General features: G+C 51.3%; 58 protein-coding genes, 1 pseudogene and 1 riboswitch (2 of these 60 running past the window's edge). Of the genes and pseudogenes, 45 read left to right on the plus strand and 14 right to left on the minus strand.

What is annotated here, in order from left to right:
- Both adhE and TREPR_RS03870 read right to left on the minus strand, forming a co-directional pair.
- Positions 1-82 carry the beginning of a bifunctional acetaldehyde-CoA/alcohol dehydrogenase gene (adhE, locus tag TREPR_RS03865; RefSeq protein WP_015706979.1) on the minus strand. The gene continues 2555 nt to the left of window position 1, outside the view, so the window shows 82 of its 2637 coding nt (coding positions 1-82); the start codon lies at positions 80-82; its stop codon lies off the left edge, out of view.
- A gap of 151 nt (positions 83-233) precedes the next feature.
- Positions 234-620, minus strand: a complete 387-nt coding sequence (locus tag TREPR_RS03870) for an outer membrane protein assembly factor BamD (protein WP_041611002.1) — start codon at positions 618-620, stop codon at positions 234-236.
- Between the two features lie 39 nt (positions 621-659).
- Between TREPR_RS03870 and TREPR_RS03875 the strand changes: the two genes are divergently transcribed.
- A complete protein-coding gene (locus tag TREPR_RS03875) occupies positions 660-1280 on the plus strand; it encodes an ATP-binding cassette domain-containing protein (RefSeq protein WP_281054607.1) in 621 nt (206 codons plus the stop codon).
- Positions 1281-1320: 40 nt separating this feature from the next.
- Here the strand turns inward: TREPR_RS03875 and TREPR_RS03880 are convergent, their stop codons facing one another.
- The 3 genes from TREPR_RS03880 to TREPR_RS03890 are packed head-to-tail and all read right to left on the minus strand — an operon-like array spanning position 1321 to position 3929.
- The gene (locus TREPR_RS03880; protein WP_015706982.1) at positions 1321-2094 is read right to left on the minus strand and encodes an energy-coupling factor ABC transporter ATP-binding protein; all 774 of its coding nucleotides are present in this window, start codon (positions 2092-2094) and stop codon (positions 1321-1323) included.
- On the minus strand, positions 2082-2891 hold the full coding sequence (gene cbiQ, locus TREPR_RS03885; RefSeq protein ID WP_245534819.1) for a cobalt ECF transporter T component CbiQ: 810 nt from the start codon (positions 2889-2891) through the stop codon (positions 2082-2084). The genes TREPR_RS03880 and cbiQ overlap by 13 nt, the downstream gene beginning before the upstream one ends.
- 36 nt (positions 2892-2927) lie before the next feature.
- Entirely contained in the window at positions 2928-3929 is a 1002-nt protein-coding gene (locus TREPR_RS03890; RefSeq protein WP_245534781.1) for an energy-coupling factor ABC transporter permease, read from the minus strand.
- 574 nt (positions 3930-4503) lie between these two features.
- Between TREPR_RS03890 and TREPR_RS18870 the strand changes: the two genes are divergently transcribed.
- Positions 4504-4800 (plus strand): hypothetical protein, encoded by a 297-nt coding sequence (locus TREPR_RS18870; RefSeq protein ID WP_245534782.1) that lies wholly within the window; start codon positions 4504-4506, stop codon positions 4798-4800.
- A complete protein-coding gene (locus TREPR_RS03905) occupies positions 4797-5456 on the plus strand; it encodes an OB-fold nucleic acid binding domain-containing protein (RefSeq protein WP_015706987.1) in 660 nt (219 codons plus the stop codon). The genes TREPR_RS18870 and TREPR_RS03905 overlap by 4 nt, the downstream gene beginning before the upstream one ends.
- A 487-nt stretch (positions 5457-5943) precedes the next feature.
- Here the strand turns inward: TREPR_RS03905 and TREPR_RS03910 are convergent, their stop codons facing one another.
- The 3 genes from TREPR_RS03910 to TREPR_RS03920 are packed head-to-tail and all read right to left on the minus strand — an operon-like array spanning position 5944 to position 10063.
- Positions 5944-7677 carry a [FeFe] hydrogenase, group A gene (locus tag TREPR_RS03910; protein ID WP_015706988.1) on the minus strand — a complete coding sequence of 578 codons (1734 nt, stop codon included), beginning with the start codon at positions 7675-7677 and terminating at the stop codon, positions 5944-5946.
- An 18-nt stretch (positions 7678-7695) separates the two neighbouring features.
- Positions 7696-9579 carry an NADH-ubiquinone oxidoreductase-F iron-sulfur binding region domain-containing protein gene (locus tag TREPR_RS03915; protein ID WP_015706989.1) on the minus strand — a complete coding sequence of 628 codons (1884 nt, stop codon included), beginning with the start codon at positions 9577-9579 and terminating at the stop codon, positions 7696-7698.
- Positions 9572-10063, minus strand: coding sequence for an NADH-quinone oxidoreductase subunit NuoE family protein (locus tag TREPR_RS03920; RefSeq protein ID WP_015706990.1), 492 nt, complete (start codon positions 10061-10063; stop codon positions 9572-9574). The genes TREPR_RS03915 and TREPR_RS03920 overlap by 8 nt, the downstream gene beginning before the upstream one ends.
- Before the next feature lie 283 nt (positions 10064-10346).
- Between TREPR_RS03920 and TREPR_RS03925 the strand changes: the two genes are divergently transcribed.
- The 18 genes from TREPR_RS03925 (at position 10347) to TREPR_RS04010 (ending at position 29492) form a co-directional block, all read left to right on the plus strand.
- Positions 10347-11285, plus strand: coding sequence for a LysR family transcriptional regulator (locus TREPR_RS03925; RefSeq protein WP_041611004.1), 939 nt, complete (start codon positions 10347-10349; stop codon positions 11283-11285).
- 11 nt (positions 11286-11296) lie between these two features.
- Positions 11297-13060 (plus strand): [Fe-Fe] hydrogenase large subunit C-terminal domain-containing protein, encoded by a 1764-nt coding sequence (locus TREPR_RS03930; protein WP_015706992.1) that lies wholly within the window; start codon positions 11297-11299, stop codon positions 13058-13060.
- Positions 13057-14265 (plus strand): SpoIIE family protein phosphatase, encoded by a 1209-nt coding sequence (locus TREPR_RS03935; RefSeq protein ID WP_015706993.1) that lies wholly within the window; start codon positions 13057-13059, stop codon positions 14263-14265. The genes TREPR_RS03930 and TREPR_RS03935 overlap by 4 nt, the downstream gene beginning before the upstream one ends.
- 241 nt (positions 14266-14506) lie before the next feature.
- A riboswitch (cobalamin riboswitch) is annotated at positions 14507-14698 on the plus strand.
- 539 nt (positions 14699-15237) lie between these two features.
- A complete protein-coding gene (locus tag TREPR_RS03940) occupies positions 15238-16104 on the plus strand; it encodes a class I SAM-dependent methyltransferase (protein ID WP_015706994.1) in 867 nt (288 codons plus the stop codon).
- Positions 16094-16963, plus strand: coding sequence for a class I SAM-dependent methyltransferase (locus tag TREPR_RS03945; RefSeq protein ID WP_015706995.1), 870 nt, complete (start codon positions 16094-16096; stop codon positions 16961-16963). Before TREPR_RS03940 ends, TREPR_RS03945 begins: the two co-directional genes overlap by 11 nt.
- Positions 16964-17301: 338 nt before the next feature.
- Positions 17302-17955: a class I SAM-dependent methyltransferase gene (locus tag TREPR_RS03950; protein WP_015706996.1), complete on the plus strand. Its 654-nt coding sequence runs from the start codon at positions 17302-17304 to the stop codon at positions 17953-17955.
- Positions 17956-17976: 21 nt separating this feature from the next.
- Complete coding sequence (locus TREPR_RS03955; RefSeq protein WP_015706997.1) at positions 17977-19038, plus strand: ABC transporter substrate-binding protein; 1062 nt, start codon at positions 17977-17979, stop codon at positions 19036-19038.
- Positions 19031-20128, plus strand: coding sequence for a FecCD family ABC transporter permease (locus tag TREPR_RS03960; RefSeq protein WP_015706998.1), 1098 nt, complete (start codon positions 19031-19033; stop codon positions 20126-20128). The genes TREPR_RS03955 and TREPR_RS03960 overlap by 8 nt, the downstream gene beginning before the upstream one ends.
- Before the next feature lie 50 nt (positions 20129-20178).
- Positions 20179-20889: an ABC transporter ATP-binding protein gene (locus TREPR_RS03965; RefSeq protein ID WP_148257228.1), complete on the plus strand. Its 711-nt coding sequence runs from the start codon at positions 20179-20181 to the stop codon at positions 20887-20889.
- Between the two features lie 68 nt (positions 20890-20957).
- A complete protein-coding gene (locus TREPR_RS03970; protein ID WP_201765762.1) occupies positions 20958-21515 on the plus strand; it encodes an FmdE family protein in 558 nt (185 codons plus the stop codon).
- A gap of 9 nt (positions 21516-21524) precedes the next feature.
- Positions 21525-22607, plus strand: coding sequence for an ABC transporter substrate-binding protein (locus TREPR_RS03975; RefSeq protein ID WP_015707001.1), 1083 nt, complete (start codon positions 21525-21527; stop codon positions 22605-22607).
- A complete protein-coding gene (locus TREPR_RS03980; protein ID WP_245534783.1) occupies positions 22552-23667 on the plus strand; it encodes a FecCD family ABC transporter permease in 1116 nt (371 codons plus the stop codon). Before TREPR_RS03975 ends, TREPR_RS03980 begins: the two co-directional genes overlap by 56 nt.
- A complete protein-coding gene (locus tag TREPR_RS03985) occupies positions 23664-24431 on the plus strand; it encodes an ABC transporter ATP-binding protein (RefSeq protein ID WP_015707003.1) in 768 nt (255 codons plus the stop codon). Before TREPR_RS03980 ends, TREPR_RS03985 begins: the two co-directional genes overlap by 4 nt.
- Before the next feature lie 49 nt (positions 24432-24480).
- Complete coding sequence (locus TREPR_RS03990; RefSeq protein WP_015707004.1) at positions 24481-26079, plus strand: ABC transporter substrate-binding protein; 1599 nt, start codon at positions 24481-24483, stop codon at positions 26077-26079.
- Between the two features lie 4 nt (positions 26080-26083).
- Entirely contained in the window at positions 26084-27070 is a 987-nt protein-coding gene (locus tag TREPR_RS03995; protein WP_015707005.1) for an ABC transporter permease, read from the plus strand.
- A complete protein-coding gene (locus TREPR_RS04000; RefSeq protein WP_015707006.1) occupies positions 27067-27900 on the plus strand; it encodes an ABC transporter permease in 834 nt (277 codons plus the stop codon). The genes TREPR_RS03995 and TREPR_RS04000 overlap by 4 nt, the downstream gene beginning before the upstream one ends.
- 4 nt (positions 27901-27904) lie before the next feature.
- A complete protein-coding gene (locus TREPR_RS04005; protein ID WP_015707007.1) occupies positions 27905-28837 on the plus strand; it encodes an oligopeptide/dipeptide ABC transporter ATP-binding protein in 933 nt (310 codons plus the stop codon).
- Complete coding sequence (locus tag TREPR_RS04010) at positions 28821-29492, plus strand: ABC transporter ATP-binding protein (RefSeq protein WP_015707008.1); 672 nt, start codon at positions 28821-28823, stop codon at positions 29490-29492. The genes TREPR_RS04005 and TREPR_RS04010 overlap by 17 nt, the downstream gene beginning before the upstream one ends.
- 120 nt (positions 29493-29612) lie before the next feature.
- Here the strand turns inward: TREPR_RS04010 and TREPR_RS04015 are convergent, their stop codons facing one another.
- Positions 29613-30902, minus strand: a complete 1290-nt coding sequence (locus tag TREPR_RS04015; protein WP_015707009.1) for an aminotransferase class I/II-fold pyridoxal phosphate-dependent enzyme — start codon at positions 30900-30902, stop codon at positions 29613-29615.
- A gap of 119 nt (positions 30903-31021) precedes the next feature.
- On the opposite strand from TREPR_RS04015, the gene TREPR_RS04020 reads away from it, so the two are divergent.
- The 8 genes from TREPR_RS04020 to TREPR_RS04055 all read left to right on the plus strand — a co-directional run bounded on the left by TREPR_RS04020 (position 31022) and on the right by TREPR_RS04055 (position 39017).
- Positions 31022-32119: an AAA family ATPase gene (locus TREPR_RS04020; protein ID WP_041611429.1), complete on the plus strand. Its 1098-nt coding sequence runs from the start codon at positions 31022-31024 to the stop codon at positions 32117-32119.
- Between the two features lie 9 nt (positions 32120-32128).
- Positions 32129-33037 (plus strand): DUF58 domain-containing protein, encoded by a 909-nt coding sequence (locus TREPR_RS04025; RefSeq protein ID WP_015707011.1) that lies wholly within the window; start codon positions 32129-32131, stop codon positions 33035-33037.
- Positions 33034-34050: a hypothetical protein gene (locus tag TREPR_RS04030; protein WP_015707012.1), complete on the plus strand. Its 1017-nt coding sequence runs from the start codon at positions 33034-33036 to the stop codon at positions 34048-34050. The genes TREPR_RS04025 and TREPR_RS04030 overlap by 4 nt, the downstream gene beginning before the upstream one ends.
- A complete protein-coding gene (locus tag TREPR_RS04035; protein WP_015707013.1) occupies positions 34047-35048 on the plus strand; it encodes a VWA domain-containing protein in 1002 nt (333 codons plus the stop codon). Before TREPR_RS04030 ends, TREPR_RS04035 begins: the two co-directional genes overlap by 4 nt.
- Positions 35045-36124, plus strand: coding sequence for a vWA domain-containing protein (locus tag TREPR_RS04040; RefSeq protein WP_015707014.1), 1080 nt, complete (start codon positions 35045-35047; stop codon positions 36122-36124). The genes TREPR_RS04035 and TREPR_RS04040 overlap by 4 nt, the downstream gene beginning before the upstream one ends.
- Complete coding sequence (locus TREPR_RS04045) at positions 36117-36761, plus strand: tetratricopeptide repeat protein (RefSeq protein ID WP_015707015.1); 645 nt, start codon at positions 36117-36119, stop codon at positions 36759-36761. The genes TREPR_RS04040 and TREPR_RS04045 overlap by 8 nt, the downstream gene beginning before the upstream one ends.
- Positions 36762-37006: 245 nt before the next feature.
- Entirely contained in the window at positions 37007-38383 is a 1377-nt protein-coding gene (locus TREPR_RS04050; RefSeq protein WP_245534784.1) for a hypothetical protein, read from the plus strand.
- Positions 38384-38396: 13 nt separating this feature from the next.
- The gene (locus tag TREPR_RS04055; RefSeq protein ID WP_015707017.1) at positions 38397-39017 is read left to right on the plus strand and encodes a Smr/MutS family protein; all 621 of its coding nucleotides are present in this window, start codon (positions 38397-38399) and stop codon (positions 39015-39017) included.
- A gap of 8 nt (positions 39018-39025) precedes the next feature.
- Here TREPR_RS04055 and infA read toward each other — a convergent pair whose 3' ends face one another.
- Positions 39026-39250 (minus strand): translation initiation factor IF-1, encoded by a 225-nt coding sequence (gene infA, locus TREPR_RS04060; protein WP_015707018.1) that lies wholly within the window; start codon positions 39248-39250, stop codon positions 39026-39028.
- 227 nt (positions 39251-39477) lie between these two features.
- Between infA and aroA the strand changes: the two genes are divergently transcribed.
- The 12 genes and pseudogenes from aroA (at position 39478) to TREPR_RS04115 (ending at position 51707) form a co-directional block, all read left to right on the plus strand.
- On the plus strand, positions 39478-40848 hold the full coding sequence (aroA, locus tag TREPR_RS04065) for a 3-phosphoshikimate 1-carboxyvinyltransferase (protein ID WP_015707019.1): 1371 nt from the start codon (positions 39478-39480) through the stop codon (positions 40846-40848).
- 69 nt (positions 40849-40917) lie between these two features.
- Positions 40918-41335 (plus strand): annotated as a pseudogene (locus TREPR_RS04070) (aspartyl protease family protein).
- Between the two features lie 476 nt (positions 41336-41811).
- On the plus strand, positions 41812-45312 hold the full coding sequence (locus tag TREPR_RS04075; RefSeq protein ID WP_169313403.1) for a beta strand repeat-containing protein: 3501 nt from the start codon (positions 41812-41814) through the stop codon (positions 45310-45312).
- Positions 45313-45774: 462 nt separating this feature from the next.
- The gene (locus TREPR_RS04080; RefSeq protein ID WP_041611006.1) at positions 45775-46023 is read left to right on the plus strand and encodes a hypothetical protein; all 249 of its coding nucleotides are present in this window, start codon (positions 45775-45777) and stop codon (positions 46021-46023) included.
- Positions 46010-46357 carry a type II toxin-antitoxin system PemK/MazF family toxin gene (locus TREPR_RS04085; protein ID WP_015707021.1) on the plus strand — a complete coding sequence of 116 codons (348 nt, stop codon included), beginning with the start codon at positions 46010-46012 and terminating at the stop codon, positions 46355-46357. The genes TREPR_RS04080 and TREPR_RS04085 overlap by 14 nt, the downstream gene beginning before the upstream one ends.
- A 65-nt stretch (positions 46358-46422) precedes the next feature.
- Positions 46423-46776 carry a transposase gene (locus tag TREPR_RS19235; RefSeq protein ID WP_015707022.1) on the plus strand — a complete coding sequence of 118 codons (354 nt, stop codon included), beginning with the start codon at positions 46423-46425 and terminating at the stop codon, positions 46774-46776.
- 308 nt (positions 46777-47084) lie between these two features.
- Positions 47085-47375 (plus strand): nucleotidyltransferase family protein, encoded by a 291-nt coding sequence (locus TREPR_RS04095; protein ID WP_041611431.1) that lies wholly within the window; start codon positions 47085-47087, stop codon positions 47373-47375.
- Positions 47362-47583, plus strand: a complete 222-nt coding sequence (locus tag TREPR_RS18795; protein WP_015707024.1) for a hypothetical protein — start codon at positions 47362-47364, stop codon at positions 47581-47583. Before TREPR_RS04095 ends, TREPR_RS18795 begins: the two co-directional genes overlap by 14 nt.
- Positions 47584-47589: 6 nt before the next feature.
- A complete protein-coding gene (locus TREPR_RS19240; RefSeq protein ID WP_201765777.1) occupies positions 47590-47805 on the plus strand; it encodes a HepT-like ribonuclease domain-containing protein in 216 nt (71 codons plus the stop codon).
- Between the two features lie 316 nt (positions 47806-48121).
- Entirely contained in the window at positions 48122-48727 is a 606-nt protein-coding gene (locus TREPR_RS04105) for a 6-pyruvoyl trahydropterin synthase family protein (protein WP_201765763.1), read from the plus strand.
- 92 nt (positions 48728-48819) lie between these two features.
- Positions 48820-50265, plus strand: a complete 1446-nt coding sequence (locus TREPR_RS04110; RefSeq protein ID WP_015707027.1) for a Trk system potassium transport protein TrkA — start codon at positions 48820-48822, stop codon at positions 50263-50265.
- Entirely contained in the window at positions 50262-51707 is a 1446-nt protein-coding gene (locus TREPR_RS04115; protein WP_015707028.1) for a TrkH family potassium uptake protein, read from the plus strand. Before TREPR_RS04110 ends, TREPR_RS04115 begins: the two co-directional genes overlap by 4 nt.
- Positions 51708-51744: 37 nt before the next feature.
- On the opposite strand, the gene TREPR_RS04120 is transcribed toward TREPR_RS04115, so the two are convergent.
- Together TREPR_RS04120 and TREPR_RS04125 are read right to left on the minus strand one after the other, a co-directional pair.
- Positions 51745-52422, minus strand: a complete 678-nt coding sequence (locus TREPR_RS04120; protein WP_015707029.1) for an LrgB family protein — start codon at positions 52420-52422, stop codon at positions 51745-51747.
- 2 nt (positions 52423-52424) lie between these two features.
- Positions 52425-52781 carry a CidA/LrgA family protein gene (locus TREPR_RS04125; RefSeq protein WP_015707030.1) on the minus strand — a complete coding sequence of 119 codons (357 nt, stop codon included), beginning with the start codon at positions 52779-52781 and terminating at the stop codon, positions 52425-52427.
- A 213-nt stretch (positions 52782-52994) separates the two neighbouring features.
- Here TREPR_RS04125 and TREPR_RS04130 point away from each other — a divergent pair, with 213 nt between their 5' ends.
- Both TREPR_RS04130 and TREPR_RS04135 read left to right on the plus strand, forming a co-directional pair.
- On the plus strand, positions 52995-55373 hold the full coding sequence (locus TREPR_RS04130; protein WP_015707031.1) for a leucine-rich repeat protein: 2379 nt from the start codon (positions 52995-52997) through the stop codon (positions 55371-55373).
- A 10-nt stretch (positions 55374-55383) separates the two neighbouring features.
- The gene (locus TREPR_RS04135; RefSeq protein WP_015707032.1) at positions 55384-56025 is read left to right on the plus strand and encodes a lactate utilization protein; all 642 of its coding nucleotides are present in this window, start codon (positions 55384-55386) and stop codon (positions 56023-56025) included.
- Between the two features lie 171 nt (positions 56026-56196).
- Here TREPR_RS04135 and TREPR_RS04140 read toward each other — a convergent pair whose 3' ends face one another.
- Positions 56197-56652 carry an Hsp20/alpha crystallin family protein gene (locus TREPR_RS04140; RefSeq protein ID WP_015707033.1) on the minus strand — a complete coding sequence of 152 codons (456 nt, stop codon included), beginning with the start codon at positions 56650-56652 and terminating at the stop codon, positions 56197-56199.
- A gap of 399 nt (positions 56653-57051) precedes the next feature.
- On the opposite strand from TREPR_RS04140, the gene TREPR_RS04145 reads away from it, so the two are divergent.
- Positions 57052-57333 (plus strand): type II toxin-antitoxin system RelB/DinJ family antitoxin, encoded by a 282-nt coding sequence (locus tag TREPR_RS04145; protein WP_015707034.1) that lies wholly within the window; start codon positions 57052-57054, stop codon positions 57331-57333.
- Positions 57326-57589 (plus strand): Txe/YoeB family addiction module toxin, encoded by a 264-nt coding sequence (locus TREPR_RS04150; protein ID WP_015707035.1) that lies wholly within the window; start codon positions 57326-57328, stop codon positions 57587-57589. The genes TREPR_RS04145 and TREPR_RS04150 overlap by 8 nt, the downstream gene beginning before the upstream one ends.
- A gap of 11 nt (positions 57590-57600) precedes the next feature.
- Here TREPR_RS04150 and TREPR_RS04155 read toward each other — a convergent pair whose 3' ends face one another.
- Positions 57601-57671, minus strand: partial view of a Holliday junction resolvase-like protein gene (locus TREPR_RS04155; RefSeq protein ID WP_015707036.1) — the 3' end only. 364 nt of this gene lie beyond the right edge of the window; only the last 71 of its 435 coding nucleotides appear in the window; its start codon lies off the right edge, out of view; it ends in the stop codon at positions 57601-57603.

Consider the following 57671-nt stretch of genomic DNA (forward strand, 5'->3'; position numbering starts at 1 on the left):
GCACCCGGGCCAGGATATTCTCCAGGCTCTCCGGCTCCGGAACTTCGCCGGGCGTTTTTTCGCCGGCCTTGACTACAGCCATTTTTCCATCCTTTTGACCGAACTTTACTGGTCAGTTCTTATATATAAATATAATTATATCGATTAAAGAGTATCCGGCAAGGCTTTATAAGTTAATTTTAAATAAATGAAAGGAATCTTTGAAAAATGCGGTTTTCAGAGCTTCCTTGAAGCTATTTTCGCCGTTCGTTCATTTTTGCCAGGACTATATTGGCCAGGGTACGGAATTGTGAGGGGAGGAGTTCCGCATCCGGGGTATTGTACCGGTCCAGGAGGGACTCGAACTCGGAGCGGGCCTGGTCGTATTTTTTTTGCTTATAATGAATAAAGGCAATTTCATATTCCGCAGCGCAGACATTGTTAATGTCCCGGGGGAACCGTTCCAGTATGGCCTGGTAGTATTGCAGGGAAAGGCCGTAGCGGTTCCGGTCTGAGGCCTCCTGGGCCCGCTGGGTCATTTCCGCAGGGGTTGCGGTTTCAGAAATGGCGATAGGCCTTGAACCGCAGGACAGGACCGGAGAAAGAAGCAGGATGATGGCAAATAGTTTAGTCACGCGCATAGGGAATTTATAGCACCAAGGGGCGGTAAAAGCAAGGCTCTGTGGTGCGGCAAGACGGTTTTTTGTGCCGCCCTTCTGGGTATGCTGGAACATCCGGGGTATATCAAAAGCGGAAGCATAGCATGGACACTGAGCGCCGGCTCCTGGAAGGCCGGCTTTTCCGCAGAGGCCGCTGACTCGCCGGTCCTGGAGTTGGGTTCCCTGGAGGAAAAGGAATGGCGGCATATACGGGGAAGGGAGATATCCATGATCTTCCAGAACCCCGTACAGGCCTTGAACCATTCCCGGACTATCCGCAGTCAGTTTATTGAAGCGATTCGCGCTCACCATCGCCATGCGGGTAAACGGGAATGTATAGCCCTGGCGGAAACGGCGCTTGAAGACGCCATGCTCAGTGAGTCGGGAAAAATCCTGAACAGCTATCCCTTCGAGCTTTCCGGAGGCATGTGCCAGCGGGTGATGATCGCCCTGGCCCTGATACACAGGCCTACGCTCCTGATTGCCGATGAACCAACCACCGCATTGGATACAAAAAACCAGACAGGGATTCTGGAACTTCTTGCCCGGGTCCGGGAACTGTACCATACCGCAATACTGTTGGTTTCCCATGATGAGAAGGTTATCAGCGAAATTACGGATAGAAAAATCAGCCTGTTATAGGCGCCTGTAATCGGCATAAAAAGTTGACGGGGCGCTTTTTTCAGGCAAGTTCAACAGCTTCAAGCCCGCATTGATCCATCAAAGCTCCATTCCGCAGCAGTTCTTCTGCCGGACCCTGGGCAAAAACGGCGCCTTCTTGCAGGAGAATTACCCGGGGGCAGAGGGAGGCGGCAAAGTCCAAATCATGGGTAGCAATAAGCTGGGTATGGGGCAGTGATTGTAATATGCCCATCAGCTTACGCCGGGCCTTGGGGTCCAGAAAAGCTGTTGGCTCGTCAAAGAGCAGGATGGACGGGTTCATAGTGAGGCTCGCGGCAATCGCTGCCAGCCGTTTTTCGCCCCCGGACAGCCTGAGGGGGGATCGGTCCCTGAGGAAGCTGATTCCCAGCCGGTCCAGGACTTCATCTACCCGGTCACGGACTTCTGTTTCGGACAGCCCCATATTCCGGGGGCCAAAAGCCAGGTCCTCGTAGATGCTGGGCATAAAGAGCTGGTCCTCTGGGTCCTGGAACACTAAGGAAACCCGGCTTCGCAGTTCCTGCAGTTTCCGTTTATCCTGGGGACCAGCCCCAAGCTCAACGCCCCCCATTTCCAGGCTGCCTGAGGCGATGGGCAGTATTCCTACCATGGTAAGCAGCAGGCTGGTTTTGCCAGCGCCGTTGGCCCCCACCAGGGCAACCCGTTCCCCAGCCTGTATTGCAAAGGCTATCTCTCGCAGGACCATACCGGAGCCATTGGCCGCCTGCCCGTCGTAGGCGGCGGAAAGGGAACAGGCCTCAATGACAGGACCCTCCTGTTTGTTCATAGCTGCCATACTACCATCCTTATCAAGGATCCCAGGAGGGCGGAAACATCCACCACCCGGAAAAGGATACAGAAACCGCAAACCAGCGCCAGAAAACGGATATCCACGGCGCACAAAGCCAGGGGATACCTGGGGGCCTTATCCAGATCATAGCCCCGGCACTTCATGGCGGCGTAGACCCGCTCGGCCCGGTCGGCGCTGCGCAGGAACAGGTGACCGATAAAACTTCCCATGTGTTTCAATTCGATTCCCTTCGCGCCACCGCTCCTGAGTATATATGCGGTATACATGGAGGATGCCTCGGCGATCAGGACCGCGATATACCGGTAGCTGATTTCCAGGAGGGTTACAAAAAGTGCGGGGCAGCGGAAGCGCCGCAATTGGGCGGTGATCCGGGTAAGGGGGGTGACCGCCATCAGGATCAGCACCGCCGCCACACAGAGCAGGGTCCTCAACAGCAAGGTAAGCAAAGACAGGAGGCCGTAGCTTATCGGAATATTCAACAGTGTTACTGCGATACTGCGTTCAAAGATAAGATTTGAAATCCCCGCGAAGAGGCAGAAGGGCAAGGCCAGGGCGGTACGGCCCAGCAGCAGGCCCAGGGGAATATCCCCCCAGGCGATGAGGATACAGGGGTAGAACAGAAAAGGTACGATCCTCCCCAGGGAATAGCGGTTAAAGGAAATAACGGTAACCATAAAGAACAGGGCGGCAAGTATCTTTACCCCCGGATGCAGGCGGTGGAGAGCGCTCCGCCCCGCCGAAAGCTGTTCCAGGGTATACAGTGTTTGGGTGGTATGATCCATGTCAAACACAGGCTGCCTCCGCCCGGCTCTTCATCATCAGGCGGCTTTACTCCGTTTGACCTTATAGATCACAAAACCTGCGGCGCCTGCCAGAAGGGCGGTAAAGGCCGCGCCGACTATGCCCGCCACGGTGGTCCCTATGGCGGAACCGTCTTCACCGGCATCCCGGAAATTGTAGTCCGGCATGAATGCAGTGGCTTCCTGAATGGCTTCGGCCTGGCGGAATGCTGGCCCCTCCGCTTCAAGCTCCGTGGTCCCCGCAGTTTTTTCCATGGCCCATTCCAGCCCATCAGGATAGGCAGAAGCAAAGATCGACAGGAGCCCCCCCACCAAAAGGGTAATTATCCCCAGGGCAATGAGGGGCTTCTTTATGGAAACGCCTGTCCCCAGGGGGACACGCTGTTCACTGGTTTCCAGTATTTCTGGGCGCATCTGGTAGACAAAGCCCAGGACCGCTGCAGTAATGATACCTTCCACAATGCCGATGGCCAGATGGATGGGCTGCATAAGGAGCACAAAAACCGAGAAGGGCAGGGCAGTGATTCCGGATGCCAAAGTTTCCAGGACCACCCCAAAGGCGCCAAGCTGGAGCCCCACCACCACCGAAACGATTGAGGCCAGGGAGAGCCTAGAAAGCTTGATGCCCTTTGTAAGGAGGGGTTTAAAAAGCAGGGGATAGATAATCAGGGTCGGGATAACCCCCATGTTAAAAATATTGCAGCCCAGGGCCAGAAGGCCGCCGTCCGCAAAGAACAGGCACTGGATAGCCAGCACCGCCGCAATGGTCAGCAGCGCCGGAAATGGCCCCAGGAGCCCTGCCAGCAAAATACCGCCCCCGATATGCCCGCTGGAACCGGTGCCGGGGATAGTAAAGTTGATCATCTGGGCGGCGAACACAAAGGCCCCGGATACCGCCATGATAGGGATCTTTTTATCGCCCAACTCGTTTTTGATCTTCACCGTCGCGTAAGTCGCAGAAGCGGCGCTCGCGGCCCAAAGTACGCCCCCCACGGCGGGGGAAATAAGCACGTCAGCCATGTGCATAAAATACCTCCAAAAAAATGAACTCGCCAAAAGGCGGGATATGCATGCAGACAGTACCACTGGGCATAGTCATGCCCCAGTAGTTTCCGCCTTCATGGCAGGGTATAATACCTTCATGGTATCTGTGTTTCGGAATTAGCCGGGTTCTCGGTACAGAACATTCCGCATTCATTGCGGTTAATCGCCTTCATGACGATTAGTAAGCATGGGGTGAAATCCCGGTGAAAGTCAATAGGGTGGGCGCTTCATCTGGAAGGTATAATGCCTCTGGAGAAGGTTCCCTTGCATGAAATAGCGGTACACCCAATTGCCCTGCAAAAAGACGGGTTTTCCGGGTTGCCGGGGATAAAAGAGAAAATAGTTTAAAATTTCCCTTGACGGGAAACCCTTGGCAATGATATAAATAAAAAAATATCGAATACAGCGGAACATGGATTCCGCCTTTAGAAGGCATGAAGCCCGATTTTCTCTCCAATTTTCAAGGGAGCAGTGTCGGGCTTTTTTATTGGCCAATAGAAAACCCGCCCAAAACCAGAGAGGCAGCGCTTATTAAAACAAGGAGTTTTCTATGAGTATTACAGATGAAAAAGTAAGTACCCACGGCCATACAAGGCATGATCACGATCATACAGATCATCACGACCATCGCCATGATCATGATGGTCACCATCACGGTAGCAGCGATTGCTGTTGCTGTACGGCCCATGGGGTATCTCAGGACCATATCAGAGATAAATACCCGCTGCCTAAAAAACGGTTTATCGGCGGCGCCTTGGTTCTCTGGGCTGCCGGATTTGCGCTTATGCACCTGGTTCCTGTTTCCGGGCCGGAACTTACGGAATTCTGTGTTACCAGGAGGATGTGAGTAAAACTGCGGCTGTCCTTGCAGGGTTTGAAGAAATTGAAGCTGACAAGTTACGAAAGGTGATTGCTAAGAAAGCAGGGATTAAACTTGTGGCCTATGAAAAACAATTTTTTGATGGTTGCCGTCGCAATGGTGTAACCGATGATGTGATACAAAAAATATGGGATATGATGTTATCCTTTGACAGGTACAGTTTTTGTAAACCTCACTCAGCTTCTTATGCAATGGTGTCTTTCCAGTCAGCATATCTACGTGTCCATCACCCTGCGGAATTCATGGTGGCGGTTTTAAGCAATCAGGCTTTGGGCTTTCTGCGCAAATTACATCCTTTGGCATTATGGAAAGATAAAGTTGTGGTAGTCCAACGTATTAAGGCAGTGCATATTGGGGGATACCTGGGGCGCTACGTCTGCCTGGTCGGTTGGCAAGTAACGCAAAAAGAAGTTTGGGCCAAAGATGGTTTAACCATGAGCTTTTTAACCTTTGAAGATGAGACGGCGATATACGAAACAGTAATTTTTCCGAAGGTGTATGACCAGTACAACCGGCTGTTATTTGATCAGCGGCCTTTTTTGGTGTATGGGCGGGTTACTGAGGATAATGGGGCAGTGTCGCTAGAGGTGACACGAATTGAATTATTAAGTGAGAGAAATTAGAAAAAAGTAATTGCTTAATCTGGGTCATAAGTCATCTTTAAAAGGGTATTACTGGGTTAAACGTATGCTATATGGAGTCCCTGAGTTCAAACCTGTTTGTAAAGACGATTGGATAGTATCTGGTTCTTAGGTTTTAACCAAGGGTATTTAATTATATCGTTAACGGCCATAGTTTCCTCCTTGGCTTGAATCTGGCAGCTGCGGTTTCTTCATCACTCATATATCCCCTCCGGTTAAAAAGCGCCCTGGCCAAAGGGCGCTCTAATTAATTTTGTAATCATTTTTAAATATGAGGAGAGGAATCTTTACTAAGAGCGCCCTTCATACCATTGAACGGACTAGGTTCAGTAGATTGTTAAAGACATGGTTTTAGGAGGGTCTCCTATTTGTCTATAAAAAAGCCCAACACTTCTTCTTGGTATGTTAAAAGAAAATAATCGGGCTTCATATACCAAACCATAATGTACATCATTTCGATTTTTTTACATCATCTCTGTAATTTTTTGTCAATACTTCCATACCGGACATGCAGCAACTCATGGGCCCGCTCGCCCTTGAGTACTGTCTTATATAACTCCATGGTAACCGGGTTCAGGTCCGAACGTTTGATGCTGTTCCTCTTATCCGCTGCGTAGAGGCTGTGTCCCCGTTCTTTACACGCAGCGGGGGAAGCGGCAGGCTGGCCACCGCCGTTTATACAACCCGATGGGCAGGACATTACCTCGACAAAGTCAAATTGCTCCTTTCCCGCTTTAATGTGTTTGATCAGTTCATCTGCATTGTGCAGTCCGCTTACCACGGCTATGCGTATAGTATGAGCCGCCGCGTTTCCTGCCTCGCCTTCTTCGGGCAAAGCCAGGCTTAAGGTTTTTACCCCCTCCAGGCCGGCCAATGGTTCGTAATTAATAAAGCTTAAATTTCCAGACCCCGTGATATACCGCAATACCGCCTCGGTTACTCCTCCTGCGGCGCCGAAAATGACCCCTGCGCCGGAAAACAAACCCAGGGGATAATCCAGGGCTTCGCTTTCAAGCTCAGAAAACACGATGCCCGCTTCACGAATCATCCTGATTAGCTCCAGTGTGGTCAGCACATGGTCCACATCCTGCGCATCAGCGGCCCTGAATTCGCTACGGGCAGCTTCCGCTTTTTTTGCCGTACAGGGCATGATGGCGACATGGACGTATTTTATTTCATCGTCCCCTTTCGCGTTTTTTTCCGTTTCCCTGATGAGCGAAGCAAGCATCTGCATGGGCGAACGACAGCTTGACACACAGTTAAGAAGCTCAGGGTAGCGTTGCTCACAAAAAGTAACCCATGCGGGGCAGCAAGAACTAAAAAGAGGCAAGGCTTTTTTTTCTTTAACCCGCTGCATAAGCTCGGAGGCCTCTTCTATCACTGTCAGGTCGGCGCCTGTCGCCGTATCATACACCACATCAAAACCTATGCGCCGCAGAGCCGCCACAATCAAGCCGGAGCAGTCCCCTTCAAGGCCGAAGGCATCGCCCAGGGCAACCCGCACGGCAGGGGCGATCTGAACGCTCACCACAGAGTTTTTGTCTTCCAGAGCCCGCCACACAGCGGCGCTGTCGTTCTTTACCACAATTGCCCCGGTGGGGCAAACCCGGGCGCACTGGCCGCAGCCCACACAGCCCGATTCTGCCAGGGGCTTGTCAAAGATCGCGCTCACCCGCATTGAGGCGCCCCTTCCTGCAAAGTCGATCGCGCCGACTCCCTGAATTTCGTTGCACATCCTGATGCAGTCCCCGCAAAGTATACACTTGCTGCTGTCCCGGGTCAGGCACAGGGACTGATCATCAATTTTGTGATCCATTGCTTTATTCGGGAAACGTACATCATCAAGGTTAAATCGCAGGGCCAATTCCTGTAGCTTACACTGCCTGCTTTTTTCACAGGTAGTACAGTCCCGGCAATGGTTTGCCAGAAGCATCTCCAAAATATTCTTCCGGTAACGGCGCAGACGCACCGTGTTGGTGTGTATGGACATACCAGCCCGGGGCTGCGCGGAACAGGAAGCTTCCAGCCCGGCTCCCTCTATCTCCACCACGCACATGCGGCAGGCGCCATAAATCGACAATTCCGAATGATAGCAAAAAGTCGGCATCTCTACCCCGGCTTTCCGCGCTACCTCCAGCAGGTTCCGTTCACCTGCTATTTCGACCCTGATACCGTCAACTTTCATATAAGACTTTTCAGACATAGTAAGCTCCTTAGCGCTTTAAGCCGCAGTTTTTATCGCTTTTTTGGGACAGCCGCCTACACAGGCGCCGCATTTGATACATTTTGCACTGTCGATTGTGTGGGCTACTTTTTTTTCGCCGCTAATAGCGCCCACCGGGCAGGCTTTGACACATTTTGTACAGCCTATGCACAACTGGTCATCAACAAAAAGTTTTTTGAGTTTTTGGCAAGCCCCGGCCGGGCAATGCTTTTCGTTAATATGCGCCTCATATTCTGCACGGAAGTACCTAATCGTGCTGATAACAGGGCTTGGGGCGGTTTTTCCCAGGCCGCAAAGGGCAGTAGAGCTGATAGTATCCGCCAGTTCCAAAAGCCGTTCTATGTCCCCAGCCCTTCCCTCACCGGCAACAATACGCTCCAGAATACCCAACATCAGTTTGGTGCCTTCCCGGCAGGGAATACACTTTCCGCAGGATTCATTTTGGGTAAAGTTCATAAAGTACCGGGCGATTTCCACCATGCAGGTTTTTTCATCCATAACCACAAGCCCGCCTGATCCGATCATGGCCCCTGCTTTTTTGAGGGAGTCAAAGTCCATGGGCAGGTCCAAATGCTCCGCAGTCAGGCAGCCACCGGAGGGGCCGCCGACCTGTACCGCCTTGAATTCCCCACCCCCGGGGATACCGCCGCCCACGTCAAAGACTATGTCCCGCAGTTTTATTCCCATGGGCACTTCAATAAGCCCGGTGTTTGCGATATTCCCGGTCAGGGCAAAAGCCTTGGTGCCCGGGCTTGTTTCAGGTCCTATGGACTTATACCATGCTGCGCCCTGTTCTATGATCAGGGGCACCGCCGCGAAGGTTTCAACATTGTTAAGAACCGTGGGCTGGTTGAACAGCCCATGCTCCGCAGTACGGGGTGGCTTAACCCGGGGCATTCCGCGTTTTCCTTCGATAGATGAGATAAGGGCGCTGCCTTCCCCGCAGACAAAGGCGCCTGCACCCCGGCTAATGGTCAAGTTAAAGTTAAAATCACTGCCCAGGATATGCTCCCCTAAAAGTCCCAGTTTTTTCGCCTGTTCAATGGCGATGCCAAGGCGGCTCACCGCCAGGGGATATTCTGCCCTCACATAGATGTAGCCCTCGGAGGCCCCGCAGGCCAGGGCGCCGATCATCATGCCTTCGATCATGCGGTGGGGATCCCCTTCCATAACGCTTCTGTCCATAAACGCCCCAGGGTCGCCTTCGTCGCCATTACAGATGATGTACTTGGGTATAGCCCTTTGCCGTTTCGCTTCTGCCCACTTCCGCCCGGTAGGAAAACCTGCGCCTCCCCGGCCGCGTAGGTTCGATTCGCTTATAACCTGGACAATATCATCGGCGCTCATTTCAAACAGCGCCTTCTCAAAAGCCCGGTAACCGCCAATGGCAAGGTACTCTTTTATAGAAAGCGCATTGATCTGACCGCAGTGTTCCAGGGCAAGGCGCTTTTGTTTTTTATAAAAAGGAATATCCAGGCGCTTGGAATACAGCTTGCCATCTTTGGTATACACCAGCCGGTCGATTATTTCGTTTTTTACGATGGTTTTTTCGATTATCTCTTCGCAGTCTTCAAGCTTGACTTTTAAGTAAAGGCAGCCTTCGGGCTCAATAAGCACCAGGGGCCCCATTTCACAGAAACCGTGGCAGCCACTCCGTTTAATGCCCGTAAGCCCCGCTTCAGGCTCATTCTTTAATTCCACTGCGCAGGGCATGTTGCGCCCTTCCAACAAGTTGATAAGCCTTTGATAAATTTCAAGAGACCCCGCAGAAACGCAGCCCGTTCCCGCGCACACAATAATTTTCTTCTGCTCCGCCTGGAAACTGCGCTCGTATTTAGCGCGCATTTGTTGTAGTTCTTCCCGGTCCTTTAATTCAGGCATGTACAACCTCCGTTGCCACCTCAGTTTTAAGTTCCCCAATGAGGGCGTGGACTTTTTCTTCCGTCATTGAAGCGTGAACTTCGTCATTAACCATCAGCACCGGGGCAAGCCCGCAGGCGCCGAGACAGGATACGGTCTCTACCGTAAAATTGAGGTCATCGCTGGTCCGTTTTTGAACACTCAGCCCTAGCTCGGTACGGAGAGCCTCCAGAATCGGTGTCGATTTCCGCACATGGCAGGCTGTCCCATCACAGATCCTGATGATAAAACGCCCCTTGGCTTCCAGAGAAAAATTTTCGTAAAAAGTAGCGACCCCGTAAACCCGCGCCTCCCCTACATCCACCTGCTTGGCAATATAGGGAAACGCCGCCCTTGGGATGTAGTGGTATCGTTCCTGAACCGCGTGTAAAACAGGAATAATACTGCTCGCCCCATACCCCCATTCCTTGAGTACCGTATCAATGATACTATAGTCAAAATCCATACACACCTCTCTTGTGAAATATTCTCAGGGTGGGTTTTCCCACCCGATTTACAGAATTTTATCAGCAATTAATTTATTTGTGAAATATAAATTTTGCATGACACTATATTGGTTTTTATATATACCGGGAGATGAAATGCCTACGGTTTTTTCGCTTAGGGTGTAATAAAGGTTTTTCAAGCAAGAATAGTATATAGCTTGTATATACTATTTGATATATCAATAAAAAAATCGTGATTGGATGGTTGACATAAGTTTTTGAAATGGTAAAATCATCATCATAGTGAACACGTTGCTTTTTAAGTATGCCATAGAAATTGAAAAAACCCGCTCAATCTCCAAGGCAGCGGAAAACCTCTATATGGCCCAGCCGAATTTGAGCAAAGCCATCAAGGAAGTGGAGGACAGTCTGGGGTTTACGATTTTTGAACGTACTTCTAAGGGAGTAGTACCTACCAGGAAGGGGCTTACCTTTTTAGCCTATTCCAGGAAAATTCTGGAGGAACTTGCCGGGATAAGCCGCCTGTCAGATTCGGAATATCCGGTGACCCAGAGCATAAGCATGTCCATACCCAGGGGGAGCTATATTGCGGCGGCGTTTATAAAATTTGCCGGAGAACTTAATTTTGATAAAGAAATCAATGCAAATTTACAGGAAACAAACTCCATACAAGCAATAGAGAATATCGTTGACGGTCGGTTTAATTTAGGAATCATTAGATATCAGGCGGTATACGAAAATTATTTCCTTGATTATCTTGCAGATAAAAATTTATGTTACGATCAAATATGGGAATTTGAATATTTAGCCCTTATGTCGGAGAAGCATGCCCTTGCCCGTTCTCCGGAAGTAAAATTTGAAGAATTAAAATCTTACATCGAAGTCATTCATGGTGATACATCGGTGCCCTACCTTAATCAGACAGACAGCCGATGGCAGAACGATGATACAACGCCAAAGAAACGGATTTACCTTTACGAACGCTGTAATCAGTTTGATATTCTGAGCAGTCTGCCCACTGCGTTTATGTGGGTCTCCCCTATTCCGGAACGATTTATCAAACGCTACGATCTGGTTCAGCGTAAATGTGTATTTGAAAATAACAAACATAAAGACCTGCTTATCTATCCTCAGGGATATACTTTTACCCCGTTGGAAAAATTATTGATAGACAGGATTTTTGAATCAAAAAATGAAGTATCCTTAAAAAAATATAATTAGGACTGGCATATATGAACGAGTTAAGTACAATAGAAAAACCACCCATATACAATCAAGGGGAAGATTGCCAACATTGCTACAACTGCATACGGCATTGCCCGGTAAAGGCGATAAAAGCAGAAGTCAACAGGACCGATGTTTTAAGCGCCATGTGTGTGGCCTGCGGTAGTTGTATTCAGCATTGCAGCAGAAAATTAAAATTCTATCGCAACGATATTGAAAAGGTAAAAAAAATATTAAGCGAAAAGAAGCGGGTATTCGCATCCCTGGCGCCTTCCTTTATAGCCGAATGGGACGACTGTTCAAAGGAACAGCTTATAGGAGCTTTAAAAGACTTAGGGTTTTTTGCTGTATCAGAAACTGCCCTGGGAGCGGATGTTGTGTCGGCGGAAATTGCGAAAACATTAGCGGAAGCAGCGGCTTCTCCATCGGGACAAAAATTATTCATATCCTCAGTCTGCCCGTCAGTTGTTAAATACATAAAGCTGTATCGGACCAGGTTTGCGCCATATATTACTGCTATACCTTCTCCGCTTTTGGCACACGCAAGGCTGCTAAGGAAGCTGTACGGCGACGATATCGGCGTTGTCTTTATCGGAAGCTGTATCGCAAAAAAACTGGAAGCCGATCAGTTTGAGGAAATTGACGCAGCAATCACCTTTAACGAACTACGGGCATGGCTGTCCCGCAAATCAACGGCCCCGGCCTTTATAAAAAACCGGGAAGAACAGTTTCTCCCCTATCCTGCGGCCAAAGGATCGCTTTATTCTATCGAAGATGACGGCATTGTGGCCGCTTATAAAAAATACGCTGATCTTTCCAATGTTATTTCCATAGCCCATTCAGGGTTTGATACCATAAAAATTTTGTTGCGGGGCTTTGATCCTGCGACGCTTAAGCAGCCGGTGTTTTTTTCTCTCCTTGCCTGCCCTGGGGGGTGCGTCAACGGGCCGGGTATGAGCGGCTCTTCAAGTTCCGGCGCGGACCGCAGCTTGCGGCTTTTACAATACGCGAAAAACGCCCTGGACAAGACCAGCGAAGAAACCCTTTCAATGAATATAAACATGAGCTATCCCATTTATTTTCCCCCAGTAGTAAAAAAAAGACACAGGGAAGAGGAAATCCGCGCCGCCTTTGAAAAAATACTAAAATATACCAAGCGGGATGAAATAGACTGTGGTAGTTGCGGCTATGACAGTTGCCGTAATTTTGTTGATGCCATGCTTGAAAACCATGCGGAAAAAACAATGTGTGCAACCTATATGCGGATTTTGTCCGAAAAACAGACCCACGGAATATTTCAGGCAATACCGAGCGGTCTTGTTATTGTTGATAACAACATGAAAATAATCGAAAGTAACAAAAATTTCGCTCTTCTTTTTGGAACTGAAATAGAGGACCTGTTTGAGTCGATTCCCGGGCTTATAGGCGCCAGTCTGGAAAAAATCACCAAAGCATCGGAGTATTTTTCCACATTTTTCAGGCTCAGCAATTCCGACCCCATAGAGCTTGATTTTAATGAAAACAAACGGATACTTCATCTTACTATATTTGCGGTAGAGAAAGGAGAGATTGCTGCTGGAGTTTTTGATGATATTACGATGCCCCAAATTAAAAAAAACAAAACCATAGCAAATGCAAAGGACATTATCGAAAAAAATATACATGTTGTACAGCAAATAGCATTTCTCCTGGGAGAACATGCTGCTGAAACCGAATCAATCCTACAATCAATGATACAGACATTTAATACCGGAGAGGAAACCGAATCATGACGGAGCCTGCCTTTTCGGAAACATTTATTGAGGTGGATCATTATCAGGTATCGAAATACAATCAAAATGCGCCAGGGGACGTTTTTTATTCCCAAAAGGACGCCCAGACCGGCAGAATAATAACAGCCCTGTCCGATGGTCTGGGGTCCGGCATAAAGGCCGGGGTGCTTGCGACCCTTACCTCTACCATGATAACCAAGTTTATAATGAACAATATCCATATAAAAAAGTCAGCAGAAATCATAATGAACACCCTGCCGGTTTCAAAAGAACTGGGCATTAGTTATGCAACCTTTACCGCAGTAGAAATAAACAAAGATTCCACGATAAACATCGTGGAATATGATAACCCCCCGTACATATTGCTGCGGGAGGATCATGTTTACGAACCGGAGAAACAGATAATCCCCTTTGAACGGGAAAACAAGGAAACAGGGCCAGAGATTCCAACTATCCTGTCCTATTCAAGTTTTACCGCAAAACCCAAGGACAGAATCGTGTTTTTTTCCGATGGGGTTACCCAGGCAGGCCTTGGTGAAGCAAACACCCCCGGCGGCTGGGGCCGGGCCGCCGCGCAGCGCTTTATCCTTGAAACGGTCTACAATGATCCCGATATAAGCGCCCGGGATCTTTCCTGCGCCCTGATTCAAGAAGCTCTGCGCTATCACAACTTCAAGGCAAAGGATGACGCTTCCTGTGCGGTAGTGTATTTCCGGCGACCCCGGGATCTGCTGATTATTACCGGTCCACCCTGGCAGGCGGAAAATGACAAGGTGTTTGCCGAAATATGGAAAAATTTCTCCGGCAAAAAAATAATTTCCGGGGGAACCACCGCAAAAATACTGGAACGAGAACTTAACCTGGAAATAAACTATAAAGATAATGAGCATAATTACGACTTCCCCGCAGAATCAAAAATGGAAGGCGCCGATATGGTTACCGAAGGAATACTCACCCTAGCCGCCGTTGCAGATATTTTGGAGGACAGTACTAAGGCAGATAAAAAAAATAAGACGGCCCTTAGAATGGTGGAACTGTTTTTAAGCTGTGATAGGCTGCATTTCGTGGTAGGCACAAAAATAAATGATGCAAACTACGATCCTTCAATGCCCGTGGAGTTGGAAATACGGCGGAATGTGGTCCGCCGCCTTGCCCGCGTCCTGGAGGCAAAATACATTAAGGAAGTGGAATTGCGATTTTTTTAAATTTACCTTGCGTAAAGCTTCCGGAAGCACCGCAGGTTAATAATTTTTTTAAGGAGGTATTACCGAGGTTTAAGCATATTATATGGGAGTCCCTGAGTTCAAACCGGTCTGTAAAGATGAACGGATGTTATCCGGTTTTTTGGTTTGAACCAGGGGCATTTAATTATATGATAACGTATATATCGTACCAAAAATAAGAACCAATTCAGAAATCTATCAAAACATAAAATATTTCCCTTGACAGAATGGCTGGGCTAGTGTAAATTTCAGTTAATATATTTCAAAGGAAGTGAGGTGACTGGGATTCCTCCGCTATCCCGTAACTGTGAGTGGGTTTTCCATCACTAACGGTCACTGGTCAGACTAAAATCCGACTGGGAAGGCCGATGGAAATGTCCGGTGAGTAACCAGAGCCCATAAGCCAAGATGTTTTGATATACGGTTGTGTTTTTTTAAGGCTCATGGATGATATAAATAAAGAAATACCGAAATGCTAGAACATTTCGAGTGGGACATGAAGTTCCTTGCATTTAGTTTAACCTTGAGCGTTTGTAAGTAAATTACTGTTGAATACGGCGGAACATGGATTCCGCCTATAGAAGGCATGAAGCCCGATTCTTCTTGTACCCCCTTGGGGGGAGAAGTGTCGGGTTTTTTTATTCGCAAGCGGGTTTAATACCCCGCCCGTTAGGGCGGTTCTGACCCGGTAATAACTTGGATTGTAGGGGTATTAAACCCGCATACAATCCATACCTTACAGAACAACATACCCCGTTGCTCTGTACGGGGTATGTTGATTGGCGAATAGGAGGCCCTCCCAAAACCTGAGATTTAACCGTCTACCGGACCTTGTCCGTTCAATGGTTCGAGGGGCTCCTTTAGTAGAGGCCTCCTCTCCTCTTATTTAAAAATTATTACAAAATTAATTAAAGCGCCCTTTGACCAGGGCGCTTTTTTAACCGGAGGGAATATATGAGTGATGAAGAAACCGCAGCTGCCATTCTGGAAGCCGCCGTCAATGCCGGGTCCCGGGAAGAGCGTATTAAACGCAACCCCCTGTGGAGCCGCTACTTTCGAAAAATCCTTCTCCGCCGGGATAGCCTGGAATACCGGGACAGCCCCCTGGCATTGGATGCGCTCAGCCTCCTTACGGAACGGGGCATACTGAAAGCCGAAACCACGATTCTGGATATAGGCGCCGGTACCGGCCGCTTTGCCCTCCCCTTTGCCCGTAAGGTGAAAAGCCTTACTGCCCTGGATATATGCGGGGAAGCCCTAGATATATTGAAGGAAAACGCCGCCGCTGAAGGGCTGGGCAATACCGAAACCCGGAATGGGGTATGGGAGGAATATGCCGACCCGTCTAAATACGGGTTTGTCTTCGCCGCCCTGTGCCCGGTGATCTGCAACCGGGAGGAGCTGCTCAAAATGGAATCCCTGTCCCGGGGATACTGCGGGATGATCGCTCCCTCCCGGGGTTCCCGTTCAAAGAACCGCCATGCCCTGCGGCTGCTCCTTTCCGAGAAACCCCTGCCCGGGCTTTCCGCCGAAGTACGCTTGCTCTACGATCTGCTTTACGCCATGGGACGCCGGCCCGGGGTATTTAATTATCCGGTGGAACATTCCACCGATACCATGACTGTGGATGAGGCCTTGGAACTTTATACCATGTACTATGAAATTTTCGGGTTCACCGGTGAAAAGACCGCAGAAATAATACGGGCCTACATTGCGGATAACCAGAAGGACGGATATCTTGAGGATGAAACCGATCTGAGCCCCGCGCTGCTATTCTGGAAAACGCCTGATTCAAACCTAGGGGGAAACTATGACCGGTAATGAAACAAAAAACCTGGACTGGAACGATGCCTGGATGGATGCCCAGCGTCTGAATATTGATTCCGGCCATGGGGGTGAATGTTGGCATTCCTGGGAAAACAAGGAAGCTGCAAAGGAATATTTTCAGCATTCCCTGCACAGCTACGCTGCAAAGGAACGCATCGCCGATCTCTGCTCCCAGGTCCGGCCTGAATCCAGGGTGCTGGACATAGGCGCAGGTCCCGGTAATATCGCTATTCCCATTGCCCGAATAGCCAAACAGCTTACTGCGGTGGAACCCGCCCCGGGGATGGCGGCGATTTTTCAGGATCAGCTTTCAATGGAAAACATCGATAATATTCAGCTTATCAACAAGAAGTGGGACGATGTGGATACAGAAGAACTGCGGCCGTCCTATGACCTAAGCTTCGCGTCTTTCTCCATGGGAATGATCGATCTGAAAGCCAGTATTGAAAAAATGATGGAAGTAACCCTGGGAACCATCGTGATTTTCTGGCATGCGGGAATTCAGTCCTGGGATCGTGAATCCATGGAACTCTGGCCCCTGCTGCATGGAAAGCCCTACTACCCGGTTCCGGAAAGCAATATTATTTTTAACCTGTTGTATTCCATGGGTATATACCCGGATATTAAGGTTCTGCGGCATAATCGCAAAATCGTGTATAATTCTTTTGAAGCGGCCCTTGAGGCCTATGCCGGCCGGTATGACGCAAAGGACCCGGAAAAACGCCGGGTTCTGGAGAAGTACCTGAAGGACAAGCTCTACCAGGCTGACGGGAAGCGGATGCTCTTTACCACCGATGTAGGTATGCGGCTGTCCTGGCCTATGGCCCAGGCTACGGTCAGGAGGTTTGATTGATAGGAAAATTCTAAAAATATACAAATATTCTGCTTGACAAACCCAAACCTTATAGATAAAATAATATCCATAAGGTTTGAGCCAGAGGCGGTCTGAAGGCCGTTTTCCATAGGGCTCGCCGGTTATGAAAACCGGCATTAATGGACTTTATTGGTTTTTTCTATAAATTCATGCCCATTGCGGCATGGCCTATTCCTTTTGAACCATTAACCATGAAGGTTAATAAAACCGCAGAAGACGGTGTTTATTGGCCGGAGTGGCTTTTTTTTGCGCATTCAACGCGATAAACCTTCCGGAACATATTTTTATGTACTCAAAATAGTAAGGAGGGAATCCCTATGGATCAAATGCGTGAAGAAATGCAAGCCCGGTGGAATTCCGAGGGGTGGCGGTATGATGAAGCTCCTGCCCACGGGACTGACAGTGAAAAGGATCGTTTGCAATGGGGTGAAATATTTTCACGGTACCCCAAGGAGGCCAGGATCCTTGATGTGGGAACCGGGACCGGCTTTGTGGCAATAGCTGCGGCAAAATGCGGCCTTGATGTCACCGGCGTGGACTGGTCACAGACCATGCTTTCCCAGGCCAAGGATAAAGCCGCCGCTTCAGGTCTTGTGGTGAACTGGGTTCTGGGACTTACCGAAACCCTACCCTTTCCGGATGACTGCTTTGATATACTGACCGCCCGGCATGTGGTGTGGACCCTTGTTGAACCGGTAAAAATTTTTTCCGAATGGCGGCGGGTTCTAAAACCCGGCGGTAGAGTATACGCCGATTATTCCCCCCGCAAGGGGGATCATGCCGGGAAGCATTACAGCGAAGAGATTGAAAGGAAACTTCCTTTAAACCGGGATGTACAGGCGGTGGAAGTTTCCGCACTGTTTAGTGAAGCGGGTTTCAACGACGTTTCATTTACTGCCCAGGAACGGGAAATTAATCATGAGGATCATGTACACAGATCGAATATTTTCATATTCACCGGTACAAAGTAAATATTTTTAAGGGGAAGTTTTATGAAACACAGAAAAATTATTGGAGTAGTGGCAATGGTGCTGTTAGTTACCCTTGCGGGTGGCATGGTGTATGCCGGGGGAAAACGGGAATCCGACCCGTCAACAGCAGCGAATACGGTCACCATAACTGATGCGGCGGGCCGGCAGCTCACCATAAGCCAGCCGGTAGAACGGGTGGTAATCCTGGATACCGGCCCTTTTGAAGTTTTGGCTGCCTTAGGGGTTCTTGACCGGGTGGTGGGGAACCATAAAAGCCTGGAAGGTAGTCCCCTATATCCGGAACTGGCGGGGGTTCCGGTGGTTGCTACTAATTCAGAGGTCAACTTCGAGCTATTAGCCCAGCTTCAACCCCAGGTAGTTATTTCTTCAGTCCGGGCTCATGGGGTTGTTACCGATGAGGAAGCTCTTTCGGGTTTCAATATCGTTGATATTAAACTTAATCTTCGGAATCCGGATCTAATGAAAGAAGAAATCCTGCTTTTAGGAAAAGTCTTTGACCGGGAAGAAAAAGCCAGAGAAATTGCCGCCTTCTATGACCAGTATGAATCCTTTATTACCGGCAAGGTCCGGAATATTCCAGCCGAAAAGAGGCCCCAGGTATTTGTGGAATACCATGCCGGCGATTTTAAGACCGGAGCGCCAAATTCCCGGTTTTATCAACAGGTGGTACTTGCCGGGGCTAACAATATTGCTGTTGACCTTGTAGAGGAACCCCAAGTAGATGGTGAATGGGTTGCCCGGATGAATCCGGATTTCTTTATCCGGGAGGCTTCTGGTTTTGGATATACGGTGGAAAACACTGATAGTGCAAAATCCATTTATGGAGAAATAAAAAACCGTGAAGCTCTGCGCAGGACTAATGCCATAGTCAATAACCAGCTTTATCTGGTCAGCATTGATATTTATTCACGCCCGGGTTATATCGTGGGGGTAAGTTATCTGGCCAAATGGTTTTACCCGGATCTTTTTAGCGATTTTAACCCTGAACAGGTGCACCGTGAATATATGACTCTGTTCCATCCCGGCAGAGAATTCCGGGGCTTGTGGACTTATAATGAGTGAGCCGGGCGCCGGCGTTTCCGCCAGGGACGCCCTACGGCATACCTGGCAGGAACATTTACGGCATAAGGTCTTTATTATTGTGCTGCTCCTGGGCTTGCTGGTTTTCCTCTGCCTTTCGGGGCTTTCCGTGGGCGGAGCTTCCTATAACATTGCCGAAAGCTGGCGGGCTCTTATTTCCGGTATAGGCAGGTCCCGGGAGGACATGGAGTTGAGCCATCAGATTTTATGGCAGCTTCGGGTTCCCCGGGTGTTTATGGCAGCGGTATGCGGAAGCGGCCTTGCCCTGGCGGGGCTTATGATGCAGACCATCCTGCGTAACCCCCTGGCAAGCCCCTATACCCTGGGGATTTCTTCCGCCGCCTCTTTTGGGGCAGCCCTCGCTATCATCCTAAAAAAGGGAGTAACAGATTTATTACCCTTTTATGTTCCCTACGATTACCTTATCGGAGCTAACGCCTTTTGTTTTACCCTGTTATCAACTCTCGCAATTTACTTCCTTTCCAAAAGTCAGAAAGTTACCCCCGAGACCATCGTGCTTTTTGGAGTGGCGGTGTCCTATATTTTTTCCGCCGGAGTTTCCCTGCTGCAATATATCGGAAAATCAGAAGAATTAGCTGCCCTGGCTTATTGGATGTTTGGGAGCCTTTCCAAGGCAAACTGGAGCAAACTGAAAATATCCTGCCTGATAGTCCTGGGGATATTTATCCTGAGTTACCGCAAGGCCTGGGATTTCAACCTTCTTATGCTGGGGGATGAGGATGCCAAAAGCATGGGCATCAATGTAGAACGGCTCAGGGTAATGGGGCTGCTGCTGGCGTCCTTTATTACCGCAGTAATTGTGAGTATGCTGGGTCCTATTGGATTTATCGGCCTTGCGGCTCCCCACCTGGGGAGAATTCTGGTGGGCGGAGATCACCGCTTTCTTATACCCATCTCCTGTCTCCTTGGTATGGTTTTACTGACCCTGGCTGACACATTGGCCAGGACCATCTTTTCTCCGGTGGTGATCCCTGTGGGGATAGTTACCTCCGCTATTGGAGTTCCCCTGCTTATTTACCTTATTATGAAAAGGCGGAAAGAACATTGGTAACTTTAAAAACAGAAAAACTGTCATTTAGTTATAAAACTCATAAGGTTTTCATGGATATAAGCCTGGACGCCTGTGAAGGGGAAATTCTCAGTCTGGTAGGTCCCAATGGGGCGGGCAAAACAACTTTCCTTAAGTGTATCAACCGTCTTCTGGTTCCTACCGCAGGGAGAGTTACTATCCATAATCAGGATGTGGCGGGCTTAAAAAGGTCTGAACTTGCGAAACTGGCCGCCTATGTTCCCCAGGCGGCGACGCCAACCTTCCCCATTACCGTATTCGACACAATCCTTCTCGGCCGTAGGCCCTACCTTAACTGGCGGCCAGGGGAAAGGGATCTGGATATGGTGTCCGATATTATAGACCGGATGGATCTTGGCTCTCTTGCCATGCGGGATCTGGGGGAAATTTCAGGTGGGGAACGACAGAAGGTGATTGTGGCAAAGGCGATTGTGCAGGAACCAAAGGTCTTGCTCCTTGATGAGCCGACCACCTATCTGGATCTGAAATACCAGTTAAAGATAATGCAATTCATTCGGGATCTGATTGATGAAAAGCATATCTGCGCCCTGATAACCACCCATGACTTAAATATGGCCATGCAATTTTCAGATCGCCTGGCGATATTAAAAGATGGCGGGATTGTCAGCATGGGAAATACGGGCATTTTGACGGAAGAAGTTATTTTGCAGGTATACGGTGTTGAAGCACACCTTCAGCAATATATGGAGAAACCCTTCATGATACCCTTGAAGGCGGTGTAATGGGAGATAAGTTCTGAAAGTCCAAGTTTATTTGTTTAGAATTGGCAATACGGCACCCGGCATGGTTTTTGCCGGGTTCAGCACGAAAGGAGAAATTTAATATGGATCAAACAAAGTGGGAAAAAGCAAAAGCTTTTCACGGTCATGCCTGTCCCGGGCTTGCGATAGGGTTCAGGGTATGTGATGCGGTTATTGAAAAAATGGGTGTCAGGGAATCTTCTGACGAGGAGCTTGTCTGTATAACGGAAAATGACGCATGCGGCGTAGATGCGATACAGGCTCTTATGAGCTGCACCTTTGGTAAAGGTAATCTTATTTTCCGGGATACGGGGAAACATGCGTACACTTTTATAAATCGCAGCTCAGGTAAGACAATGCGATTCTATTTTAAGGCAAAAGGGGAAGGGCAGGGCAGGGAACAGTTCCAGGAGTACATTTTAAACGCCCCTGTGGATGAACTTTTTGATTTTAAGGATGTAAATGTCCAGGCGCCGGAGTTAGCGAGAAAGTTTCCGTCGTTGATATGCGAAGTATGTGGCGAAAGCGCCGGTGAACACAGGATACGTATACAACAGGGCAAAGAAGTCTGTCTTGATTGTTATCTTGAATATTCAAGGGTTTTATAGGAGTATAAAATGAAAAGAATACTTATTGTATTATGCATAATCCTATTTATTTTTTCATCCTGTTCAAAAAAACAAATAGCCGAGGTGGTTCCTTCCGCCGCAATACGGACAATAACCGATCTTACAGGCCGTGAAGTAACTATACCACTGCATGTTACATCAATTATATGTGTGAATGTCGGAACATTACGATTTACTACCTATATGCAGGCATTGGATCTTGTAGCAGGTGTTGAACAAAATGAATTTCAGCCCAGTATTAATAAGCTTTTTAGCTATATAAACAGGGAAAGGCTTTCTGCTTTACCCGCAATTGGAGATAACGGAAAAACATTTGACGAAGAGATAATAAAGATATCTCCGGAAGTAATTATGGCGGCATTTGACCGGGAAAGTGCCGATGCACTTCAGGCAAAAACAGGCATACCTGTTGTGACAATACCCTTAATTGACGATGCTTTCGACGAAGCTTGTTTTGATACACTGCGTTTAATGGGTGAGGTTTATGATAAAAAAGCAAGGGCGGAGGAACTTATCGCATATATAAAAACCCTTAATGTGGATTTCAAAACCCGTATTAAGGATATAAAGCCTCAGAACAAACCCTCGGTTTATGCAGGCGGCATTTCATTTAAAGGCGCTCATGGCTTTGAGGGAACCGAGGCAAGGTATTCGCCTTTTTATATTATAGACGCCGATAATGTTGCTGACCGGACAGGCCAAAACGGTGCATTTAATATTGATGTGGAACAGGTATTGAAGTGGGACCCGGATATTATTTTTCTTGATTTCAACGGACTTGCGCTTATTAAGGAAGATTATGCAAAAAGGCCGGCTTTTTATAATTCCTTTAATGCCGTAAAAAATAACAGGGTATATTCGCAAATTTCTTTCCGTTTTAATGCGGTGAATATTGAGCTTGCATTTGCCGATGCCTATTATGCGGCAAAAGTAATATACCCCGAGCAATTTGCGGATATTGACCCTGCTGTAAAAGCAGATGAAATATTTGAAAAATTGTTGGGTGTTAAATGTTATGAAATGCTTGAAAAAGCAGGTTATGCGTTTAGGCAAATTGGAATCAATGAATAATTCACTCGGGTTACAGGAATATGAAAAATACCGCGCAAAAAATATTATAGTGATTTTTATTATGTTGATAATGCTGTTTATTGTTTCCATAACTGCGATTGCGCTCGGTTCGTATTTTATTCCTATAATTGATATTGCAAAGGCGATATTTGGCAAATCAATAGATAATAAAATAAACATTGTGATATGGAATATGCGTCTGCCCCGTGTGCTTACAGCGTTTTTGGGAGGCGCGGGGCTGGGCATTTCAGGCTGCGTGTTGCAGGCAATACTGCGGAACCCCCTGGCTTCAGCATCCACCCTGGGTATCTCTCAGGGCGCGGCATTTGGCGCCGCTTTTGCAATAATTGTTTTAGGAGCGGGGCTGCAGGGTTCAAGCGCTTCAAGTGGAGTCAGCTTTACCAACCCTGTCCTGGTTTCGGTATGCGCCTTTTTTTTCAGCATGGTTGTTTCTTTGATTATTTTGGCCCTTTCCCGTTTTGTGAAAATAAGCCCCGAGTCAATGATACTTTCCGGGGTCGCCTTAAGTGCAGTTTTTTCGGGGGCAACAACACTTTTGCAGTATTTTGCAAATGATGTTCAGCTTTCCTCGGTTGTATTCTGGACATTCGGCGATCTTGGGAGAACTGGTTGGAGAGAAATTTGTATAATAGGGGTTGTGGTTATATCGTTTTTGTTGTACTTTATATATAAACGATGGGATTATAATGCCATTGAAAGCGGCGAACAAACTGCAATTAGCCTTGGTGTTGACGTAAATGCCCTGCGCATTGTCAATATGATTTTTTGCGCTATAACGGCTTCGGTAATTGTGTCTTTTCTCGGTATTGTTAATTTTATCGGCCTGATTGCACCGCATATAGTACGACGTTTTACCGGTACCAATTACTGTTTTTTGCTGCCGGGTTCCGCCATTATGGGTGCAATTTTGCTTTTACTCGGTGATATTGCCGCACGGATGATTATTACGCCTGTTATTCTTCCTATTGGCGCTATAACATCCTTTTTAGGAGGCCCTTTGTTTATGTATATGCTGTTTAGGAGTTCGTCAAAAAGATGATCGATATTAAGAATTTGTATTATCATTACAAAAAAACAAAACCTATTCTGCAGAATTTTAATTTCAGGCTGGATGCAGGTGATCGCTTGGCGATTTTGGGAAACAACGGGGTGGGAAAAAGTACGCTTTTAAAATGCCTTACCAGGATAATTTTACCGCAAAAAGGGGAAATGACATTTGAAGGCCAGGATTTGCTGAAAACAAACCGGGTTTCTTTGGCTAAATGCCTGGCCTTTGTCGCGCAGGATTCCCCTGCTGTGCATATTACGGTTTATGATATGATTATGCTTGGCAGGAAGCCATACATAAAGTGGGGTATACAAGACGAAGACACAGCGACTGTATGTGATGTAATTCGCCGCTTGGATCTTGAAAACCTGGTAACCTGTTTTGTGGACGAGCTTTCGGGCGGTGAGCGCCAAAAGGTTATGCTTGCCCGCGCCCTTGCCCAGCAGCCCAGGATATTGCTGCTTGATGAACCTACCAGTAATCTTGACATGCGCAACCAATATGAGGTCCTCAGTTTAATAAAAGAAATAAGTATTGAACATAAAATTGCTGTTATCATGGTTATTCATGATATTAATTTGGCGCTGCGTTTTTGTAATAAATTTTTACTTATAAAGGATTCAAAAATATTCGATACAGGAGGCGAGGAAATCCTTTCAGGTGAAAAAATCGAAGCTGTTTATGGTATACCGGTTAGTGTGATCGAGTTGGAAAAAATCCGTTTTGTAGTGCCGGTGCAGAAGCATGATCAATAAAAAGCCTACGGCGTTTTGCCGGGCCTATCATTTTTACAGGAGAAATAACATGAAAAAGTCAACAGTCGGCGGATTGCTTGCGGGCCTTTTGGTTTTAGTTTCAACCCAGCAGCTGAGTGCCGGGGCAAAGCAGGAAGCGCCACGGGCCAAGGATACCCTGGTGGTTTCTGTGGGCGGGGGCATTACCAGCGGGGACTATGAGCCCTGGGGCTGGGATTATGGATTTGAGGGGATGTCAATCTTTCATACTGCGCTGCTCAAAATTAATGTTAATGTTGAGACCGAACCGGATCTTGCCACGGGCTTCACCATTAGTGATGATGGGCTGGTGTATACCTATACCCTTCGCAGAGATGTGAAATTTTCCGACGGGACGTCCCTGACGGCGGAGGATGTAGCCTTTACCTATGAGACCGCAAAAAACGCCGGAGGCAGCGTGGACCTTACCATGCTGAAAAGTATTGAAGTCCTTGACGGCGATACGGTGCGCTTTACCCTGAACAAGGTTTTTTCGCCCTTTATCAGGACTACTGCCCTGGTGGGTATTATCCCTAAAAAAGGCTACGGTCCCGGCTATTCCCGGAACCCTGTGGGTACAGGGCCCTTTAAGCTCAAACAAATTGATGTCAGCCAGCAGCTTATAGTGGAGCCGAATCCTTATTATTATGGAATAAAGTCGCCCTTTAAGCAGATTACTTTCCTCAATATTGACGAGCAAACCGCTTTGGCGACGGCCCGGTCCGGTCAGATCGATGTGGTGATGGTGAATCCTGAGTACGCTAGGGAAACTGTGCGGGGTATGCGCCTGGAAACTATCAAAACTTCTGATAACCGGGGCTTTAACCTGCCGGTAATTCCCCAAACTACCAATGCTGCGGGGCAGGTGGTGGGCAGCAATGTTACCAGCGATCCGATTGTGCGCCGGGCCCTGAACATCGGCATAAGCCGGCAGGAGATCATCAACAATGCCCTGAACGGCATCGGGACCCCCAGTTGGATACGCTTTGAGGGGCTGCCCTGGGCCAACGAGGAACCAGGGCTGAAGGACAGCCAGGTTGATGAGGCCCGGCGAATTCTGCAGCAGGCGGGCTGGGTGGACGGCGATGGTGACGGCATTCGGGAGAAAAACGGGGTGCGCTGCGAATTCCGCATTACCGGACGGGCGGATGACCTTCAGCGTTACAATCTTGCGGTGGCCCTGAGCGAGAACGCCCGGAAGCTGGGGATCAACATCATTGCTGAGTCCACAGACTGGCCTCAGGCTCAGCGTTCTGCCCGGGGAATTCCTACTTGCATAGGCACCGGGAGCTACAGTTTTTACGACGTGTTTACGGCCTTCCATTCTTCCTTAGCGGGGATTGATACGGTGAGCCTGGGCAATTCCCCCATGTATACAAACCCCGCTGTTGATTGGTATATTGATGCTATGCTGGGGGCGAAAACTGAGGCTGAAGCCTTTGGCTTTGCGAAACAGGCCCAATATGACGGGAAGGGCGGGCCTAATGTGGACTTGCCCTACCTGTGGCTGGTGACCATTGACCATACTTACTTTGTACGGGATGGCCTCAGCCTGGGGGTGCAGCGGATACACCCCCATGGTCACGGGATGCCGGTGATCCAGAACCTGAACGAATGGAAGTACCAATAGCATAATGAAGCAATTTTTGAAGTACCTGGCTGGTTCAAGTTTCCGCTTAGTATTGCTGCTTTTTGGGGTGAGCCTTTTCAGCTTTATCCTGGTGGTTTCATCCCCCGTAGACCCGGTCAGTTCCTTTGTGGGCATCGAAAATGGGGTGTCCGATGAGCAGCGGGCCCTGGTGGCTGCCTATTGGGGGCTGGACCAGGGGCCGGTGGAACGCTATGGTATCTGGCTGAAAAATGTACTTCACGGCAACCTGGGTACTTCCATGCTTTTCCGGCGGCCTGTAAGATCGGTGCTGGCGGAGCGGGCCCTGGCTTCTCTGGCACTAATGCTGACTGCCTGGGTATTCTCCGGCATCCTGGGCTTTACCCTGGGGGTTATCTGCGGGGCAAAACCTAACAGTGTTTTTGATAAATGTATGCGCACCTTCTGCTTTATCCTTTCATCAACCCCTGTGTTTTGGGTAGGACTGCTGCTGCTCATTGTCTTTGCGGTCAACCTGGGCTGGTTCCCCATCGGTTTTGCCACGCCCATTGGCAAGGCTGCCGCTGATGTGACCCTGGGGGATCGTATCTACCACCTGATACTCCCGGCACTAACCCTGAGCATCACCGGCATTTCAGGGATAGTCCTCCACACCCGGCAGAAACTTATGGACGTGCTTAACAGCGAGTACATCATCTTCGCCAGGGCACGGGGTGAAAGCCTGTGGACTGCGGTGCGGCGGCATGGCTTACGGAATATAGCCCTGCCTGCGCTGACCCTGCAATTTGCTTCTTTTAGCGAACTTTTCGGCGGTTCTGTGCTGGCGGAAAATGTCTTTTCCTACCCCGGGCTGGGGAGCGCCGCCAGCCTGGCCGGTATCAGGGGAGATGCTCAGCTCCTCCTGGGGGTGGCCCTTTTTTCGGTATTCTTTGTGTTCATCGGGAACCTCACAGCCAACTTGCTCTACGGAGTCTTTGATCCCCGGATCAGGGAAGGGGGCAAGCACCCATGATACAAGCTTTTCCTTTTAACCGCCGGATAAAAACACTGTTGCTGACTAGTTCGATACTTTTACTGCTTTTGGTAATAGCCCTGGCGGGGCTTACCATGAATAGCGCCCGTTACAGCCCGGACTATTCGGTCAAGCTCTTTGGCCCTTCCCTTAGCCACCCTTTCGGCACCGATTATTTGGGGCGGGATATGTTTTTCCGCACCGTAAAGGGCCTTTCCACCAGCATTCTTATCGGAACTTTGGCTGCCACGGTGAGCGCCATTATCGCCCTGACCCTGGGGCTTGTCGCGGCAAGCGCGGGGGGTGCCGTGGATAAGATCATTGCCTATTTTGTGGATCTCTTTATGGGGGTGCCCCACTTAGTATTACTGATGCTGATAGCCTATATGATGGGCAAGGGTTTCCGGGGGGTTACCCTTGCGGTGGCCCTGACCCACTGGGCTTCCCTGAGCCGGGTCATCCGGGCTGAGGTGCTTCAGGTGCGGGAAGCCCAGTATGTTAAAATCGCCCGGAAGCTCGGGAAAACCCAGGCCATGGTGGCTTTTCAGCACATATTGCCCCACGTGCTGCCCCAGTTTATCATCGGGCTCATCCTGCTCTTCCCCCATGCGATACTCCATGAGGCGAGCATTACCTTTCTGGGCTTTGGCCTTTCGGTGGATACCCCGGCTATCGGCATTATCCTTTCGGAATCCTTAAACCATATTGCTACAGGCAAGTGGTACCTGGTGTTTTTTCCCGGCGTATCCCTGGTAATTATCGTGATGCTCTTTAACAAGTTGGGGGAGCAGTTAAAGCTCCTGTTTGATCCCGCCAGTGCCCAGGAGTAGGAATATGAGTCAGACTATTCTTGGTGTGAAGGAACTTACCGTAGAATTCCGCCGGTATAATAGTGCAGCAAAACTGCTCGGACTGGATCAAAGTAATCTCCGGGTGATCCACAATTTAAGTGTGTCTGTCGCTGAAGGGGAAATTGTGGCGGTAGCCGGCGCTTCCGGTTCGGGAAAAAGCCTTTTAGCCGGGGCCATCCTGGGGATACTGCCCGCCAATGCTTCTGTAAGCGGGGAAATGTCTTTTTACGGCCAGCCCCTGACAGAAAAACTACAGGAACAGATCCGTGGCCGGGAGCTGGCCCTGATACCCCAGTCAACCGCCTACCTGGACCCCCTGATGCGGGTGGGCAAACAGATTATCGGCATTAGGGGCAGTGATGAAAAGCGGGAGGCTATTTTTCGGCGATACAACTTGGAGGAATCAGTGGCACGGCTGTTCCCCTTCCAGCTTTCCGGGGGCATGACCCGGCGTATCCTGCTTTCCACCGCCATCATCGGCGATGCCAAGCTGATAGTCGCTGATGAGCCCACACCGGGGATGAGCGTCGATATGGCCCGCCGGGTATTCAGCCACTTCCGGGAACTTGCCGATGAGGGAACAGGAACGCTGCTCATCACCCACGACATTGATCTGGCGGTGGAATTCGCCGACCGGGTGGCGGTTTTCTATGCCGGGTCCACTGTGGAGATCGCCCCGGCGGGGGACTTTAAGACGGGGGTAGAAGTTCTTCGCCACCCCTATTCAAAGGCCCTGTGGCAGGCCATACCCCAGAACGGCTTTACCCCGACGCCGGGTTCCCAGCCCTATGCGGGAGCCCTGCCTGAGGGCTGTGCCTTTGCGCCCCGCTGTCCTCTGCGGACTGAGGCCTGTGAAGAACCGGTTTCCATGCGGAAACTGCGGGGAGGGGAGGTGCGCTGTGTCCACGCTGTTTGAGGCCCGGAATATTTCCTTTGGCTATGATCCAAAAAAATTGGTGCTTGACAGGGTTAGTATTACTATTGGGGAAGGGGAACGGGTGGGCATTATAGGGCCTTCAGGCTGCGGCAAGAGTACCCTGGCCCGTATCATGGGGGGCTATATCGCGTCCCAGTCCCCAGGAAACAGCGCAGGGTATACCGGGGAGATACTCTTTGAAGGGAAACCTCTGGCCCGGGAAGGGTACTGCCCGGTGCAGCTTGTCTACCAGCACCCGGAACGGGCGGTGAATCCCCGGTGGAAAATGGGGCGGACCCTCACCGAAGCATGGCAACTTGCAACGAAGTTTCCCACGCAGCCTGATGAGGCTTTGCTCAGAACCATGGGTATTGAAAGGGAATGGTTTGAGCGCTACCCGGCGGAACTGTCCGGCGGCGAGATACAGCGTTTCTGTTTAGCCAGGGCATTGGGGCCCCGGACCCGAATTATCCTGGCGGATGAGATAAGCACCATGCTGGATGTGATTACCCAGGCCCAGATTTGGCAGGCCCTGTTAGCTATAACTGCGGAGCGGGGCCTGGGACTTTTGGTGATCACCCACAACCCGCATTTGGCGGAGAAGATTTGTTCACGGATACTGAAGTTTGAGGATTTGAAGAGTGTCGAGAACTGAAATTTATCCGTAAATGGGGGCATTATGAAGGGCGAAGGCTCCACCCATTATAGGTTATAGGCAGAAAAATACTACGAAAAAGTAAGTTTTTCTGGTTATAACCCGAATAACTCCAGGTGCCTAAAGTTTTCCCGCAGTCTCGTAGATAAGGCTGTATATTCCCGGAATTTGCTCTTTCTCCAGGGCCGCAAAAGCGACTCTGAGTATGCCGGCGCCTAAGGCGATGGTACCGATGCCATGATCCGCCAGGAGCTGTTTCCGCAGGGCTTCGGCGTCAATGCCAATGCAGCGGAAACTCATGAAGTAGCCCGAGTTAAAGGGCAGGGGCTTGAGTTTGGGCTGCTCCGGCTGATTCCGGATGAAGTCTTTAACCGCCTGGTAGCGGCTCCGGAGCAATTCGTGGTTGGCCTTTTTTTCACCCGGGGTGCGGGGATCCGAAAGGACCTTGAGGATCAGGTACTGGGCCGGGGTGTTGGCGCATGAAACTGAGGAGCGGATCCCCCCCATAAGTTTTTTGCCCAGGGCTTCCTGGTGTTCCGTTTTAAGGCTGGGGCTGCCAAAGGTGACGAAGGCTACCCGCAGGCCCCAGACATAGTCTTCCTTGGTGGGGCCATCAATTTTTACCGCCAAAACCCGTTCATGGAGGGAGGCCAGGCGACCGAAAAGGGATTCCCGGTAGATGCCATCCTCATAATAGAGGCCAAAATAGGCGTCATCGCAGATCACCAGGACATCCGCGCCGGCTTCGGCAGTTTCCCGAATGATTTCTATCAAAGCATCCGCTTCGGCTTGAGTGGGGGAGTAGCCCGAAGGATTATTTGGAAAATTGAAAATTATCCGCACTTGCCCGGTTTTGGCCTCCTCAAGGATCACCCTGCGGATGGCTTCCAGGTCCAGGCCCGGGCCTGTTCCGAAAAAGGGGACCCCCCGGAGCTCCGCGCCCCGGCGTTCGGTGAAGATGAGGCTGTAATTGTCCCAACAGGGATCGCTGGCGATGATTGTGTTGTTTTCATCCAGGAAAAGGTCCGCCACAAAGGAGATACCTGCGGTTATTCCGGGTACCGCCGCGGGTAGGGAAACATCCTCCGGCTTTAGGGACGGGTTTTTCTTCGCCATGGATTCCTTCCAGGCTTTGCGAACCTCCTCGACCCCGGCGGTAGCGGCGTAGGTGACCGCTTCTTTCGCCGTCAGGGTGGGCATGCTGTCCCTGATAGCCGACAGGATCAGGGGCTGCCCCTTGTGGAAGGCCATGCCGATGGTGGCGTTTTTCACCGGCGCAAGCTGTTTCGCTTCGCTGGACTGGGCGATGATCCCTTTTGGGAAAAAAAGGCGGCGGCCGAGAGAAGACAGAAGGCGGCCCGCGACAGAGCCGTCCAATACGGCATTGAGTTCGCTTGCAAGTGGGTTCATAGGGTAAGAGTATCTGGAGGAGGGAGCTTCGTCAATAATGGGAGGATGAGATGTCAGGGGTTTTGGGGGCATAATTCGCCATATTGCCCCCGGTGCGCCCCGCAGGTTACAATAGAACCATGGCGCAAACAAACACGGATACCGAAGCCCTACTGGCCGGGGCGCAGACATTGCTGGATTCCTGTAGGGAAGAGCTGGCGAAACGGGTTATCGGCCAGCGGGAAATGATTGACGGGCTGCTTATGGCCTTGATTGCCCGGGGGCATATACTCCTGGAAGGGGTGCCAGGGCTGGCTAAGACCTTGGCGGTGAAGAGCCTGGCGGAAATTACCGGGCTGGACTTTAAGCGGATACAGTTTACCCCGGATCTGCTCCCTGCGGATGTGACGGGCACCCTGATTTGGGAGCAGTCTTCGGGGAAATTTTCCGTGCGCCGGGGTCCGGTTTTTGCCAATGTGATCCTGGCGGACGAGATTAACCGGGCGCCTGCTAAGGTGCAGTCCGCCTTGCTTGAGGCTATGGAGGAGTACCAGGTTACCATCGGGGAGGAGACTTACCCCTTGCCGGATCCTTTTTTTGTCCTGGCTACCCAGAATCCTATTGAGCATGAGGGGACCTATACCCTGCCTGAGGCGGAGTTGGACCGGTTCCTTCTCAAACTGTTGGTTCGATACCCCAGTCCTGAGGAAGAGCTCCGTATTTTGACCCCCGGGAATTCCTTTTCCGCAGGGGGCTCTCCCGCTGGCGCCGGGGCGGGTAATCGCCGGGGCAGCCGGAACCGGGGGCCTGCATTGGCGCCTCTGCTGGGCCCTTCCCAATTGGAAAGCCTGCGGGCCGCCGCAGATTCGGTCCGCATTGACGACAAGATCGCCGAATATATTGTCTCCGTGGTTTCCGCTACCAGGCCGTCGGGGACCAGGCCCAGTGCGGCATCCCGGGCCGGGGAATCCACTGCGGGCACCGGCAGGGTCGGAAAGGAGGGCTTGTACCGGTATATTTCCTTTGGCGCATCCCCCCGGGCTTCCATTGCCCTGTACCGCTGCTGCCGTATCCTTGCCCTTTTTGAGGGGCGGCCCTTTGTTACCCCTGAGGACGTGAAGGCTGCGGCTTTGCCGGTGCTGCGGCACCGGATTGTCCTTTCCTACGAAGCTGAAGCGGATGGGCTTGACCCGGATGCGGTGGTTTCCCGTATTTTGGCCTTTGTCCCGGTACCTTGAGGAAGCCCCTTGGATCGCTATGAGCTTTTGCGGAGGATCACTACCTTTCCCCTGGTGGCCCGGGGCCTTTCGGAGGATCTCCTGTCCGGGGATTTCCGCTCGGTGTTTAAGGGCCAGGGTATAGAGTTTGATGAGGTCCGCCGCTATGAGCCGGGAGATGATGTCCGTTCTATAGACTGGAATGTGAGCGCCCGGTTCGGCGCCACCTATGTAAAGATGTACCGGGAAGAGCGGGAGCTGACGGTTTGCCTGGTCCTGGATGAATCGGCTTCCATGTTTGCCGCTGGGGATGGTAACAATACTGCGGGTATGCACGAGGAACTTCGTTACAAAATGCGCCGCTGCGATCAGGCGGTGCTGGCTGCTGCACTGGTTGCTTTTTCTGCGGAACGGGCGGGGCAGCGTATCGGAGCCCTCTGCTTTGACGAGGAAATTACCCGGGTCTTTAATCCCCGCAAAGGGCGCTCCCATATTATGAGCATTATCAGCGGCCTCCTTTCCGCCAAGGACGGGGGCCGGGGGAGCAACCTGGGCATGGCCCTGGAGGGAACCGGGCGTATGCTCAAGCGCCGGAGCCTGGTGGTGATCCTTTCGGATTTTCTTTGCGTCAACTGGGAACAGGAATTGGGGGCCCTCTGCGCCAAGCATGATGTGATCGCCATAGGGATCACCGACCCCCTGGACAATGGGATCCCCAACCTGGGGCTCCTTTCTATGGCGGATCCTGAGACCGGGGCTTTGCTCCATGCTCCCACGGGATTTTCGTCATTCAGGTCCGCCTGGACAGAATGGCATGGGGACCGGGCCAAGCTGCGGAAGGCCCTTTGCCGGCGCTGCGGCGCATCATATCTGGAGCTTTCCACCACCGATGACGCCCCCACGGTGCTGACCCGGTTTTTCGGGGGGCGGCGTTCGTGAAAAGTTTCCTCCTGCTTGCCCTGCTATTTATTGGGCTTCCCTGCTTTTCCCAGGAGCCATCGGGCAATTCCGGCGGCGACTTTAGCCGGGAAGCTAACCGAAACTCAAATCGGCCCCGGGGAGACGCCCCCTACATCATCCCCCAGACGATCTTTGTGGGGGATAAAGGCAGGCTGGTGTTTCCCCTGGGTTCCGCCTTTGCGGGGATCGAGGGCAGGGTCCTCCAGGGGGCGGATTTGCCCCGGTCCCGGGAGCTGGTGATCAGCCGGGTGGAACTGGAGCGCCGGGGAACTGCAGCCCGGCTGCTCATTGATTTTCAGGCCTATGTGCCGGGGATCATCGAGCTTCCCCCCATTACCATTGCCTCCTATACCTTTACGGGCCTTGAGGTGAACATTAATTCTATCCTTTCGGTCGAGCAGCAGGGTATGGTACTTTCAGGCCCTGAGGATCCTATGGCTGCGCCGGGTACGGCCACGCTGATCTACGGAACCATCATCGGGATTGTCCTGTTTCTTCTGGCCCTGACCCTGGGAAGTTTTTGGGGGAAAACCAGGCTGGGCGCCCTTGCGGACATGCTCAGGCGGCGGCGGGTTATCCGTGCCATGGGAAGGACTCTCAGGCGGCTGCGGGGCTGGAACAACGGCGGCCAGGAAACTGAAACCCTGGAAGCTCTTTCCACTGAATTCCGCAGTTTCCTGGGAATTATCACCGGGACCAACTGCCGGGCCATGGTTCCCCGGGAATTCCTGGACCTTCCCGCACTGGGCCCCGGGGACGCCCTGTCCGGGCCAGCCCTGTCGGCGCTGTTCCGTCGCTGTGATACCCTGCGGTTCAGCGGGGCGGGGATAGAACGGGAGCTCGTGTCTGCCCTGCTGGATGATTTTAAAAACTTGATCGCCGCCCTGGCGGATGCCGAGAAGGAACGCTACCACAGTAAAAAAACTCCTCCCGCTGGTGCAAGTTCCAGCGCCGACTTTAGTCGGAAAGCTCCCCGCGGAGGCACCCGGTGAATTTTGGTTTTGAACGCCCCTGGCTTCTGATCGCCGGGGTAATAATAGTATTACTGTGCTTTATCATTTCCCGTTTTTTAAAAGGCGCCTTTACCCTGAGCATTTCCTTAGGCCCCCCGGGGGGCAGCCCCTTCAAGCCCCCCTTTAACGTGGAATTTCTGGTGCGGATAATCCGGGCCCTGGATTTGTTCGGTACCCTGGCCCTGTTTGTCGCCGCTGCGGGGCCTATTTTAATCAACACAGAATTGGTGTGGCTTAACCGGGGGGCGGATATACTTTTTGTGGTGGACGTAAGCCCCAGTATGGCGGGAATCGATATGAACGGCCGCAGCCGCTTTGATACCGCCCGGGACCTGGTCCGGGATTTTGCCCAGTCCCGGCCTTCGGACGCCATTGGGCTGGTGGCGGTGGGGAATGACGCAAGCCTTCTGGTGCCCCCCACGGTGGACCGGGGCGCCCTGTTTTCCCGGCTGGAATCCCTGCGTATCGGCGAACTGGGGGATGGCACCGCCCTGGGCCTGGGCTTGGGAATTGCCGCCCTGCACATACGGAATTCCGGGGCCCCGCGAAAGGTGGTGGCGCTGATCACCGATGGGGAAAATAATGCCGGGGCCATACATCCGGAAACCGCAGCGGCGGCCCTGCAAAACGCCGGGGTCTCCCTCTGGGTTATCGGGGTAGGGAGCGGTGGGGAGGTGCCCATCGACTATGTAGACCCGGTCACCAGGATACGCCGTACCGGCACCTTTGATTCACGGTTCAATTCCGAAAGCCTCAGATCCATCGCTGAGAGAGGCGGGGGCCAGTACATTGCGGCGCCGTCGGCGGAGGCCTTTTCCCTGGCCTTTTTCCGGATCGATGAGGGGGAGATGACCATACGCCGTTCAGGCACCATAAACCGGACCCGGAGTTTTGAGACACCGGTTATAGCTGCCGCCCTGATCATGATCTGCGCCGCCCGGTTTATACGGCGGTATATACTGGGGGCCTTCCTGTGAGCTTTGATAATCCCCAGGCGCTCCTGGCACTCTTTTTGCTGATCCCGGCGATATTCATTTCTTTTATCCATTACCGTAAACGCCGGGGGGTGCTGAAGTTTCTTGGTAACTCCTCAGAGGAGCTGGCGGGATCCTCGGCAGGCTCCTCCGTGGAAGACCCAGGGCGGAACCTCAAGTCCCGGTACTTCCTCTCAGCGGTGGCCTTTTGCCTTTTCCTGGCCTGCATCATCATTGCCCTGGGAAGGCCCCGGGGTGGAACCCGGCTGGTGAGCGAGACCCGCCGGGGGGTGGACGTGATCCTGGCCTTTGACCTGTCCCGGAGTATGGATGTCCGGGATATAAGCCCCGGCGGCCCATCCCGGCTGGGCAAGGCCGTATCGGTGGCCATGGAACTAGTGTCCAACCCCTGGTTCAGCGGCGCTGTCTCGGCTACAGGGGCCCCGGGGCTGCGTTTCGGCGCAGCCATTGGGAAAGGGCAGGGTATTCTGGCCCTTCCGCTGACTGAAGATGCCGAGGCGATACAGGCTTTCCTGTCCAGCCTTTCCGGGGATGCCCTCACCGGCAGCGGGACTAACCTGGAATCCCTCATTGTTGCCGCGACCGGGGCATTTCAGGATGCCTTCCCCAGCCGCCGCCGGATTATCCTTTTTTCCGACGGGGAAACCCTGTCCGGTTCCCTTAAGACAGCCCTGGAACGGGCCGCTGACGCTGAAATTACCATTATTGCTGCGGGCTTCGGTTCTGAAACCGGGGGGGTGGTCCCCCTGGGAAGGGATACCCTGAAAGGTGATGACGGGTACCCGGTAACCAGTTTCCTACAGTCTGAAACCCTGCGGGATGCGGCGGAACAGACCGGAGGTATCTATGTGGACGGAAACCGCCTTAACGCCGCCGCATTGTTGGCGGATCACCTGGCAACTCTGGGTGTATCAGGCAGCCGGAATGAGAATGCCGGCGCTGCGGTAAAGGGTTTCCGCCGGGAAACCCGGCCCCTGGGCTATCTCTTTATCATCGCCGCCCTGATCTTCCTGGGACTTTCGAAGATCCCTGAAAAGGGGAGGCGGAAACATGGGTAAACGCCACTTGCAACAAAGTTCCCTGGATAAGGTTTTGATAAGGCTTCTCCCCTTGGCCTTGCTTCTTGTTTTCCTGGCTTCCTGCGGGGGCCCGGTTTCGGGAAGACTCATGCTCCTGCGGGGCAATTTTTTCAATACCCAGGGGCTCTATACCGAGGCCATCCTGGCCTATCTGGAAGCCCTGGAATTTCCCGAAACCGCCCCCTACGCCGAATTTGGCCTGGGCTCGGTGTACCTGGCCCTGGACGAAGGTCCCGCCGCATTGCAGCACTTTGCCGCCGCCGAGGAAGGGCTGACCCCCCTGTTTCGGGAGGACCACCGGGAACTGATCTACCGGATCCGCTACAATAGCGGGGTGGTCCGCTTTCACGCCGGGGACTACGGGACTGCGGCGGATCAGTTCCGGGCCGCCCTGGAAACCGATGGGAGCCGTATTGAGGCAAAGCGGAACCTGGAGCTAAGCCTCCTTTCCCTGACCCGTCAAAGTTCCGGGGCCAGCTCATCACCTTCGTTAAATTTTCAGGACGAACTCAAGGGCTCCCAGGTCCTTTTTGATTATATACGCCGTAAGGAGAGCGACCAATGGAAAAGCCGGGAATGGGAGGAAGATACCCCTTCAACCGGGCCGGATTACTAGGAGTTTGTAGCGCTTTGCGCTACTTGCAACGTAGTTCCCCGCGCAATAAATCGAGAAAAATTGCCTATTTGGCCATTTTTCAACCCCTCAAACTCCATAAGCAGCCCATAAATCGAGGTTTTTTTCGGCTTCAAGCGAAAAAAACCTACAAGCGCAACTGGCTGCTCGGCCTAATTGTATACGCAACATTGTTCTCTCCCCTGATTCCAGGGCTTTTTCCCCAATCCGGGGAAGATCCGGCAGTTGTGGTGGAAACATCCCCGGAGCGGCCCCTGCTGGACGGTTCCTGGCGGGTATCCATCCTGGTGGATCACCCCAACCCTGATGAGGTCAATGTCAGCCCTCCGGATTTGCCATCCTCCATTACCTTTGCCCAGGTCCGCAAGGAAACCCGGCTGATCCGCACCACCCCTGAAGAGGGGACCCGCTGGACCCTGGTGGAATTCCTCTTTGTCCCCCAGCGGACAGGAACCATATCCCTGGGGGCCTTTGAGGTTTCCATTCCCGGGAAAAGGGTCTTTACCAGGGCTCTGCGGACCTATGTGGTAACCCAGGAAGGGGGGCGGGAGGAATACCACCCCCGACTTAGTTGGGAAAGCTATCCTCCTTCTATTAAAATAGGGGAAAGTGTGGAGCTGACCCTCCGGATCATTGACTGGGACCCGGATAAAACCCTGGCCCACCCGGCTTTCCAGGAAACCGCCCCGGCGGATGCCCTGCTGGAGGAGCTGCCCTTAAGCAAGGCCGACTTGGATCAGGGCCTGGTACTGCGGCTCCGGCTGACCCCCCTGGAGGGAACCAGGGTTTCCCTGGACCCTTTTTCCCTGCGTTTTAATACCCTCAGCCTGGAAGCCCCGGCCATCTCCATACGCCTGAACCCGCCGGGGGCTGCTGCTGCCCCGGGGCCTGCCCCTGTAGACCGGTCGGGAACTGAAGAACCGGCTCCCTTGGCATCGGGCCCGGCCCCGGCTAATCTGGCCTTCCCGGAAACACCCCTTAAGGTGTTCCCCCTGTTCAGGAAAGCCTATGGGGAAACCCTGGACAAAGCCCGTACTCAGTGGCTCCGGGGGGAATACTCAGGCGCCCTGGGAGAACTCCGCCGGGGGGAGCGGGATCTCCTGGCAGGCCCCGCATTGGTGGTACTCCGCAGGGCTGCGGAAACAGCTCTGGGGCTTACGGAAACGGAGGATGAAAAATGGCAGCCCCTGGGCTTTTCCCTTGGCCTGGTGGTGATCAGTTTTTTCCTTTTAATCCTGGTTATTTGGCGTTTTTTTTACCGGAACAGAAAAAGAAATAAAGTAACCTCCCTTTCTTTATGGGGTTTTAGAATTGTACTTCTGACTCTGCTGGCCATACTTGGCTGGGGCATCATGGACCTGGGAAAAATTGGGGGGATAAGCCGGAACGGCGCCCTGCAAAGCGCGGTGCTCCATGCCTGTGAAGCCTACCGGGTGCCGGATACCAATGGCGCGGTCAGCGCCCGCTGGCGGGAGGGGCAGCCTGTAAAGGTCCGTACTGTGGGAAAGCTTCAGCCTTCCCCTGCCGCCAACTTGTGGGCCTATGCGGAAAGTCCCGGCGGGGACGCCGGATGGGTACATCAGGATAATATAATTTTTTATTAATGGGGACTAAGCCATGGATTTTGGAGAGATCCTCGATGAATGGGACCGGCAAACCGGCAAGCCCGCGGGAAAGAAGGCCCTGAAGAAAGCCTTGCAAAGAAACCCCGAAAACCCCGATGTTTCCGGGGCTGATCAGCAGAGCGAACAACGTGCAACGAAGTTTCCCGCGCAACGTGCAACGCCGGCTTTAGCCGGAGAGTTCCCCGCGCCACTTGCAACGCCGGCTTTAGCCGGAGAGTTCCCCGCGCAAAGGGTTGATCCCCTTACGGCCTGGCTGCGGGTAAACGGCATAAGCGACAAGGATGCGGAAGATGCGGAAAATGCCCAGCCCCCGGGAGAACGCCGCCGCCGGCTGCTCGCCAAAAAACCGGACGCCACTATCGACCTTCACGGCCTTACCCGGGATGAAGCTTGGCTTGCCCTGGAAAGTTTTTTCCGCGTCAGCCAGCAGCAAGGCTTTGAGAAACTGCTCATAATCCATGGAAAGGGGAACCACACTGACGGGGAAGCGGTGTTGAAACGCTCGGTCAGGGATTTTATAGAACGCTGCCACTATGCCGGGGAAAGCGGCTACAGCCCGGCTGTCGATGGGGGGACCGGTTCTACCTGGGTGATATTAAAGGATGAGGGGTGATTTAGGTTTTACCGCTCGCGGTAGATAATACGGCCCCGGCTCAGATCGTAGGGGGAAAGGGCGCACTTCACCCGGTCGCCGGGGACAATCCTGATATAGTGTTTACGCATCTTGCCTGAAAGATGGGCCAGTATAAGGTGTCCGTTCTGGTTATCAAGCTCCACCCTGAACATGGTATTGGGAAGGGCTTCCCTGACTACCCCTTCGACCTCTATCGCTTCTTCTTTCGCCACGTGTACTCCTTGGCATTTCTAAAAATGTATACTTTCCATGTATGGTATAGTAGTTTGGCGGAAAAGTCAATTAAGCGTATTAAGATGGCAAATCCTGGGTATTTTGCGGGATCCTGCTTTTTGATAGGATGGCAAACCCTTTACACCGCATATTATAGGCAGTATAAATTTTCCTCCGTTCGGCCTACGACTTTCATATTCCGGGGATTTTATACTATAGTAATACCATGCGCGCCACCATATACCCCCGGCTTAGCGCCGGCGCCCCTCTGGGCCCTGTCCGTATTCCGGCTTCCAAATCCCACACCATCAGGCGGCTGCTCCTGGCCTGGCTGGGGGAAGGGGTTTCGGAAATTCGCTACCCCCTGGACTCCCTGGATGCAAGGTCCTGCATGAAGGTCTGCCGTGCCCTGGGCGCGGAAATCGAGGAGCGTTATGCCCTAGATCCCGCCTGCCCCAACCCCCTAGGCTCTGATGGGAAAAAGCTCGTCGCCTGGATCGTTCGGGGCATAGGCCTTTCCGGGAAAAACGGCAGCTTCAAGGCCCCGGCAACGGATCTGGATGTGGGCAATTCGGGCACCACCCTATTCCTCGCCCTGACGGCGGCGTCCCTGGGAAATGTCCCGGTACGCTTTACCGGGGACGAGCAGATAGCCCGGCGCAGCGCCGGCCCTTTGCTGGATGCCCTTTCCGGCCTGGGCGTAGGGGTAGAATCCGCCAATGGCTGTGTGCCCATTACCGTACAGGGCCCCTGGAAGGGGGGGCGGGTCAGCATTTCCTGCCCCACCAGCCAGTACCTTTCAGCCCTGCTCCTGGCTGCCCCCCTGGCCCCGGCGGGGCTTATCACGGACATTGATGTGCCCCTGATTAACGAAATACCTTACATTGAAATGACCCTCTCCTACCTCAAAGCCCAGGGCGCCGGCTGGGAAGCCCCGGCAGACTTTTCCCGTTTCCGGATACCCGGGGGCGCTTCCTACAAACCCATGAACGGCCCGACCCCGGGGGATTTTTCCTCCGCCGCCTTCCCTGGTGGCGTCGCCGCCATTACCGGCTTTCCCCTCACCATCCTGGGGCTTGATCCGGAAGAAACCCAGGGGGACAAAGCCTTCTTTGACATGATCGCCCGCATGGGCTGTGATATTGAATGGAAAAAACTGGAAGCCCCACCCGGCGCCGTCCAGGAATGGTCCCTGAAAGTATCCCGAACACGCCCCCTGAAGGGCGCCGAGTTCGACTTGAACGCCACCCCGGACATCCTGCCCATGCTGGCAGTGACCGCCGCCTACGCCGAAGGGGACACAGCCCTGGTAAACGTAGCCCACGCCCGGATAAAAGAGACGGACCGCATCGCCGTAATGGCGGAAGAACTGGGCAAACTGGGAGTATCCATCACCGAACGCCCCGACGGCATGGTCATCCACGGCAAAGGCGGCGGCCTCAAGGGGGGGAGGGTGGACAGCCGAGGCGACCACCGCATCGTGATGGCCCTGGCCGCCGGAGCCCTGGGCGCAGCAGGGCCGGTAGAAATCGAAGCCGCTGAAAGCGCCGCCGTGACCTATCCGGGCTTCCTGGAACTGCTGGGCGCGGTATGGTGACTGTCACCTTTTTTTTGGCCTGTGGTCCCCCCGGTATGGTATACTAAATTTTATGGAGAGCGAGGCAGAATGGTGGGTACAGTATTTGAAGAAATCACTCTGAAAAACGTGGGTGATGTAATTAATGTTGGGCGCGGCTATATCAAGGAAGCGGAAGTCCGGCAGGTGACGGTCCGGTGCATCGTTGATACTGGCGCGGCGACCCTGGTAATCAGCGAAGCGATGCAGAAAGAGCTGGGTCTGCGGACGAAGCATGTGCGCGAGTCTACCCTGGCAAATGGGGAAAAAGGTGGTCTGCAAGATAGCCGAAGCCGTAGAGGTGCTATGGAAGAACCGTTCCATGGCCTGTGAACCCTGGGTACTTCCCGAGGCGCCGGAAGTGCTCCTTGGCGCTATCCCTTTAGAAAACATGGACCTTATGGTGGACCCGAAACGGCTGCAACTGGTCGGCGTCCACGGTGACGAACCTGTGGGGATGATCTACTAAACGAAACGGAAACTGGTCGGCGTCCAGGGCGATCAAGCCCTGGCTCTTACCAATGATCTGCATTAACTGGAAAAAAGTCTAGAAATATACCCTTAATACTAGCTAAAAGTTTAGAAAAGTCCCTCAAAGTCTGGACAAAAGATAGGGGTTTTCTTTCAAAAACACGATACATTGCAATATATGTGGATTCCAGAACGGTGCCTGGCACCTGTTGCTTTTATAGTAACTAAAATAACTAACACTACCCCCCCCCCCCCCCCATTTCCGATAGATTTACTAGGATATATAAACCAGCCCATTTTCGGGCAGTTCTTTTCTCACCCCTGGCAAAAGCCCGTACCCTCATGCATGGAGGCACGGGCTTTCTTTTTTTCCAGAGGCTCAACACCGGCACCAAAAAGGAGATTCCGAATCCGTTGGGTTCGTTCAATTTGTATACTGCGGGTATTCACCTGCAAAAAAGCGAGGATTTTTGTATGAAAAAGACATTACTGGTAAGTATTCGTCTTGTGGCGTTGTTCGCGCTGCTCGGGGCATTAGCCCTGGCAGGGTGCGAGAACGGAGATGGCGGTACCAAAGTGCCATTCCTGGTATCTATTACCATAGAGGGAGCGCCGGAAACCTATGCTGCGGGCGCCGACCTGAATGTAGGCGGGCTGACTGTAACCCTGACCTATTCCAATGGACTAGCCAGCTCCGTAACCCTTCCTGAGGGAACCGTTGGTGTCCTTGATGAGGCAGGGGACCTCACCTATACCGCAGGGGGTATCACCATAATTATTTCCGGGTACAACCCCGACGAAACCGGGGACCAGACCATCACCGTGACGGTGGGCAGTAAGACAGAGGAATACACCATCACCCTAAGCAGCACAACCACCGACAAGGCCGCCTTCAATACCGCCATTGCTGCGGCGAACACCGCCAAGGTTGATGTGGTGGTTGATACCGATGCCGCCAATGTGGCCATCGGGACCGAGTGGGTAACCCAGGAGGTTTTGGCCGCCTTTAACACCGCCATTGCCACTGCCGAAGGGGTAGCCACCGACAGCGAAGCAAGCGCAGACCAGATTACCGACGCGGTAACGGCCCTGAATGCCGCAATTGCCACCTTTAAAACGGCAAAGAAGACCGGAACCGGGACCGATATCGTAAACGCCAACAAGGCTGCACTCAATACCGCTATTGCTGGGGCAAGCGCCGCCAAAACCGGTGTGGTGGTTGATAGCGCCGCCGCCAATGTGGCCACCGGGACCAAGTGGGTGACCCAAGGGGCACTGAGTACGTTTAACGCCGCAATAAGTGCCGCCGAAGGGGTATCCTTCAAAAACAGGGCAACCCAGGCGGAAGTAGACAGCGCCGTTACTACCCTGAACAGCGCCAAAGACACCTTTAATGCCGCGAAGAAGGACGGGACCAAGGCCAACGAAGTATCCGTAGATAAGCCCGCCCTCACCACGGCTATTACCACGGCGAATAGCGCCAAGTCCGGTGTGGTGGTTGATACCGCCGCGGCGAATGTGGCCACCGGGACCAAGTGGGTGACCCAAGGGGCCTGGGATGCCCTTGCCACGGCGATTACCAATGCCGAAACCGTGTCCGCCAACAACGGGGCGACCCAGGCTCAAGTGAGCAGCGCCGTTACTGCCCTGAACACCGCAGTCACCACCTTTAACAATGCGAAGAAGGACGGAACCAAGACCGGCGGGGTAACAATAAATAAAACCGCCCTCAATACCGCCATTACCACGGCGAATGCCGCCAAGGTTGGTGTGGTGGTTGCCACCGACGCCGCCACTGTCGCCCCCGGGACCAAGTGGGTGACCCAAGGGGCACTGGACACCTTTACCACCGCTATTGCTACTGCCGATGGGGTAGCCGCAAATAATTCGGCAACCCAGGCGGTAGTAGACAGCGCAGTCACGACCCTGAATGCCGCCAAAGACACCTTTAACGATGCGAAGAAGGACGGAGCCAAGGCCGATGTCTCCATCGTTACCCACACCGTTACCTTCAATACTGGTGCAGACGGACCCGTGGTTGCCGCTAAAACGGTAAGCACAGGCGGGACTGTAGAGCGCCCGGCGGACCCAACCAAAGACGGCGTCACCTTTGACGACTGGTACACCACAGCAGGATTAACCACCAAGTACACCTTTACTGCCGCCGTAACAGGCAACATCACCCTGTATGCCCGATGGACCGCAACCCTTACCTTTCGTGACGTTGACGAGACCGTGATTGACGCCAAGACGGTAAGCGCAGGAGAGACCATAGTACGCCCGACGGACCCAGCCAAACCAGGCTATGTTTTTGACAACTGGTACACCGCAAAGGACTCTGACACCCTGTACACCTTCGCCGCCGTGAACAGCAACACCACCGTGTACGCCAAATGGCTCTCCGAAGCGGAAGTCGCTGCGAAAAAGGTGGCGGACGCCAAAGCCATCCTGAGTGGGAAGATTACCGACGCCCAGGTGTTGTCCCTCACTATGACAAACGACATCTATCAAGCGGCGATTGCTGCCGCACTGTCGGTCCAGAACAACGCCGGAGCAACCCTGGAACTGGTGACTGGGGCGACAACTACCCTCAACAATGCAACAACTGTCTTCAATGCCGTGGTAGCCGCCAAAGCGCTGCTACAAGCCGCCATTACTGAGGCGACCACGACAAAGAACACCGCCGGTCTGGTTGACACCGCCTTTGTGGAAGGTACAGAGTATGCCGCCGGGGCCGTGTTTACCACCGGAAGCGCCTCCGACATCCCGAAAGGCTTAAAACGTCTGACCGTAACCGACCCACGCACAGCCTATCAAAGCGCTATTGAGACCGCCCAGGCCGTCCATACCAGCGCCGCCAAGACAGCAGCAGAGACCACCACGGCAGAAGAAACCCTTGCCTCGGCGACCACCACCTTCACCAGCGCCGTTTCCTCGGCTAAGTCAAGCGCAACCCCCGGCGCCTTGGGCCTAGCCGCCCGTGTAAGCGCCGCTACGACCAACACCACCATCTACCTGTACAGCGATGAAAGCGACTTTGCCGGGATCGGGAGTGGCGAGTTCAACATCGTCAACAAAACCATTACCCTGCAAGGCGTGGGCGAGGAACGGACGATTACACTTGTCAGTAACGGCAGGATGTTCCGTATTGACGGAACCAGCAGCCTTACGCTGGACACCTATGTTACCCTCCAGGGCAAAAGCGATAATACTGGAAGCCTTGTAAACGCTAATGTCAATGGGGCTGTATTTACCATGAAAGCCGGATCAAAAATAACCGGCAACACCACCAGCGCCAGTGGTGGTGGCGTGCTTGTTGCCAGCGGCGGTACATTTAACATGGAAGGCGGCGAAATCAGCTACAACGAGAGCACTACCGCCGCCAACGGCGGCGGCGTGTATGTTAACGGCAACACCGACAACCCCAACGTCACCACCTTTAATATGACCGGCGGCGAAATCAGCTACAACACAGCCGCCCGCGGCGGCGGCGTGTTTATTGACAACAAGGGCAAGTTTAATCTGTCCGGTAACAGCGTAATTAGCCACAACCACGCCACAAACGGCGTCAAAACAGGCGGCGGCGTGAATGTTGACGGCGGCGAGTTTAAGATGCTCAGCGGCACTATCAGCGACAACGAAGCCGGCACCAACGGCGGCGGCGTGTATGTCGGCGGCAGCAGCACCTTCTCCATGGAAGGCGGCGTCATCAAAACCAACAAAACCACCGGGGCCCCCAACAATGGCGGCGGCGTGTATGTTTACAACGCCGCTACTTCCAAGTTCTATATGAGCGGGGGAACCATTACCGCCGACAACAGTGCCACCAACGGCAAAGCCTTGTTTAAGAATACTGCCGGTATAGCAAAGTGGGGCACTCCCGAAAGTCTATTGGCCTTTATCAAGGGCGATGAATCCACAGTAGGTAATGTGGAGACCACGATACACGGTGGCAGCCCGGGATCGATAGAGTAACAGGCAGACACCAAGAGAACCCCAAACCCACCCCCTCCGGGGGCTGGGTTTGGAAACGGGAAAACAAAATGGTGACTGTCACCAGTCTAGCCCAGTGTCCTTCCCACGAGGGACACTACATGTAGCGCAGTAAACACTTTTTCTGTGCAAAACAAAGTAATAAAAAGCCCGGTAACCCCGGGCTTTTTTTCAATCATCGTACTAATACAAAAAAATATTTTTCACTAGTAAAGCAAAATCTATATAAAAGCCTTATCTTGCCGGAGGTTTTTATGCACAGAAAAACAAGGTATCGTTTACACAGCGGGTATAGGGAAATAGATGAAATTCGTTTAAACTTCGTTATGTGCAATTGGGCCTAAACACTGTATGAAAATTCATACATTTAAGAATTTTTGAAATTTCTTATCAAAATATAAAAATAATATTGGCAAAAGGTTATACCTCTGTTATACTATAAATATGAAAACAGCAATATCTCTTCCGGATGTGTTATATAAACGGGCCGAAGAAACGGCTTCATACATGGGTGTTCCTCGAAGCAAATTATTTGCGATGGCTTTGGAAGAATTTGTTGTCAGGCATAATGGAAAAATGATAACGGAAAAAATCAATGAAGTTTATGACAAAATTGATCAAAAAGAATTCGAACCATATTTAAATGCAACACTTGAAGCTCAAAGGGATTTAACCAAAAATGATACGTGGTGAAATATGGTGGATTGATTATGGTATTCCCTATGGCAACGAACCTGGATACAGACGGCCTGTTATAATAATACAAAATGATCTTTTTAACGCCAGTAAAATCAATACAACTGTTGTCATACCATTATCAACAAATTTATTATTGGCTGATGTTCCTGGGAATATAATTCTTAAAAAAGACGATTCAAAATTAAAGAAAAATTCTGTAATACTATTATCGCAAATAGGTGTTATTGATAAAGAACGTCTTATAGAAAAAATATCAAAAATCAATAAAGAAGTAATGAGAGAAATAGAAAATAGTATACTATTTGTACTTGGAATAAAGTTAATATAAAGAACGGCACAAATGGGAAGAAACTATTATTCAAACGGCATGTAGTCTTAAACCGGAATCATGGGATGAAATATGAAAGTAAGATATTGGATTGCCGAGGCTGTTCTTATTTTGAAAAATGTATCAGCTCAAAAAGCAAAAAGAAAAATTACCGGACATTATATATACCGGTCTCAGATTATGCTGAAAACCTGGCTGAAAAGATGCGTGCCAAAATAGATAATCCAAAGTACAAGAAAATATACAGCCGCCGGATGCAAATAATAGAGCCGGTATTTGCAAATATCACGTATTGCAAAGGCATTAGTCGATTCACCATGCGGTCAAAGGCAAAAAACGATATACAACGGTTATTATACTGTATCATGCATAACATAGGGAAATGTTTTATGGCGGCGAAGGTGAAACATGCGGTATAGGGGCGATATTAAGGAAGAAATAGTTGTTATAGGAAGGGAATTCAGAATTATTTCGACAAAACCAGTATATTCAATGAAATATTAGTAGTAATAGTATTATTAAGAATATATTGGAAGGAATATACCGGACTAAAAATGACTTTTTCAGCAACCTCAACCAGACTGTCGATTTAATCATAATATAGGTCGACAGTATCCCATAGATAAAATTCGCTTGAACTTCGCTAGACGAAATACCCCCTAAATTGGTCGAAAATTTAAACAAAAAAGGCTTGCAAAATACTTTAAAATATCGTATAATAACTAACATGAATATACAGACTATAACTGCCTTAGAAAAGGCTTTAAAAGACGAAAACATACTTAAAAAATACAATTTAGAAAAAATTGGCATTTTTGGCTCTTTTGCTCGTGGTGAAAAAGCCAATGATATAGATTTTTACATTGATTTAGAAAATTACAATATCAATAATTTAATCAATTTAAAAAAAGATCTGGAAAAAATTACTGAAAAAGAAGTTGACATTATGATAAAAAAATACGCAAATCCAATCGTTTTGTACCGGGCGCAGAAGGACATGAAATATGTTACCCAATGAAAAAAATGATTTATTGTATCTTTTAAATATTCTGGAATACATTGGAAAAATATGGAAATATACAGAAACGGTAAAAGATGCCGAGGAATTATTTGAACTCAATGAACAGTTAAATTTAAATGCTTCATTGACATTATTGGCAAATATCGGTGAAAATGTTTCAAAAATAAGCAATACATTAAAACAAGAATTTCCCAATATAGAATAGCAGCAAATTAAAGACTTTCGGAATAGAATTATACATGACTACGTTGGAATTGACTTAGTAATAGTATTTGAAATTATAACAAAAGACTTGAAATTATTAAAACCACAATTTGAAAATATAATAAATAAAAATATTGAGAATAAAATATTTGATATTGAAGAATTAAAAATAAGTAAAGAAAGCAAATATTATAAAAATATAGATTTTGAAAAATTAGTTTGAAAAAGTACAGGGGTACTTCGTATAACCAGACTGTCGATATTGCCGGGAAATGTTCGCTTTCACTGCTGCTTCCAAAGGCCTCCGCCGAAACAATGACTTGATGGGCTGAATCAACTATGGCAATGCCGTTATAACCCTGAATATACCCATGCGGTCCTTTGATTCCGTCCGAGGGGTACATACCCCGCTGCTTGCGGCGGGTTTTTTCATTAATTCTTGACAGGTGAAATATTCATACTATACTGTTACTATCGGTATCTATTCTGAATAGAGTAATAAAAGTCGGCGGACTTTAAGCGCCATGGGAGTTATAAAAATGAAACAATGGGTTTGTTCAAAATGCGGGTATGTTTACACAGGGGAAAGCGCTCCGGCTCAATGTCCGGTATGCCATGTTCCTTCTTCGGCGTTCAAAGAAAAAGCGCTGGGCGGGGAAAAAAGAGTGTTGACTTCAATTACCAAACTCAACATCCAGTATGCGCATCGGTTTTTGGGATACATTGGTGAGGCCCAGTATCTTCATGGGCATACCGGAACATTGACCCTGGAAGTGGAAGGGGAGGTAAACACTTCAAACGGTTTTGTTGTGGCGTGCAATAGTATCAAAAATCATGCCTGGGAATATTTAGTAAATTTTGACCATGCGATTATTTTACAAAAAGAAGACCCGATTCTTCCTGAACTTCTCAAGGTCTATGAGGCCCAGGGAATCAAGGGCGGATCCCCATGGAATACCAGCACCGGCAGGGCCTTTGATACGGATCTTGCAAAAGCCTATCCGGAATGCCGCCTGGTGGTTGTGAAGAAGGTTGCAACCGTAGAGAACTTGATCGAAGTTTTCTACACTTTATTGAAAGATACCCTCAATATCAAAAAACTGACATTTACGTCCGGGGACAATGCCGCTTCATTTAGCGTGTAAAGCGCCGGGCGCCGATCATCCGGGGCGCCGGGTACCTGTCCTTTACATTGTCATAAAATTCTTGTATTCTATGATAATGTAAAGGACCATACATGCGAATCGTTATCGTCGGTGGGGGCATGGTAGGAACCCTGCTTGCCCGGCACCTTATCCATGAAAAACACGATGTTTCCCTCATTGAGGCGAATGAGGAGCGGGCCCGGCACGCTTCCAACCGGCTGGACTGCCTGGTCATCCATGACGGGGGAAACAGTATTTCTGCGCTGGAAGAAGCGGGAATTGCCAAGGCAGACGCCCTGGTCTGCGTTACCGATTCTGACGAGGTGAACATGATCACCTGCGGCCTGGCGGCGTCCCGGTACCCGGAACTGCTCAAGATAGCCCGGGTGCGGAATGACGACTACATCAAGCTCAACGCCGGGGAAAACCGGTTCCTGGAGAACCGGGCCATCCTGGGGATAGATTACTTTGTGCATCCCGACGTGGAGGCCGCCCGTTCGGCGATCAGCTCCATCGAACATGGCGCCATGGGGGATATCCTGGTTTTTGCGGATACCCCTTACGAGCTTGGGGCGGTGGATATCAACGAAGGGAGCAAATTTGACGGCCTGGTCATGAAGGACTTCCGCACCCTGGTGAAGGAAGACAGCCTGGTGACCCTGGTGGAACGCCGGGAGGAAACCTTGTTACCCCGGGGCTCCACGGTGTTGGCGCCCGGGGACCGTCTGCACATCCTTGCCAAGGAGCAGGACCTGGACCGCATCTTTAAGCTGGCGGGCCGTTCCGAGCGGGTGCTGCGGAAGATCGGCATAGTCGGGGGCAGCCGGGTGGGCGCCCTTATTGCAGAAGGACTGCTGGGCATGGATAAGCCGGGAGAGAACCGACACGCCAAATCTATCTTCTCCCGCCTCAAGCCCTTTATCTCGCGGTCCGGCCGACGGGTGACCATCATTGAAAAGGATTACAATCTCTGCAAAGACCTGTCTGCCCGCTATCCGGAAGCGCTGGTCCTGAATGAAGATATCTCCGATGAAAGCTTTGTCAGCGAAGAGCGTATCGACGACCTGGACCTGATAGTTACCGCCACAGAGGACCAGGAGCTCAACATGATTGCTGCGATATACCTGAAATCCCGGGGGGTCCACCGGGCTATTGCCATGGTCACCGGGTCCGGCTACGCTGCCATTGCCCGGCAGCTTGGGGTGGATGTGGTGATCCCCATGAAGTCCGTGGTGGTGGACTCCATCCTGTCCCACCTTATGGGGGAAGGGATCACCAGGGTCCACCGGCTTGGGGACGGCAGTATTAATGTGGTTGAACTGGAACTGGGCCCGGACACCCCTGCTGCGGACAAGGGTATCGCCGAGCTGGATCTTCCCGGGGGCGGCCTGGTGATGCTGGTCAACCGGGGTGACCGTTCTTTTATCCCCCGGGGGGATTATATTTTCAAAAGCGGCGACCGTATCATCCTGATCGCCAAAAACGGGAGTGAAGCGGAAATAGAACGGTTCTTCGGCTCCTTTCAGGATCGGTCGTGAGAACACTAACACTGCTGCGAATCCTGGTGATACTCCTGGGAGTGGGTGCTTTGATCATGTTGATCCCCCTGGCCCTGGCGCTAATCCTGGGGGAACAGCGGATGATTTGGGCCCTGGGCCTGCCGGCGGGTATAATTATTGCAGCGGCGCTGCCGGCCTTTTTTTCCTACCGAAAAAATCCCCTCCGGTTCAGGGCGCGGGACGGGTTCCTTCTGGTGTTCCTGACCTGGGTAGGGATGAGCCTTCTGGGAGCCATGCCCTTTTACCTTTCCGCCCGGGAATTCAGCTTTACCAACGCTTTTTTTGAAAGCGCCTGCGGTTTTGCCACCACCGGGGCTACTACTATTACTGACGTAGAGGCTCTGCCAAAATCACTGCTGCTCTGGCGATCAATCAGCCACTGGGTAGGAGGCATGGGGATAGTATTACTCACCGTGGCCCTAATGCCCCTCCTGGGGGTCGGCGGGTTCCAGCTTATCAAGGCAGAAGTTTCGGGGCCGGAAAAAGAGCGGATCACCCCCAAGATAACCGCCACTGCAAAGGTTATGTGGTTTACCTACTGCATTCTCACCGCAGTATTGGTGATCCTGTTCCGTATAGGGGGTATGGAATGGCTGGATGCCTTCTGCCACAGTTTTACTACCATGGCTTCCGGGGGTATCAGCACGAAAAATTCAGGCCTGTCCTGGTACAATTCCGCCTTTATTGACCATGTCACTATGGTATTTATGCTTTTGGCAGGGCTCAACTTTAACCTGTACTTCAGGCTGGCCCGGGGCAAATTTAAGGACATCATCACCAATACTGAAGCTCGGGTCTACCTGGGTATCTTTCTTATCTCTGCCGCAGCTATCACCTTCACCCTGATTCCGGTCTACGGTTCGCTTTCCGCCTCCTGGCGTTTCGGCGCTTTCCATGCTGCCTCGATCCTCTCCACCACCGGCGCGGTGATAGCCGACTATTCAGTCTGGCCCGCCTTTGCCCAGGCCATTCTCTTTGCCCTCATGTTCGTGGGGGGCTGTTCCTCCTCCACCGCCGGGGGCATCAAGGTGATACGCCATGTGGTTCTCTGGAAACAAACCGGCAATGAACTGCGGCGTATCCTCTTCCCCCAGGGGGTATTCAGCATCCAACTAAATAAAAAAGTGGGTCGCAAAGACGTGGTCTACGGCGTATCGGCCTTTGTTTTCCTCTATGCCGCAGTGGTAACAATCGTCGCCCTGATCACCGCCGCCTCGGGGGTAGATATCTTCTCCTCCTTCAGCACCGCCCTTTCGGTAATCAGCAACATCGGCGTAGGATTCGGCGCCATCGGCCCGGGTCATAACTTCGGCGCCTTTCCGGACCAGCTCAAGTGGCTCTACTCCTTCGCCATGATCGCCGGCCGGCTGGAACTTTGGACCGTACTGATACTGTTCACTCCGGAATACTGGCGGAGATGAGGGAGAGGGCCCTTCCTGATTAGTTTTTAAGGCTACCCTATATAAAAATGAAGAGAAGACTGGTGATAATCCCCATAATTCCTATAGCAATGCCCGACATGGCGCCCTGAACTTCCCCCATTTCCAGGGCTGCTGCGGTTCCGATGGCGTGACCGGAAGCCCCCATGGCGACTCCTGCGGCCACCGGATCCTTCAATTTCAGGGACCTGGCAAAAAAGGGATTAAAGGCGGCGGCAAATATACCGGTGATGATCACCGCCGATACTGTAAGCCCTCCAAGGCCCTGGTGTTTCACCGAAAGCTCCATGGCTATGGCGGTGGTAACCGATTTGGGCAGCAAGGAGATGGTGACCGTTTTGTCAATGGAAAAGAGCCGACAGAGCAGGGCAATGACCCCCAGGGAGCTTAAGGATCCTGCCAGGCAGCCCAGGAGTATGGGGATCAGGTTCTCCTTCAGCAGCTTCCGCTGCCGATAGATGCGTAAAGATAGTATCGTGGTAGCCGGGACTATGAACATGGTGATTATGCTCCCGCCCTTCATGTACTGTTCCAGGGTCAGGGGGGTCACGCAGATAATGAGCACCACCAGGACGTTGGCCACCAGCATGGGGTTAGTCAGGGGTGAGTTGATAAGCTTCCGGACGCTGAACCCGATAAAATAGCAAAGAATAGTTAAGATAATCCCAAAAATCGGAAGAGAAACCAGATTTTCCATGATTAAACCCTCTTACCCAATAGCATACGGGAAACCCGTACGGTAAAATAGGTGATGAAGAAGGTCGTCACAGTACTAATGATGGCAATCAGAAGCAGCTGTAACAGTATCGGTTTTATGACCCCGTAGTTTTCCAGTACGGTTACTGCTGCAGGTAGAAAGAAAAAAGCCATATTAGTGCTGATAAAATCAGCGGTCTCCCCTAGTTGTTCCGGCTTGAGCAGCCTGAACCCCAGGGCGCTCAACATCAATGCCAGGCCCAGAACACTGGCGGGCAGTCCCATGGGGAGGTAAAAGGAGATAATTTCCCCCAAAAACCCAAAGCCAAGGATAATTCCCAATTGTCGTAATATACGCATAACCTTACCTTCAGTGCGGCGGCTGCCGCACGGTATAATCGAAACGAAACGAAGTTTCGCATAACCTTACTATATAATAAAACCCCCTGGATGTTAAAGCCTTCTCAGGTTTTTTCCTAAAAACTTGTTGACAATACGGAGCTGTACTATAATTTAAGACAAAGAAGTTTCTTTTAGAACAAAATATTATTTCGTGATAATGAGGATGTTTTTATGCTTAGGAGAGGAAAAAATAATACCCTAGTATTATTTTTCGGTTTAATCGGTTCACTCGGCCTCTTTATCCGGTGTGAAGAACCAATTAATAGCTTTCAGCGGGGAGGGTTTACCCTGAGCTATAGTGGGAACGGCAATACTGACGGTTCGGTTCCCCCATCTCTGAGTTACCTGGCCAGAGGGCAGCGGGTGTATGTGGAGTCCCCCAAGGAGGGGTTCGGGAAGTCAGGATATGTGTTTGATGGATGGGCCTATTCATCAACAGGGGATGCGGTATTTACAAAGGATGCCCTGGAAAAGTCCCCGGCTCCTATGGTGACCGTAAGCGGCGATATGACTCTGTACGCCGCCTGGAAGCCGAATGACGATCCGGGAAAATTGGCGGGGATATGGAAGGTGGTGCAAAAAAACGGCGTTTCCGTCAGCTCAGCCATGTTTTTCATATTTAATGGGGAAAAGTACTCGGTTGACAGTAAAGGTACTATGCCCGTGGCCGATAAAAACGCTGCCCCCTCGGAATATTATGTTACCACAGGGAAGGATATCTATGCCGGAAAGGAGCTTGTTCCTAATCAGAGGATCATGGTTTTTGAGATTGGCAAGGATGCGGCTACCAACAGGGACTCCATGTTATTTACAGAGTACGGTTCCTTGGTAAAGTACCGGTGTCTGCGGGTATTGCCCGGCGAAACCGGCGGGTCCGTAAGCAATCCGCCTGAGGGCGGGTTCACCATCAGCCCCTTGACCATTGATGGTGAACCGGGCTTCATGATAAGCGGATTTGGAGCAGGTACTGTTTCTACTATTACAATTCCTGATGAAATTATCGGACTTCCGGTATTTGCCATAGGATCAGGGGCGTTCCGTCAGAAAAAAAACATAGCAACCCTGCGCTTCAATACCAGCAGGCTTATAAGCATCGGGGACGAAGCCTTTGCCGAATGCGGCCTTACCAAGGAACTGATCCTGCCGGCCAGCCTGAAAACCATAGGGGAGCGTGCCTTTGCGGGCAATGCTATTCCGAAGATTGAATTTGCCGGGGGCGCCGGGGGCAACAATATCCAGGACAGGGTTATCATGAAGGGGGATACCGGCCTTCCTTCACCGGGGGTCCGGGGTATTACCCTGGTCCTTAACAAACAGGAGTATACCTTTTTTCCCGGTATAGGGAAGGAAGCCTTTGCGGGAAACAATATTGCGGGAACCACCCTGAACTTTGGCACCCACGCTGCGGGCCTTCCTTCCACCGTCATTGGAGAAGGGGCATTCTCGATCAGTGCCGTCAGCGGTACTGCTCTCGGGTTGACAAAGCTCAGTATCCCTGACTGGGTGGCGGATCACGAGATAGTAGACAGCAGCGATTCTGCCCAGGTATATAGTTTTCCGGGTATAGGGGCCAACGCCTTTGCGGGCAATTCATTGACGGCCCTGGATATAAAAACTGCCCCGGTCTCTCCTGCCGGGCTAAGGGGGGTAAAAACCCTGGGCGACGGGGCTTTCAGGAACAATAGGCTGTCATCGGTGACCATTCCGCCCAGTGTTGTGAAAATCGGGGATTCCTCGGCTGCCTTTTCCGGGGTTGGCGCCGCTATTCCCCCCTCGATAGGGGTATTTCAGAACAATCTATTGGAGAGTATCACTATCCCTGACACGGTGGAAGAGATCGGCAACATGGCCTTTGCTAAAAACAATATCAACTCGGTAAGCTGGGGCAGCAATAGCAGACTTACGAAAATCGGAGGCGGTGCTTTTTACTCAAACAAATTAACCGAGCTGACAGTTCCCGTGAAGGTAAAGAAAATCGGCAGCGGGGCGTTTTATTTGAATGATTTAATCGCTCTTAACTTCAATTCGAGCCTTGAAGATATAGGCGACGATGCCTTCCGACGCAACCAAATTGTCACCCTTACTATTCCTGCCACAATTAAAAACATAGGAAGCGGAGCCTTTGCCTCTAACACTAGTTTGAAAACCGTTACTTTTGAACTGGATAGTAACGGTAAGAGCGGTATTACCGAAATAAAATATTCCACCTTTGAGGCGGATTACACCCTGGGCAGCGACTCCAATAAGCTTATCATCCCCGAAGGGGTAACAAGCCTGGGAGACTATGCCTTCTACGGCTGCGCCGCTCTGACCGAAGTTGATCTTCCCGGGACGCTGAAAGATAGCGGTATAGGCCGTTGGCTTTTCTCCGGAGCTCCCCTGAGGGTGATCACTTTACGAAGTGTTAATACTATGTTACCTTCAGAAGAATCCGGAAATGTGTTTGGAAAATATACTAAAGAGTTTCGCCTGGAATATATTTGGCAATCCCTGGAAGCCGGTGTATACACCTACACAGCAGACAAATGGAAGCGTGTAGATATTTTGTAAGGAGTTTGTTATGGACAATTCACCTGTGGATATCCAAAATTCAAAACGGGGCCCCAAGCTGGTTAAGGCTCTGCAAAACCGGCGCTTTGAAGCATGGTATGTGGCGACCCCTGATGAAGCGGTAGAGAAGGTGTTCTCCCTTATAGAAGCGGGCAGTACCATTGCCTGGGGCGGCTCCATGACCGTGACAAGCCTGGGCCTGACCAGGCTTGCGAAAGAAAAGGGCTACCCTGTCATAGACCGGGACGCCGTGCCTCCGGAGCAGCGGAATGATACCATGCGCCAGGCCCTGCTTTCGGACACCTTCCTTTGCAGTGCCAATGCCATCAGCGAAGACGGCCAACTGGTGAACATCGATGGCCTGGGCAACCGGGTAGGGGCCCTGATCTTCGGCCCCAAACAGGTGATAGTAGTGGCGGGTATGAACAAAGTAACTAAAACCCTGGAAGACGCCTACACCCGCGCCAGAACTGTTGCCGCCCCCCGGAACACCCAGCGTTTTTCCGCAAAAAAAACTCCCTGTAACGAAACAGGGAGCTGTGCCAACTGCACTAGTCCGGATTCAATCTGTACCCACATTGTAGCCACCAGGCTCTGCAATCCCCCGGGCCGGATCAAGGTAATCCTCATTGGCCAAGACCTGGGGTTATAACATAGACCAAAGCCCCCAGTAATTGTAAACCAAGGCGCCGGGAGGGGCAGGGAGGGGCTCGGGGGCGTCTATGGAATTCCCCGCCGTAGCAGACCGCGTAGCGGGCTGACGGAGGCGGACTCAACATGTTAGCCCTCGAGCCCCTCCCTGCCCCTCCCGGCAGGTTTGGGATTACTTCCCTCCGATTTGGATGAGCCGCTTTTTGGTCTCTGCCCGTTTCTTAATGTCCAGGCTGAGGACCCCGTTTTTGAAATTGGCGCTGATGGCTTCCAGGTCGGCGTTTTCCGGCAGCTTGAAGGAGCGGCTGAAGGAAGCGCTCCGGCGTTCCCGGATTATAAAATGTTCGTCTTCTTTGGCGGGGGAAACATCCCGCTCTTTTTTCTCTTCTGTTTTGCTTGCAATGGTCAGCACGCCGCCGTCCACCTGGACTTCGATATTTTTCTCATCATAGCCTGGAAGTTCCGCTTCCAGCAGGTAGGCATCGGCATTTTCCCGGATATCCACCGCCAGTTCCCTGGTATAGGCCGGGGTCAGGGGGGATTCCCCAAAGAAGGATTCCATATAGCGATCAAAGTCGTTCAGGGCCTTTTCAATGGTAACAGGGCGATACATGGTAACAGCTTTCATTTTTTTACTCCTCTCGTACGGTTAAATCGAAGCGAAACAACGTTTCGCAAAACTCCTAATTATAAAAGCTTGTTTTGCTTTTACATTTATATATAAGCAAGGCCCGTGCCAAATCGTTCAATAAAAAACAAATATTTTAGCAATTTTTATATTTTCATACAGCACAAGGAATTAAGAGTGAAAGCTAAATATGCAAAAACTCAATTTTTGCCAAGAGGGATATTCTGGGAACCATCGTATTTTATGAATGTGTCATTATTACCCATATGGGTTATATTGGCATTTTAGCTAGGTCAAAAAGAAACAGTCGAAAGAAAAGAAAAACCGGGATCTGGGGAATCTTGACTTTTCATGCCTATAGCATTACAATATAGGTATATTATATGACAGGAGCTAGTTATGAGCCAGGCAGTGCTTAGTATTCGTATGGACGAAGATATTAAACGGCGTTTTGATTTTTTTTGCGCCGATGCAGGGATGAACGCCACTGTGGCGGTCAATATGTTTGCCCGGGCAGTGTTGCGGGAAAAGCGCATCCCCTTCGAGATTACCGGCAATGACGACCCCTTCTACGGCGCCAAAAATCAGGGGATCCTTGCAAAATCCATCGAAGACCTAGAAGCGGGGCGGGGGCTGATCGAAAAAACCTGGGAAGAGTTGGAGGCCATGGAGGGTGAGTAAAAGAGTAATTTTTCAGGCCGCCGCATGGGAAGAATACCAAGACTGGCAAAACCAGGACCGAAAGACTATAAAACGAATTAACCAGCTCCTCAAGGATATCGAAAGAAACGAAAATGAGGGCATCGGCAAGCCGGAACCGCTAAAATACAAACCCGGTTTTTGGAGCCGCAGGATTGATGATGCCAATCGCCTAGTATACCGTATCGTAGATGGCTCAATCGAAATAGCCCAATGCCGCTTTTACTATGACGACTAAGCTTGTTTCCCTCACTCAATGTCGAATTCCGCCCACCTGACCCGGCCCGCCTGAACCGCGTCCCGGAGCCGCCTTTCCTGCT

The sequence above is a fragment of the Treponema primitia ZAS-2 genome, from assembly GCF_000214375.1.
In the GTDB taxonomy this organism is placed as follows: domain Bacteria; phylum Spirochaetota; class Spirochaetia; order Treponematales; family Breznakiellaceae; genus Termitinema; species Termitinema primitia.

Bases quoted from the DNA above. Each gene is read 5' to 3' on its own strand.
- TREPR_RS04055 (WP_015707017.1), top strand. From the start codon at position 38,397: ATGGATTTTGGAGAGATCCTCGATGAATGGGACCGGCAAACCGGCAAG.
- TREPR_RS04085 (WP_015707021.1), top strand. From the start codon at position 46,010: ATGATACGTGGTGAAATATGGTGGATTGATTATGGTATTCCCTATGGC.
- TREPR_RS04135 (WP_015707032.1), top strand. From the start codon at position 55,384: ATGGACAATTCACCTGTGGATATCCAAAATTCAAAACGGGGCCCCAAG.
- TREPR_RS03945 (WP_015706995.1), top strand. From the start codon at position 16,094: ATGACCGGTAATGAAACAAAAAACCTGGACTGGAACGATGCCTGGATG.
- TREPR_RS04105 (WP_201765763.1), top strand. From the start codon at position 48,122: ATGAAACAATGGGTTTGTTCAAAATGCGGGTATGTTTACACAGGGGAA.
- TREPR_RS03955 (WP_015706997.1), top strand. From the start codon at position 17,977: ATGAAACACAGAAAAATTATTGGAGTAGTGGCAATGGTGCTGTTAGTT.
- TREPR_RS18870 (WP_245534782.1), top strand. From the start codon at position 4,504: ATGAGTATTACAGATGAAAAAGTAAGTACCCACGGCCATACAAGGCAT.
- TREPR_RS04130 (WP_015707031.1), top strand. From the start codon at position 52,995: ATGCTTAGGAGAGGAAAAAATAATACCCTAGTATTATTTTTCGGTTTA.
- TREPR_RS03940 (WP_015706994.1), top strand. From the start codon at position 15,238: ATGAGTGATGAAGAAACCGCAGCTGCCATTCTGGAAGCCGCCGTCAAT.
- TREPR_RS03890 (WP_245534781.1), bottom strand. From the start codon at position 3,929: ATGGCTGACGTGCTTATTTCCCCCGCCGTGGGGGGCGTACTTTGGGCC.
- TREPR_RS04095 (WP_041611431.1), top strand. From the start codon at position 47,085: ATGAATATACAGACTATAACTGCCTTAGAAAAGGCTTTAAAAGACGAA.
- aroA (WP_015707019.1), top strand. From the start codon at position 39,478: ATGCGCGCCACCATATACCCCCGGCTTAGCGCCGGCGCCCCTCTGGGC.
- TREPR_RS04110 (WP_015707027.1), top strand. From the start codon at position 48,820: ATGCGAATCGTTATCGTCGGTGGGGGCATGGTAGGAACCCTGCTTGCC.
- TREPR_RS03960 (WP_015706998.1), top strand. From the start codon at position 19,031: ATGAGTGAGCCGGGCGCCGGCGTTTCCGCCAGGGACGCCCTACGGCAT.
- TREPR_RS04020 (WP_041611429.1), top strand. From the start codon at position 31,022: ATGGCGCAAACAAACACGGATACCGAAGCCCTACTGGCCGGGGCGCAG.
- TREPR_RS04075 (WP_169313403.1), top strand. From the start codon at position 41,812: ATGAAAAAGACATTACTGGTAAGTATTCGTCTTGTGGCGTTGTTCGCG.
- TREPR_RS03910 (WP_015706988.1), bottom strand. From the start codon at position 7,677: ATGTCTGAAAAGTCTTATATGAAAGTTGACGGTATCAGGGTCGAAATA.
- TREPR_RS03990 (WP_015707004.1), top strand. From the start codon at position 24,481: ATGAAAAAGTCAACAGTCGGCGGATTGCTTGCGGGCCTTTTGGTTTTA.
- TREPR_RS04125 (WP_015707030.1), bottom strand. From the start codon at position 52,781: ATGCGTATATTACGACAATTGGGAATTATCCTTGGCTTTGGGTTTTTG.
- TREPR_RS04080 (WP_041611006.1), top strand. From the start codon at position 45,775: ATGAAAACAGCAATATCTCTTCCGGATGTGTTATATAAACGGGCCGAA.
- TREPR_RS03935 (WP_015706993.1), top strand. From the start codon at position 13,057: ATGACGGAGCCTGCCTTTTCGGAAACATTTATTGAGGTGGATCATTAT.
- TREPR_RS03950 (WP_015706996.1), top strand. From the start codon at position 17,302: ATGGATCAAATGCGTGAAGAAATGCAAGCCCGGTGGAATTCCGAGGGG.
- TREPR_RS04005 (WP_015707007.1), top strand. From the start codon at position 27,905: ATGAGTCAGACTATTCTTGGTGTGAAGGAACTTACCGTAGAATTCCGC.
- TREPR_RS04045 (WP_015707015.1), top strand. From the start codon at position 36,117: ATGGGTAAACGCCACTTGCAACAAAGTTCCCTGGATAAGGTTTTGATA.
- TREPR_RS03880 (WP_015706982.1), bottom strand. From the start codon at position 2,094: ATGGCAGCTATGAACAAACAGGAGGGTCCTGTCATTGAGGCCTGTTCC.
- TREPR_RS03975 (WP_015707001.1), top strand. From the start codon at position 21,525: ATGAAAAGAATACTTATTGTATTATGCATAATCCTATTTATTTTTTCA.
- TREPR_RS03920 (WP_015706990.1), bottom strand. From the start codon at position 10,063: ATGGATTTTGACTATAGTATCATTGATACGGTACTCAAGGAATGGGGG.
- TREPR_RS03930 (WP_015706992.1), top strand. From the start codon at position 11,297: ATGAACGAGTTAAGTACAATAGAAAAACCACCCATATACAATCAAGGG.
- TREPR_RS03915 (WP_015706989.1), bottom strand. From the start codon at position 9,579: ATGCCTGAATTAAAGGACCGGGAAGAACTACAACAAATGCGCGCTAAA.
- TREPR_RS03985 (WP_015707003.1), top strand. From the start codon at position 23,664: ATGATCGATATTAAGAATTTGTATTATCATTACAAAAAAACAAAACCT.
- TREPR_RS04140 (WP_015707033.1), bottom strand. From the start codon at position 56,652: ATGAAAGCTGTTACCATGTATCGCCCTGTTACCATTGAAAAGGCCCTG.
- TREPR_RS03870 (WP_041611002.1), bottom strand. From the start codon at position 620: ATGCGCGTGACTAAACTATTTGCCATCATCCTGCTTCTTTCTCCGGTC.
- TREPR_RS04000 (WP_015707006.1), top strand. From the start codon at position 27,067: ATGATACAAGCTTTTCCTTTTAACCGCCGGATAAAAACACTGTTGCTG.
- TREPR_RS04015 (WP_015707009.1), bottom strand. From the start codon at position 30,902: ATGAACCCACTTGCAAGCGAACTCAATGCCGTATTGGACGGCTCTGTC.
- TREPR_RS19235 (WP_015707022.1), top strand. From the start codon at position 46,423: ATGAAATATGAAAGTAAGATATTGGATTGCCGAGGCTGTTCTTATTTT.
- TREPR_RS18795 (WP_015707024.1), top strand. From the start codon at position 47,362: ATGTTACCCAATGAAAAAAATGATTTATTGTATCTTTTAAATATTCTG.
- TREPR_RS04120 (WP_015707029.1), bottom strand. From the start codon at position 52,422: ATGGAAAATCTGGTTTCTCTTCCGATTTTTGGGATTATCTTAACTATT.
- TREPR_RS04145 (WP_015707034.1), top strand. From the start codon at position 57,052: ATGAGCCAGGCAGTGCTTAGTATTCGTATGGACGAAGATATTAAACGG.
- TREPR_RS03965 (WP_148257228.1), top strand. From the start codon at position 20,179: ATGGATATAAGCCTGGACGCCTGTGAAGGGGAAATTCTCAGTCTGGTA.
- TREPR_RS03995 (WP_015707005.1), top strand. From the start codon at position 26,084: ATGAAGCAATTTTTGAAGTACCTGGCTGGTTCAAGTTTCCGCTTAGTA.
- TREPR_RS03980 (WP_245534783.1), top strand. From the start codon at position 22,552: ATGAAATGCTTGAAAAAGCAGGTTATGCGTTTAGGCAAATTGGAATCA.
- cbiQ (WP_245534819.1), bottom strand. From the start codon at position 2,891: ATGGATCATACCACCCAAACACTGTATACCCTGGAACAGCTTTCGGCG.